The 57671-nt window shown below is 65.3% G+C and carries 50 protein-coding genes and 2 pseudogenes (1 of these 52 only partly in view); 18 read left to right on the plus strand and 34 right to left on the minus strand.

The annotated features are described in order from the left end of the window. On the minus strand, positions 1-1371 hold the 5' portion of the coding sequence (locus tag AC1D05_RS21215) for a bifunctional AfsR/SARP family transcriptional regulator/alpha/beta hydrolase (RefSeq protein WP_477443675.1). The gene continues 162 nt to the left of window position 1, outside the view; only the first 1371 of its 1533 coding nucleotides appear in the window; it begins with the start codon at positions 1369-1371; the stop codon falls past the left edge of the window. Positions 1372-1567: 196 nt separating this feature from the next. On the opposite strand from AC1D05_RS21215, the gene AC1D05_RS21220 reads away from it, so the two are divergent. Continuing rightward, the gene (locus tag AC1D05_RS21220; RefSeq protein ID WP_477443677.1) at positions 1568-2203 is read left to right on the plus strand and encodes a class I SAM-dependent methyltransferase; all 636 of its coding nucleotides are present in this window, start codon (positions 1568-1570) and stop codon (positions 2201-2203) included. Between the two features lie 18 nt (positions 2204-2221). Here the strand turns inward: AC1D05_RS21220 and AC1D05_RS21225 are convergent, their stop codons facing one another. The 4 genes from AC1D05_RS21225 to AC1D05_RS21240 form a co-directional block, all read right to left on the minus strand. Then, on the minus strand, positions 2222-3043 hold the full coding sequence (locus AC1D05_RS21225; RefSeq protein ID WP_477443679.1) for a hypothetical protein: 822 nt from the start codon (positions 3041-3043) through the stop codon (positions 2222-2224). Beyond that, the gene (locus AC1D05_RS21230) at positions 3043-4560 is read right to left on the minus strand and encodes a glycosyltransferase family 4 protein (protein ID WP_477443681.1); all 1518 of its coding nucleotides are present in this window, start codon (positions 4558-4560) and stop codon (positions 3043-3045) included. The genes AC1D05_RS21225 and AC1D05_RS21230 overlap by 1 nt, the downstream gene beginning before the upstream one ends. A 593-nt stretch (positions 4561-5153) precedes the next feature. Then, positions 5154-6212, minus strand: coding sequence for a DUF5666 domain-containing protein (locus AC1D05_RS21235; protein WP_477443683.1), 1059 nt, complete (start codon positions 6210-6212; stop codon positions 5154-5156). After that, a complete protein-coding gene (locus AC1D05_RS21240) occupies positions 6209-7078 on the minus strand; it encodes a DUF6502 family protein (RefSeq protein ID WP_477443685.1) in 870 nt (289 codons plus the stop codon). Before AC1D05_RS21240 ends, AC1D05_RS21235 begins: the two co-directional genes overlap by 4 nt. Before the next feature lie 278 nt (positions 7079-7356). On the opposite strand from AC1D05_RS21240, the gene AC1D05_RS21245 reads away from it, so the two are divergent. Continuing rightward, on the plus strand, positions 7357-7857 hold the full coding sequence (locus AC1D05_RS21245) for a Ros/MucR family transcriptional regulator (protein ID WP_477443687.1): 501 nt from the start codon (positions 7357-7359) through the stop codon (positions 7855-7857). Positions 7858-7882: 25 nt separating this feature from the next. Here the strand turns inward: AC1D05_RS21245 and AC1D05_RS21250 are convergent, their stop codons facing one another. The 3 genes from AC1D05_RS21250 to AC1D05_RS21260 all read right to left on the minus strand — a co-directional run bounded on the left by AC1D05_RS21250 (position 7883) and on the right by AC1D05_RS21260 (position 11193). Further along, positions 7883-8698, minus strand: coding sequence for a sulfotransferase family protein (locus AC1D05_RS21250; protein ID WP_477443689.1), 816 nt, complete (start codon positions 8696-8698; stop codon positions 7883-7885). 7 nt (positions 8699-8705) lie between these two features. After that, positions 8706-10211 carry a helicase HerA domain-containing protein gene (locus tag AC1D05_RS21255; protein WP_477443691.1) on the minus strand — a complete coding sequence of 502 codons (1506 nt, stop codon included), beginning with the start codon at positions 10209-10211 and terminating at the stop codon, positions 8706-8708. 325 nt (positions 10212-10536) lie between these two features. Then, positions 10537-11193 carry a glutathione S-transferase family protein gene (locus tag AC1D05_RS21260; RefSeq protein ID WP_477443797.1) on the minus strand — a complete coding sequence of 219 codons (657 nt, stop codon included), beginning with the start codon at positions 11191-11193 and terminating at the stop codon, positions 10537-10539. Positions 11194-11445: 252 nt separating this feature from the next. On the opposite strand from AC1D05_RS21260, the gene AC1D05_RS21265 reads away from it, so the two are divergent. Together AC1D05_RS21265 and AC1D05_RS21270 are read left to right on the plus strand one after the other, a co-directional pair. Continuing rightward, a complete protein-coding gene (locus AC1D05_RS21265) occupies positions 11446-11754 on the plus strand; it encodes a hypothetical protein (protein WP_027046206.1) in 309 nt (102 codons plus the stop codon). A 131-nt stretch (positions 11755-11885) separates the two neighbouring features. After that, a pseudogene (locus AC1D05_RS21270) lies at positions 11886-12020 on the plus strand (DUF559 domain-containing protein); the annotation flags it as partial. A gap of 98 nt (positions 12021-12118) precedes the next feature. On the opposite strand, the gene AC1D05_RS21275 reads toward AC1D05_RS21270, so the two are convergent. From AC1D05_RS21275 to AC1D05_RS21285, 3 genes are all read right to left on the minus strand, one after another. Then, the gene (locus AC1D05_RS21275) at positions 12119-12949 is read right to left on the minus strand and encodes an aldo/keto reductase (protein WP_477443693.1); all 831 of its coding nucleotides are present in this window, start codon (positions 12947-12949) and stop codon (positions 12119-12121) included. A gap of 119 nt (positions 12950-13068) precedes the next feature. After that, the gene (locus AC1D05_RS21280; protein WP_477443695.1) at positions 13069-13701 is read right to left on the minus strand and encodes a Vgb family protein; all 633 of its coding nucleotides are present in this window, start codon (positions 13699-13701) and stop codon (positions 13069-13071) included. A 33-nt stretch (positions 13702-13734) separates the two neighbouring features. Further along, positions 13735-14955 (minus strand): helix-turn-helix domain-containing protein, encoded by a 1221-nt coding sequence (locus tag AC1D05_RS21285; RefSeq protein ID WP_477443697.1) that lies wholly within the window; start codon positions 14953-14955, stop codon positions 13735-13737. A 317-nt stretch (positions 14956-15272) separates the two neighbouring features. Between AC1D05_RS21285 and AC1D05_RS21290 the strand changes: the two genes are divergently transcribed. From AC1D05_RS21290 to AC1D05_RS21305, 4 genes are all read left to right on the plus strand, one after another. Next, positions 15273-16025 (plus strand): DUF899 domain-containing protein, encoded by a 753-nt coding sequence (locus AC1D05_RS21290; RefSeq protein ID WP_477443699.1) that lies wholly within the window; start codon positions 15273-15275, stop codon positions 16023-16025. 93 nt (positions 16026-16118) lie between these two features. Continuing rightward, positions 16119-16376, plus strand: a complete 258-nt coding sequence (locus AC1D05_RS21295; protein WP_477443701.1) for a hypothetical protein — start codon at positions 16119-16121, stop codon at positions 16374-16376. Between the two features lie 44 nt (positions 16377-16420). After that, positions 16421-17425 carry a zinc-dependent alcohol dehydrogenase family protein gene (locus tag AC1D05_RS21300; RefSeq protein WP_477443703.1) on the plus strand — a complete coding sequence of 335 codons (1005 nt, stop codon included), beginning with the start codon at positions 16421-16423 and terminating at the stop codon, positions 17423-17425. Between the two features lie 173 nt (positions 17426-17598). Further along, positions 17599-17871 carry a hypothetical protein gene (locus AC1D05_RS21305; protein WP_477443705.1) on the plus strand — a complete coding sequence of 91 codons (273 nt, stop codon included), beginning with the start codon at positions 17599-17601 and terminating at the stop codon, positions 17869-17871. A 19-nt stretch (positions 17872-17890) separates the two neighbouring features. Here AC1D05_RS21305 and AC1D05_RS21310 read toward each other — a convergent pair whose 3' ends face one another. The 6 genes from AC1D05_RS21310 to AC1D05_RS21335 all read right to left on the minus strand — a co-directional run bounded on the left by AC1D05_RS21310 (position 17891) and on the right by AC1D05_RS21335 (position 24459). Further along, the gene (locus AC1D05_RS21310; protein ID WP_477443707.1) at positions 17891-18889 is read right to left on the minus strand and encodes a bestrophin family protein; all 999 of its coding nucleotides are present in this window, start codon (positions 18887-18889) and stop codon (positions 17891-17893) included. Positions 18890-19023: 134 nt separating this feature from the next. Beyond that, the gene (locus AC1D05_RS21315) at positions 19024-20175 is read right to left on the minus strand and encodes a substrate-binding domain-containing protein (protein ID WP_477443709.1); all 1152 of its coding nucleotides are present in this window, start codon (positions 20173-20175) and stop codon (positions 19024-19026) included. An 89-nt stretch (positions 20176-20264) separates the two neighbouring features. Next, complete coding sequence (locus AC1D05_RS21320) at positions 20265-21251, minus strand: ABC transporter permease (protein ID WP_477443711.1); 987 nt, start codon at positions 21249-21251, stop codon at positions 20265-20267. Next, a complete protein-coding gene (locus AC1D05_RS21325) occupies positions 21248-22825 on the minus strand; it encodes a sugar ABC transporter ATP-binding protein (RefSeq protein WP_477443713.1) in 1578 nt (525 codons plus the stop codon). Before AC1D05_RS21325 ends, AC1D05_RS21320 begins: the two co-directional genes overlap by 4 nt. Before the next feature lie 119 nt (positions 22826-22944). After that, positions 22945-23688, minus strand: a complete 744-nt coding sequence (locus AC1D05_RS21330; RefSeq protein ID WP_477443715.1) for a DeoR family transcriptional regulator — start codon at positions 23686-23688, stop codon at positions 22945-22947. Between the two features lie 150 nt (positions 23689-23838). Further along, the gene (locus AC1D05_RS21335; protein ID WP_477443717.1) at positions 23839-24459 is read right to left on the minus strand and encodes a TetR/AcrR family transcriptional regulator; all 621 of its coding nucleotides are present in this window, start codon (positions 24457-24459) and stop codon (positions 23839-23841) included. 279 nt (positions 24460-24738) lie between these two features. Here AC1D05_RS21335 and AC1D05_RS21340 point away from each other — a divergent pair, with 279 nt between their 5' ends. The 6 genes from AC1D05_RS21340 (at position 24739) to AC1D05_RS21365 (ending at position 32407) form a co-directional block, all read left to right on the plus strand. After that, a complete protein-coding gene (locus AC1D05_RS21340; RefSeq protein ID WP_477443719.1) occupies positions 24739-25236 on the plus strand; it encodes a (2Fe-2S)-binding protein in 498 nt (165 codons plus the stop codon). Continuing rightward, entirely contained in the window at positions 25233-26291 is a 1059-nt protein-coding gene (locus AC1D05_RS21345) for an FAD binding domain-containing protein (RefSeq protein ID WP_477443721.1), read from the plus strand. Before AC1D05_RS21340 ends, AC1D05_RS21345 begins: the two co-directional genes overlap by 4 nt. Then, positions 26281-28539 carry a xanthine dehydrogenase family protein molybdopterin-binding subunit gene (locus AC1D05_RS21350; RefSeq protein WP_477443723.1) on the plus strand — a complete coding sequence of 753 codons (2259 nt, stop codon included), beginning with the start codon at positions 26281-26283 and terminating at the stop codon, positions 28537-28539. Before AC1D05_RS21345 ends, AC1D05_RS21350 begins: the two co-directional genes overlap by 11 nt. A gap of 105 nt (positions 28540-28644) precedes the next feature. Then, positions 28645-29118: a (2Fe-2S)-binding protein gene (locus AC1D05_RS21355; protein ID WP_477443725.1), complete on the plus strand. Its 474-nt coding sequence runs from the start codon at positions 28645-28647 to the stop codon at positions 29116-29118. Then, complete coding sequence (locus tag AC1D05_RS21360) at positions 29115-30098, plus strand: FAD binding domain-containing protein (protein ID WP_477443727.1); 984 nt, start codon at positions 29115-29117, stop codon at positions 30096-30098. Before AC1D05_RS21355 ends, AC1D05_RS21360 begins: the two co-directional genes overlap by 4 nt. Beyond that, complete coding sequence (locus AC1D05_RS21365; protein WP_477443729.1) at positions 30095-32407, plus strand: xanthine dehydrogenase family protein molybdopterin-binding subunit; 2313 nt, start codon at positions 30095-30097, stop codon at positions 32405-32407. The genes AC1D05_RS21360 and AC1D05_RS21365 overlap by 4 nt, the downstream gene beginning before the upstream one ends. A 48-nt stretch (positions 32408-32455) precedes the next feature. Here AC1D05_RS21365 and AC1D05_RS21370 read toward each other — a convergent pair. Beyond that, positions 32456-32560: pseudogene (locus tag AC1D05_RS21370) on the minus strand (magnesium chelatase subunit ChlI family protein); the annotation flags it as partial. Between the two features lie 40 nt (positions 32561-32600). Next, positions 32601-33509, minus strand: coding sequence for a LysR family transcriptional regulator (locus AC1D05_RS21375; protein WP_127405769.1), 909 nt, complete (start codon positions 33507-33509; stop codon positions 32601-32603). A 678-nt stretch (positions 33510-34187) separates the two neighbouring features. Here AC1D05_RS21375 and AC1D05_RS21380 point away from each other — a divergent pair. Further along, positions 34188-34430: a hypothetical protein gene (locus AC1D05_RS21380; protein WP_202301758.1), complete on the plus strand. Its 243-nt coding sequence runs from the start codon at positions 34188-34190 to the stop codon at positions 34428-34430. A 178-nt stretch (positions 34431-34608) separates the two neighbouring features. On the opposite strand, the gene AC1D05_RS21385 is transcribed toward AC1D05_RS21380, so the two are convergent. Continuing rightward, a complete protein-coding gene (locus AC1D05_RS21385; RefSeq protein ID WP_477443731.1) occupies positions 34609-35619 on the minus strand; it encodes a zinc-dependent alcohol dehydrogenase family protein in 1011 nt (336 codons plus the stop codon). A 97-nt stretch (positions 35620-35716) separates the two neighbouring features. Here AC1D05_RS21385 and AC1D05_RS21390 point away from each other — a divergent pair, with 97 nt between their 5' ends. After that, positions 35717-36649, plus strand: a complete 933-nt coding sequence (locus tag AC1D05_RS21390; protein ID WP_477443733.1) for a LysR family transcriptional regulator — start codon at positions 35717-35719, stop codon at positions 36647-36649. Positions 36650-36674: 25 nt separating this feature from the next. Here AC1D05_RS21390 and AC1D05_RS21395 read toward each other — a convergent pair whose 3' ends face one another. From AC1D05_RS21395 to AC1D05_RS21460, 14 genes are all read right to left on the minus strand, one after another. Beyond that, positions 36675-37433: a slipin family protein gene (locus AC1D05_RS21395; protein WP_477443735.1), complete on the minus strand. Its 759-nt coding sequence runs from the start codon at positions 37431-37433 to the stop codon at positions 36675-36677. Next, positions 37430-38815 (minus strand): NfeD family protein, encoded by a 1386-nt coding sequence (locus tag AC1D05_RS21400; RefSeq protein ID WP_477443737.1) that lies wholly within the window; start codon positions 38813-38815, stop codon positions 37430-37432. The genes AC1D05_RS21395 and AC1D05_RS21400 overlap by 4 nt, the downstream gene beginning before the upstream one ends. A gap of 144 nt (positions 38816-38959) precedes the next feature. Then, entirely contained in the window at positions 38960-39664 is a 705-nt protein-coding gene (locus AC1D05_RS21405) for an outer membrane protein (protein ID WP_477443739.1), read from the minus strand. Between the two features lie 202 nt (positions 39665-39866). Beyond that, entirely contained in the window at positions 39867-40826 is a 960-nt protein-coding gene (locus AC1D05_RS21410; protein WP_477443741.1) for an AraC family transcriptional regulator, read from the minus strand. Positions 40827-41106: 280 nt separating this feature from the next. Then, complete coding sequence (locus AC1D05_RS21415) at positions 41107-41988, minus strand: EamA family transporter (RefSeq protein ID WP_477443743.1); 882 nt, start codon at positions 41986-41988, stop codon at positions 41107-41109. 191 nt (positions 41989-42179) lie between these two features. After that, on the minus strand, positions 42180-43262 hold the full coding sequence (locus AC1D05_RS21420; protein ID WP_477443745.1) for a sensor histidine kinase: 1083 nt from the start codon (positions 43260-43262) through the stop codon (positions 42180-42182). A gap of 118 nt (positions 43263-43380) precedes the next feature. Next, complete coding sequence (locus AC1D05_RS21425; protein WP_477443747.1) at positions 43381-44067, minus strand: aspartyl/asparaginyl beta-hydroxylase domain-containing protein; 687 nt, start codon at positions 44065-44067, stop codon at positions 43381-43383. Positions 44068-44125: 58 nt separating this feature from the next. Beyond that, positions 44126-45619: an efflux transporter outer membrane subunit gene (locus tag AC1D05_RS21430; protein ID WP_477443749.1), complete on the minus strand. Its 1494-nt coding sequence runs from the start codon at positions 45617-45619 to the stop codon at positions 44126-44128. Positions 45620-45630: 11 nt separating this feature from the next. Beyond that, positions 45631-48798, minus strand: a complete 3168-nt coding sequence (locus AC1D05_RS21435; RefSeq protein ID WP_477443751.1) for an efflux RND transporter permease subunit — start codon at positions 48796-48798, stop codon at positions 45631-45633. A 3-nt stretch (positions 48799-48801) separates the two neighbouring features. Continuing rightward, a complete protein-coding gene (locus AC1D05_RS21440) occupies positions 48802-50079 on the minus strand; it encodes an efflux RND transporter periplasmic adaptor subunit (protein WP_477443753.1) in 1278 nt (425 codons plus the stop codon). Beyond that, a complete protein-coding gene (locus AC1D05_RS21445; protein ID WP_477443755.1) occupies positions 50063-53212 on the minus strand; it encodes an efflux RND transporter permease subunit in 3150 nt (1049 codons plus the stop codon). Before AC1D05_RS21445 ends, AC1D05_RS21440 begins: the two co-directional genes overlap by 17 nt. Further along, positions 53209-54363 carry an efflux RND transporter periplasmic adaptor subunit gene (locus tag AC1D05_RS21450; RefSeq protein WP_477443757.1) on the minus strand — a complete coding sequence of 385 codons (1155 nt, stop codon included), beginning with the start codon at positions 54361-54363 and terminating at the stop codon, positions 53209-53211. Before AC1D05_RS21450 ends, AC1D05_RS21445 begins: the two co-directional genes overlap by 4 nt. Next, positions 54344-54556 carry a hypothetical protein gene (locus AC1D05_RS21455; RefSeq protein ID WP_477443759.1) on the minus strand — a complete coding sequence of 71 codons (213 nt, stop codon included), beginning with the start codon at positions 54554-54556 and terminating at the stop codon, positions 54344-54346. Before AC1D05_RS21455 ends, AC1D05_RS21450 begins: the two co-directional genes overlap by 20 nt. 122 nt (positions 54557-54678) lie before the next feature. Next, entirely contained in the window at positions 54679-55386 is a 708-nt protein-coding gene (locus AC1D05_RS21460; RefSeq protein WP_477443761.1) for a hypothetical protein, read from the minus strand. A 224-nt stretch (positions 55387-55610) separates the two neighbouring features. Between AC1D05_RS21460 and AC1D05_RS21465 the strand changes: the two genes are divergently transcribed. Both AC1D05_RS21465 and AC1D05_RS21470 read left to right on the plus strand, forming a co-directional pair. Continuing rightward, on the plus strand, positions 55611-56336 hold the full coding sequence (locus AC1D05_RS21465; RefSeq protein ID WP_477443763.1) for a response regulator: 726 nt from the start codon (positions 55611-55613) through the stop codon (positions 56334-56336). Then, positions 56333-57574, plus strand: a complete 1242-nt coding sequence (locus AC1D05_RS21470) for an ATP-binding protein (RefSeq protein ID WP_477443765.1) — start codon at positions 56333-56335, stop codon at positions 57572-57574. Before AC1D05_RS21465 ends, AC1D05_RS21470 begins: the two co-directional genes overlap by 4 nt. Positions 57575-57671 lie beyond the last annotated feature (97 nt).

Raw genomic sequence — 57671 nt, forward strand, 5'->3', positions numbered from 1 at the left:
GTGCAGGACCAGCGTCTTGGCCGCGACCTTTGACAACAGCGGCCGCACATCGGCGTCGCGCAGTGCCTGCAGCAGGCCGGCGACGGCGCCGGGGCTGGAGGCGGCCCGGAGCAGGCCGGCCCACCAGGCGCGCGCCTGGCGGTCTGCGGCGACGCTGGGCGCAAAGGTTTCGATTTCGGCAGGCCCGCCCCAGCCGGCGAGCAGGCGCTGCTGCCAGAGATCGTATTGCGCCGATGTGAGCGCGAAGGGATAGTCCGGTGTGCGACTGCCTTTGGCGAGCGAGCCCCAGAGGACCAGGCCAGTCAGGCGGTCGGGGTGGTCGACGGCGAAGCGAATGCAGCCCGGCCCGCCCTCGGAGGCGCCGACCAGCAGCGCTTTGCGGCTGCCGGCGGCATCCATCACCGCCAGAATGTCGCGCGCGGTCGCCTCGACGGTCGGGCGGGCGCCGACGCGGTCGGACAGGCCCATGCCGCGCCGGTCGAACAGGATCAGCCGGCCAAGCCGCGACACCGCATTGAGCCAGGCGCGGCAGATCCTGTCTTCCCAGATGCGCTCGACATGCGAGATGAAGCCGGGCACCAGCACGATATCGGCCGGGCCGCTGCCGACGGTCTGGTAGGCGATATGGATGCCGTCGACCGCGACATAACGGGTTCTCGGCACCTCGGCATCGCTCGCGCGCAGCAGGGCGAGCGTGGCGGGGTCGGGCGCCACGCCGAGTTCGTCGCGCAGCAGCCGCGCAGAGGTTTCGCCCTGGCGCTCGGCCGCCGCCCTGTCGCCGGCCGCCAGATGGGCGCGAATGAGATGGCGGTGCGCGCTTTCGCTCAAGGGGTCGAGGGCGGCAAGGCGCGTGGCGTGCAGCACCGCGCCGCGCGGTTCGCCCCCGGCGATCTTGGCTTCGACCAGCCGCTCCAGCGCCTGCACCAGCCGGCTGCGCAAGGCCTCGCGGCGGAAGAATACCCATTCCTCGAATTCGGGACAATCCGGCACAGAGAAACCGGCGAGATAGTCGCTGGTGTAGAGGCCGGCGGCCTCGTCGAGAAGCCCGGCATCGCAGGCATGCTCGAAGGCCCGCGAGTCGGCCTCGATAGAGAGCCCCGAGCGGAGGCTGAGCGATGCCGCGCTGGCTGATATAACCTCCTCGCCGAACGCGATGCGGATCTTGTAGAGCGTGCGCCGCAGGCGGGCGCGGGCGGCTTCCGCGTCGGCTTCGGGCCACAGCAGCGTCGCCGCGACATCGCGCGCCACCGGTCCGCCGGCCTCGGCGAGGTAGATGACGAGCGCCGCCGCCTTGCGCAGGGCGAGCTCTATCGGCCGGCCGTTCAGACTGAACTCCGGAAAGCCCAGAAGTCTGAGTTTCAAGCGCTCCATCGATCCGCACGCGGCCGCGCAAGGGTTTTCAGAGGACGTTGAGGGGACGCCGGCCTTCTATCCCCGGTTTCGAGCCGATCCGGCCCGGTCAACTCCCTTGGAGCGAGAAATGTCACCGGTCAATACATCAAGCCACCGCACAGCAGAACCGCTTGCCGGCGTCGACGCCGCCAACACCAAGCATGGAGGCTGAGCCATGTGCCAGACCTGCCTCTCCTGGTACGCGCGCTGTGTCGCCCCCTATTTCGTCCACGCCGGCTGTTCGGCCGGCGCCTTTTCGCATATGCGCCGGCGCATCATCCCGCGGGCGCAAGGTGTTGTCGTCGAGGTCGGCTTCGGCTCGGGCCTCAACCTGCCCTATTACGATGCCGCCAGGGTTGAGCGGCTGATCGGCGTCGATCCCGACGGCACCATGCTCGGCCTCGCCGCACCGATGAGCCTCGCCTCGCCCTTCGCCGTCGAATGCATCCGGGCCAGCGGCGAAAGCCTGCCCTTGGCCGATGGCTTCGCCGATACGGTGGTCGTCACCTATGCCTTCTGCACCATTCCCGATCCTCAAGCCGCGCTGAGCGAAATCCGGCGCATCCTGAAACCGACGGGCCGGCTGATCTTCATCGAGCACGGCCAGGCCGAGGGGCCGCGCTGCCGCCGGTGGCAGGATCGCCTGAACCGGCTGTGGGGATCGATCGCCGGCGGCTGCCACCTCAACCGCGATCCGCTAAGCCTGATCGGCGGGGCGGGTTTTCGCTTGCTCGAAGTGCAGCACGGGCGGTTCCCCCTGCCCCTGTGGCAATTGGGCAGCCACCATGCCGGCATCGCGGCGGCAGGCTGACCGGTCTTCACCGGCGCCTCACCAGAAGCCGACGAGCGACCTCAGCATCGCCGCCGGGCCAGCCGCCTGGCGGCAGGTCTGGCGAAACCCGGCCCGTCCCGTCGCATCCAGCACGTCGTCGTCGATGGCGCGCAGGATGGTGCGGGCATTGCGCCATCCCATCCTGGCCAGCGCCGACGCCAGCTCGGCGCGCGCGGGGTCGAAGGCCTTTTCATCCGCCGGGCTTTCGGCGGCATCAAAGTCATTGCTCGCGCCGAGCGTGTGTCTGGGGAGAGCCACCACCCGGCGGGCGTCGAGGAACGGGGCAAGATCGAGAAAACACGAGATCGAACCCAGGCAATCGGCCGGGTCTGAAACCAGCTGCTCATAGCGCACGAAATGCACCGGCGCGCCGGAGCGGCGAAGCGCATCCATGGCGAAATAGAACTGGTTCCAGTAATCGGCCGGCGAATGGAACCTGTATTCCATGCGCTTCGGCTCGGTGAAATCCTGCCTGACCTCGAAGGGCTGCGTGAGAAACGCGCCGAGATTCCCATTTGGCTTGAAAATCGTGTCGTTCCTGGCAAGGCGGAACCACGACAGGATCTGGCTGACGGGATCCTTGCTCAGGACGACAATGGGCAAGTCGCCATACTGGATGTCGCGCCCGTTCATGAGCGCGGGAAAGATCCCGTGTTTCCAGAAGCCGTGATCGAAGACGATTTGTACGCCGAGATAGCGTTCGAGCAGATATTTCGCCAGATTGGTGCCGGATCGCGGCGTCCCCATCACCCGCACGGCAATAGTGCCGGAGCGCTCCCGCGCCCCGCCAAGCGTCGACATATCGACAATGGTTCCCATCACGCCCCGCGAAATACCGGTTGATCGGTGGCCAATGCGCTGGGCTGCCTGGCCTGCCCGGCCGCCGCCGGATTCGGCCCGTAAATCCTCGGCGCGAGATCGTCCGAGCTGATCCCTGCGACAGCGTCGGCTCCTGCGACAGGGTCGGCTTCCGCGACAGCGTCCATTGCCGCAACGTGGTCGACAATGGTCGCGAAAAACGTGGGCTCGCGGATAGGGCGGTAGCGCGACGCGATGATGTGGCGCAATTCCGCCAGCCAGACCGGATCGGTGCAGGCCTTGGCGACCGCGGCGCACCAGCCTTCGACGTCGCGCGCGGGGATGGTCGGCATCAGCCCTTGCGTCGCCTCCGTCAGCGACGGCGCGTCCGAAATCAGCACCGGCAGCCCGAAATCGAGGCACTCGGCGGCTCCAAGCCCCCAGCCTTCGACCGCCGAGGGATAGACGCTGAATTCGGCGTCCCGGTAGAGTTCCGCCAGCTCCCGGTCGCTGAGGTTGGAGCGGAAGTGGACATGCTCGCCAAGTTCCTGATGCTGCGCCATGAAGGCGGTGAGCTCCTCATACATCCAGCCCCAGCGGCCGCACAGCACCAGCGTCGGCAGCCGCTTGCCCAGCAGCGGCAACAGCCGGTGCCAGACCTTGAGCAGCAGGATGTGGTTTTTGCGGATCTCGATCGTCGAACAGTAGAGGACGAACTTGCGGTTCTGGTTTTGCCGCTCAGTCGACATCTCCCGGTCGCTGACGCTTTCCCTGAGGAAAGCGCCGGGCGACGCAACCGCGACCTGCGGAACCCGGCCAAGGCCGGAGGCCTTGGCATGGCATTTGACCCGGTCGGCGGTGTATTTCGAGACGCAGACCAGCAGCTGCGCATTGTCCAGCTGCCAGGCCGTGTTGCGCACGAAACCGCGCGCGTGATGCGGACCGACGAATTGCGGGAAGTCGATCGGAATGAGGTCGTGCATCAAGGTGAAGATGCCGCTTTTGGCTTTTCTTCCGGCGAACTTGCCCGAGGCCAGTTCGTGCACGCTGGCGCTGGACAGAAAGCATATGGCGTTTTCGTCCTTCAGCGGATCCCCGCTATCGAGTCTGCTGGGACGCAGCGCCGACTTCACGATCTTGAACAGCCGGATGACCGTCTTCGACAGCTGAAACTTGACGCCGCGCCGCCTCTGCGATCCCGATAGGAAGATCGCCGTCACGCGATCGAACTCGCGCCCGGCGGCGAAGGGCGCCTCCCGCATGATCGACAGCACTTTCCACAGCCGCGCCAGATACGAGCTTCCCTCGCCGCCAATCGGTTGCGGCAGGTCGCCGTCGACGAGCCGACGGAGATAGCGAAGTTCCGTTTCATCGAGCCTTTGACCGTGCCCCCACGCGTCGACGATGAAGAAGCCGACCGGCGAGCCCTTCCATCGCAGCGCCTGACGGATGAGCGCCGTTTCGACACGCGGGATGCCGACTGGCGGATGCGGCCCCCAGCGAAACGGCAGGGAGGCATCAATATACAGTTTTTTCAATGGTTTACCTTCGAGGGTTGCTTCACCGAAAATCAACTCGATCCGGAGGCAACAAAATCCGTGGCGGCCAAGCCGCATCATTTCGGCCGCATCATTCGGATTGTCCTGCCTTGTTCCGAGGCCCGAGGGTTTGGAACCTCAGGTGTCGATCCGATGTATGTGGGAAATTTACCCACGTCAAGAGCGTGCGGTTGACTTGTGGGTAAGTTTCCCACACATTGAGTCCGTCAGCGACTGCGAGAGGAAAGGAAGCCAGGACATTCCATAGGATTCAGCGGACCGTCCGCCCCCCGTATGGTCCGCGGAAAGCAGCCGTACCAAAAAAGCTCACGCCCCTACCCAACGAGCCCCGTACGGCTGCGCCGGCCGGTTCCGTCTATCGCAAAGGACGGACCGGCCGGATCGTCACGGCCGCCTGCTCAACTCCGTTGCAATAACGGCCAACCGTTGGCGCCGCCCCTCACCTGCCTACCGCCACTTCGTCGCTCGAAAAGCCAAGCAGTTGGCTTTTCGAGTGACGAACGTCCGGCAGGACAGTGAGGGGCAGCGCCGACGCCGGAGATTACGGCGTCCGGCCAAGATAACGCGTCGGCCTAAGGCGCGCCCGGCCCACCAGGGCCACCCGGCCCGCCGGCTCCCCCAGGTCCTCCAGGTCCTCCCGGTCCACCAGGCCCACCCGGTCCGGTCGGTCCGCCGGGAGGCGGACCCGGTGGCATACCAGGCTGGTTTGGCGACGGCCCGCCGGCCCCGTGCCCACGCGACGCCGACACGATATTGCCCTCGCGATCGAACCCGACCTCGATAAACGCCCGGACGGCAGCCGTCGATGTCACATCGCCGTTCTGATTGTCGACGGCGATGCCCAGACCCGATTCCAGCCGATGTCCGCGGCGCTGCAGAAACGTCTCGTAGAGAACATCGGCGACATGGGCCTGCGGCACCGGCGCTTCCGCTTCCAGATGCACGATCTTGTATCCGCCCGTGGCCTTGGCGAGGGTCAGTTGCACGCGTCGATTTGCCAGCGGCGATGATCCCTGTCCGATCTTGAGCCGCCCGACCAGCAACGCGCCCGATCTTACGACCGCCAGGCCGCGAACCAGATAGTGCGTTTCATGCGGCCTGGCCTCCACCAGGCTGGCAACGATTTTCCCGTCGGGCCGGCGAATGCCATGGACGGCGACGACATCGCCCACCCCGACCGTCAATCCCTCCGCAAGCTGGCTGATGTCGACCTGCTGTCCCAGCACCCGCATCGAGCCCGTGTTTTTGCGCTCGACCGGTCCCACCACCTCGCTGGTGACATGAATGGCGGAGGTCATCAAACGATCGGCTTTTTGGACCACCGCGACGCGCACGACATGCCCGACCTTCAGGCTGCTCGGGGCAACGCGGACGCCGTCGATCCAGACCGGCACGTCAGGCTGATATTGAACCCGCACGCCGTTGACGAAAATGCTGCCGAAGCGCTGGATCGTTCCGACGATGCCGGTGCCGCCGATGCCCTGGTCGCCGTCGGTCCCCGCTGTCCAGCCGGTGCCGCCAATGCCCTGGTCTTTCGGCTGTTCGGTCGCCCGCGCATGCAGGCTGAAAAACACCGCCGGCACGGCGGCTGCGAGCGTCAGGAAATCCCGTCTCGTCGGCCTGCCGCTCATGCCGTCTCTCCGCCGGCATCCTTGTTCTCAGGCGATTCCTCGGCAACGAGCGACGTGCCGTCGGCGGTGAGGATATAGACACCCCAGTTCCAACGGCTGTTCCCGCCCGGATCGCTTTGAATGGCCTGGTTTGCGTATTTGTTGAGGCGCAGCAGCGTTTCGACCGCGATCTCGCGGCTGTAGGCTTCGAGCGACCTGGCAAGTTCTTCCGACAGCCCGTCATAATGGACGGCGCGCTCGAGAAAGGGCGGCGCGTCGGCCAGGACGTTCTCGACCGAGGCGGCCGCATGGTCGCCGAGATTGCGGGCAAAATAGTAAAGCCGGACCTCGCCGTCGCCGCGCGGCACCATCGCCCCTTCCATCAGGACGATGCGATCCTTGCTGTCGATTTCGACCAGCTTCCGGTCGAGCCAGTCGTCGAGAACGGCGCGTGGCCTGAGATCACGGGTTACCGATTCCACCAGGTCGGCAAAGGAGGGCTCTCCCGCCTCGCTCGTGCGCGCCAGCGGCAACGGCACGCCCTTGGCGTTGACGAACTGTGGATCGGCCAGCCAGCGCGCGACGATGGCGCTCGTCCGGGACACGGAATCGGGCACCACCCGCACCGGGGCGCCCGCCCCTCTCAGCCGGCTGACCTCCTTCCTGTGGACGCCCGTCAGCAGGCTGACCCTGGAGTCGGTCTGCTGCTTGTCCGGCAGCGCGAAGTCATGCTCCGCCACATTGACGTAGAGCTGGCGCAGCAGATCGACGAAGGCCGGAAACGTCACCCCGCACTTGATGGCGAGCCGCACCAGCGGGCGAAGGACCCGGTTCAACGCGTTCTGGACCCCTGCGGCATCCAGTATTTGTCCCGCCGATTTGCTCATCGTCGTCCTTCACTTACCAATCCCGAAATCGATCATCCATCCCTCGGAAATTCCTGCCGAAAATAGCTTGTGGGAAATGCTTCCACAAGGGCGCGAGCCAAAGAAGCGACATCGGCGGGCTTCTGTCGCGTCGCTCCGGTTCCCGCACCCCGACGGGGAACCGACGCCTCGACTTGGCCAAATCATCTTGGTTCACGCCAGTTGACACGTGTGAAATTTTCCCACAACTATGATCCGACAGATGTAACCACAGACCATGCTCGTCAAGGAGAAGCCTTTTGAAGAAGCCTTATGTCAGACCAACCATGGTTCGGGCCGGGGGGATTTTCGAAGAAACGCCTGATGAAGTCACCGACGGCGCCAGGACATATTCCGGAAACGGAAAGCATATCGATCCGGTCATTTCGATAACCGCCGATATTGTCTCGTCCTATGTCTCGAACAACCCCATTCCCGCCGCCGAGCTTCCCGACTTCATCGGAAAGATACACGCGTCGATCCGGAATATTTCGGATGGCGTTGCCGATGGCGGACCCGACGAGATCAGATATGCCGTCCCCGTGAAAAAATCCGTCACGCCGGATTTCATCATCTGCCTGGAGGACGGCAAGCGTTTCAAATCGCTGAAGCGGCATATCGAGACCAACTATGGCCTGACGCCGGACCAGTATCGAAAGAAGTGGAACCTGCCCTCCAGCTACCCGATGGTGGCGCCAAACTATTCCGCGACCCGCTCGAAGCTCGCCAAATCCATGGGGCTGGGCCGCAAACAGAAATAGGCGGCGGGACGCGCCCGCGCCAACCTCACCAGAAGCCGATGAACGACCTCGCTATCGCCGCGGGACCGATCGCTTTCCGGCAGGTTTCGTGAAATCCGGTCCGGCCCGTCGCATCGAGCACGTCATCGTCGATGTCGCGCAGGATGCGGCGCGCATTGCGCCATCCGATCCTGGCGAGCGCGGATGCCAGGTCCGCGCGCGCGGGATCGAACGGACCCAGCTTGGCCGCCGGGTCGGCGAGCCGGTCGATGTCATTGCTCGCACTGAGTGCGTGCCGTGGGATGGTCACGGTGATGCCTGCGTCGAAAGGCGGGGACAGGTCGAGAAACCGCGAAATCGAAGCGAGGCAAAGGGCCGGCGTTGAGACGAGCTGCTCATAGCTGACGAAATGCACCGGCGCGCCGGTGAGGCGCAGGGATTCCAGGGCAAAGTAGAACTGGTTCCAGTAATCGGCAGGCGTGCGGAACCTGTACGCCATCTTGGGCCGGGTGAAATCCTGCCTGATTTCGAAAGGCCCGTTCAGGAACGGTCCGAGATGTCTGGCCGGCCTGAAAAGGCTGTCATTTCTGCTATAACGGAACCATGACAGAAGCTGGGTGATGGGATCCTTGCTCATGACGATGATGGGCAAATCGCCATATCCAAGGTCGCGCCCGCTCATCAGGGCCGGAAAGATCCCATGCTTCCAAAAGCCCTGGTCAAAGACGACCGGCACGCCAAGGTGGGTTTCGACCAGGTGCTTGGCGAGATTCGTACCGGACCTCGGCGTCCCCATGATGCGCACCCGGGCGGCATTGCCGCCAGGCTGCCCCTGCGATCCGACGGGAGTTGAACGCGTCATAGCCCCCTCACAGTGCCAGGCTCCCCTGCTCCACCTCTTCGGCGTTGGGGTCGCCGGGTGCCGTGGCCCAGGCGAGTTCGACCAGCGTCACGGTGCGCTTTCCCGTGCCGTCGAGCTGGCAGACGATCAGGCCTTGCTCCTCGATATAGGTCAAGAGGCGGCGGGCGCGGCGCAGCGAGTGCGAACCGTAGGCGCGCGCGATCGCGGCGTCGCTCGGGCACGGCCAGCCTTCCTTGGCCGCACGCGCGATCATCATGAACACACCCTGCATGTCGTCGGGCAGCAGCGAGGCGCGGACGGAAACGTCCCGCCATGCGTCGTCGCCTGCCGCAATGTCTGAGCCGAGGCCGGCGCGGGCACGCGTCAGCATGCGGCGGAACTCGGCGAGGTCCGGTACCACCGAGGCGAGACCCTCGATGCGGCAGCGCACCACGAATTCCTGGTAGAGCACGCCGATGACGCGAAAACCCGCATCGGGCTGTGCAAGAATGGCGCGCAGCACGCGGTCCACCCGCTCGCGCCGCTCCGCCAGGTCCTCGGCGCTGATTTGCGGCTCCGCCGGTTCGGGGCGGATTTCCAGCGCCGCCGACTTCGCCGCCATCAGCTGGTCGAGCAGATCCGGTGACGCCACCCGGCGCGGCGTGCGCGCCGTCTCGGGCGGCGGCGCCGCCAGGATGATCGCGCGGGCGTCCTCGAGGGCTGCTTCCGGCATCGCCATCAGCCGCGGCGTGCCGTTGCGCGGGCTGGTGTCGGTCGGGCCGATGCGCAGGCCGAGCGGCCGGCGCGACAGCGCCGGTCCCAGCGCCATGAACTGGCCTCGCTCCAGGTCGCGAAACGCTTCCGCCTGGCGCCGCTCCATGCCGAGCAGATCGGCGGCGCGCGCCATATCGATGTCGAGGAAGGTGCGGCCCATGAGGAAATTGGAGGCTTCCGCCGCGACATTCTTGGCAAGCTTGGCCAGCCGCTGCGTGGCGATGATGCCGGCCAGCCCCCGCTTGCGGCCACGGCACATCAGATTGGTCATGGCACCGAGCGAGAGCTTGCGTGCTTCGTCCGACACCTCGCCGGCCACCGCCGGTGCGAACAGCTGCGCCTCGTCCACCACCACCAGCATCGGGTACCAGTGGTCGCGGGCGACCTCGAACAGCCCACCGAGGAAGGCGGCAGCGCGACGCATCTGGTTTTCGGCGTCGAGCCCTTCGAGGTTGAGCACGGTGGAGACGCGGTGGATGCGTGCCCGCTCGCCGGCCGCCTGCAGGCCGCGCTCGGTGTGCTCCTCGGCATCGATCACCAGATGGCCGTAGCGCTCGCCCAGCGAGACGAAGTCGCCTTCGGGATCGATGATGGTCTGCTGCACCCAGGGCGCGCTCTGTTCCAAGAGCCGGCGCAACAGATGCGACTTGCCGGAGCCCGAATTGCCCTGCACCAGAAGGCGGGTCGCCAGCAGCTCCTCGAGATCGAGGTTGGCTGGGGCGCCCGCCATGGTGTGTCCCATCTCGATCGCAACCGTCATGTCTCGACTCAAAAAGGTCTCCTGCGCGGCATGGGGCTTAGCAACCCAGGTGCTGCCCGTCGAGCACCGATGGCCGGCCGCGGGGTGTTGCACACAGGTGAGAGCAAGGGTGAAGGGCCTGCAGGAGCGCCCGTCACCAGCCGGTGCCTGTGGATAGTAATCCTTCATTCACCATGGGTCGGCGTTCCGATTGCAGATGCCGGCCATCCGCTTAGCCTGACCTTGCACCGCGCCCCAAACGTGATGCACCCCAACGCCCCAAACGGCGGCCGGCGTTTTCAAGTTGCCTTTGTGTATACGCCGGTCGTTGGTTTGGCCCTTCACATCACCGAGCTTCCGCAGCTTGCCCCGGCACCGGTGGCAAGTGCGGCGCATCCAGCCCCGCAAAGGGGTCGCGCCAGGCGTCGATGGCTTCGAGCCGGCGATACCAGCGGGTGAGCGCGGGATAGTCGCCGAGCGGCAGGCCGGCGACTTCGTTGAAGGGCAGGAATGTCGCCATGCGGAAATCGGCATAGGAGAGCCGATCTCCGACCAGCCATTGCCGGTTGCCAAGCACTGCCTCCAGGATTGCCGCCGTTGTATCGAAGAGCCTCAGCCCCTCCTCGACCAGCGGATGATCGATTGGACCCAGATGATAGCGCTGCTTGGTACCACGCTCGAAATGCACCATGTCGCAAGCCCGCGCAAAATTCTCCTTGCCCCAGCTTAGCCAGCGGATCATGTCGGGCTCGTCATCACCGGTGCGCCAGAAATCCGATCCGACGTCGCGCGACAGCCGGCAGGCTATGGCGTCCGCTTCCCAAAGACTGCCGCCCGGCCACGCCAATATGGGGAGGGACAGGTTGGGATTGAGCGGCCGGAATCGCTCCGCTTGCCCCGGCGCGAACGGTGACGCGAATTCGAATGTCACCTCGGCCTTGAGGTGACGCGCCACCGCGACCGCCAGGCGCGGATTGGGATTGCGGCTGAAGAACAGTTTCATGTCGCCCGCGGCCGGCATCGGCTGGATCTTGTCACTCATGAATGCCTCTCCTTGTCCTGGCCAACATCGCCAGACCTAGGACGGAGGTGGTCGATGCAATCCGACATTTCATCCATTCCCTGTGGACAGGGCCAGGGTGCATCAAGGCGTTTTGGCTGCCAATCGAAACAGGACGGATTGCGCAAAGTTTGGGTTGACCGCCCCTGATAGCGAGGCGACACTTCACCTCGGACCAAGGCAGGAGGAATTGCGATGGACGAGCCCGAACGGTGGCGCCACATGTCGACGGCGCCCAAGGACGGCAGCCGGATCCTGGTCACGGTCCGTCCCTCCGAACAGGGACCGGCGGAAGTCGACCTCGCCTACTGGGCGCGCGGCGACCAGTTCGCCGGCGAAGGCTGGCGTGCCTCGGATTCCTCGCCCGGCCGCGTCGTCGAATACGCCGACCCCGAACTGAAGTGCTGGATGCCCCTGCCCTCGGCCAACCTCAGCCGCGGCGGCTCGCTGCCGGCGCCCTGGGAAGGCGAAGATGCGCAGCAGCTGGATGGGTCCGGGATCTAAGGCGCAGACGATGAAGCTGCCGATCTCCCCCCCTCGTGGGGGAGATGTCCGGCAGGACAGAGGGGGGCGCCGTAGAGCGCAAGCCTAAATCACATCAAAACAGCGCCATGCCTCATACGCCATTGCCCCCCGACGCGTTGAGAACGAAGCGCGTGGAACAGGATGGCTGGGCTGTCTTGCGGTTCTGGAACGACGATGTGATTCGCGGCGTTGACAATGTCTGCCAACATATTGGCATCGCTGCTGGTTTGAACGACACAGGTTGATACGTCGGCGGGACAGCGCCCCCTCTGTCCTGCCGGACATCTCCCCCACTTGGGGGGAGATTGGCAGCTTCGTCGCCGGCTCCCCTCGGGTCTAACCTTTAAAACAAAAACGCCGCCGTCGCCGGGTTCGGGCCGCCCCGTCCATCAGCCGAATCCATGCCTCGGATCGTCTCCAGATCCTGTGCGTCCAGTTCGAAATCGAAGACATCGAAATTGGCGGCGATGCGGTCCTGGCGCACCGACTTCGGAATGACGATCAGCCCTTCCTGAAGATGCCAGCGGATCATCGTCTGCGCAGCGGATTTGCCGTGCTTTCGGGCAACGCCCGCGATCGTCGGGTCGCTCAACAGCCGGCCGCTGCCCAGCGGGCTCCAGCTTTCGGCGTGGATGCCGTAGCGGGCATGGAAATGCCTGAGGTCGCGCTGCTGGAAGCGCGGATGCAGCTCGATCTGGTTGACCACGGGGACTGCACCGGTCTCGCCGATGATGCGCTCCAAATGCTCCTGGTTGAAATTCGAGACACCGATCGACTTGATCCGCCCCGCCTGTTTCAGCTCGACAAGGGTGTTCCAGGCCTCGACATATTTGTCCTGGCTGGGCACCGGCCAGTGGATCAGGAACAGGTCGATCTGTTCGACGCCGAGCTTCTTCATCGTGTCGTCGAAGGCGCGCAGCGCCGCATCGCGCTGGTGCGCGCCGTTGCGCAGCTTCGAGGTGATGAACAGCTCTTTCCTCGGCACATCGGCGGCACGGATCGCCTCGCCGACGCCCTCCTCGTTCTGGTAGCCCTCGGCGGTGTCGATCAGCCGGTAGCCGGCCTTGATCGCCCAGCCAACCACATCAGCCGTGATGCCGTGATCGACCTGCCACACGCCAAGGCCAAGCTGCGGGATGGTGGCGCCGTCGTTCAGCGTGATCTGTTCGGGCATGGTCGGGTCCTTTGCGAAGAAATGTCCGGGCGGTCGCCCATCGCAGCCTATCTAGGCACGACCGACAAATTCGCAAGGCTCGACTTCGCAACCCTGATGTCTTCGTCAGTGAACCCGGCTCATTTCGGCCGGCGCACCGCACGCACCACCGCGGTGGATGTGCTGCCGCAGTAAAGGCGGTCGGCGCCGTCGGATTCCAGCCCCGAAATGCCTATGCCGGCCGGCATGTCGAGCCGCTCCAGAAGCTTGCCGGTTTTCGGGTCGACGCGGCGCAGATCGCTCTCGTCGCCTTCCCAGGTGGCGTGCCACAGCTCGCCATCCACCCAGGTCACCCCGGTGACGAAGCGACTGGATTCGATGGTGCGCAGGATTTTTCCGGTCTCGGGATCGATCTGATGGATCTTGCGCTCCCGGTACTGCCCCACCCAGAGCGTGCCTTCGGCCCAGGTCAGCCCGGAGTCACGGCCGCCGCCCGGCGCCGGGATCGTGGACAGCACCGCGCCGGTATCGGGATCGATCTTCTGGATGCGATCATTGGCGAGCTGGAAGAAATGCCGGCCGTCAAAGGCGGTGCCGGCGTGTGCGGCGACATCGATCGACCGCAGCTTCTGCCCGCTTTGCGGATCGAAGGCGTTCAGCCTGTCGCCCGAAGCAAACCAGACGTTCTCGCCGTCAAAGCTCACCCCATGTATCCGCTCGACACCGGGAAAGGGTCCGTATTCACGCAGGATTTCGGCCGGTGAATGTTTCATGTCTTGATCCTCGATTGTGGTCATCCACCCTTCCTAACTGCTTGGCAGCGGTGCGGGGAGTAACAAGGTGGTCGTGAATCCGGCCACCGGCGGCGTCATCCAGCGGCGCGCCCTTCCATGGCCGAAAGACTGCACCTTGCCGGCCTCGGCAAGCGGCTCGAGCGCCCGCTGCACGCTGCGCTGGCCGGTTGCGAGCGCCAGCGCCAGGGCGGAACTCGACCAGGCTTCGCCATCGGCCAGCAAGGCCAGCAAGGCTGCGTGCCGCTCTTCGATCGGCCGCGCCAGCACCATCACCGCGCGCGCATGGTGCGGCGCCAGCGTGAAACCGCGCTTGGTGGCACTGATGTCAGCCAGCGCGCCAAGCTCGGCGCGCAGCCGGCCGATTTCGACGCGCAGCCGCGCGCGATGCGATTCATCGGCGTGCTTGCCGCCAAAGGCCCGCGCCACCAGCTCCTCGCGCGACACATCACCGGGCCACGCTTCGGCAAGCGCACGCGCCAACGCAAACAGCACCGGCCGGCTGGCCAGCGAGACCGTTTTGTCCCCGGCCCGCACCGTGTAGCGAAAGGCATCGACGACCAGCGCCGGCGATGCCTGCAGCGCCTCGACCTCTTCGAGCAGCAGCGGCCGCTCGGTGCCTTGCGTGATCAGCCGCGCCGCCGGCGTTTCTAGCGCCAGCGATGCGCTGTCGACCTCCGCCATGAGGCCGGGAATGCCGGCTTGGCGGGCGGCGTGGCGTGCCCACTCCAGCGCCGCGCGCGCCGGCCGGGTTCTGAGCCGCCGCATGGCGATACCGGCGACGGCAAGCTCATGCGCGGCCCGCGCGGCAGGCGGCAGCGGCGTCGGGTCCAGTCCGGCCAGCACATGTTCGGCCTCGTCGAGGCGGCCGATCAGCAGCAGGCGCCGCACCTTGAGATGGCCGGCATGCGCGGCGTTCAGCCGGTCGCCATGCTTTTCCAGCGTTATGCGCGCCGCGTCGAGCGCCTTGGCCGGCCAGCCCAGATCACGCGAGACCACCGCGATCTCGGCCTCGGCGACGACGCATCTGGCACGCGCGACAGCCTCTTTCGGGCTGAACGCGCGGGCCGCCCGCCGCAAGAGCAGCTTGGCGCGGTCGAAGTCGCCGAGTTGCGCCATGGCGATGCCGCGCAGCGCCAGCGCCGGCGCATCTTCGCGGAGCGCGACGCGGTCGAGCGCGCCGAGCGGATCGCCCGCCGCCAGCGCCAGCGCTGCCGCGGTGATCAGCGAGTCCATTCAAATCCCGTCACACTTGTAACTCCCACCCCCACCGCATGCCGCCCTAACTTAGATCAACACCGCCGGCCGGCAAGCCGCACGGTTGACGCCCAAACTAAGCATCTTAGTTATCTACATTAAGCATCTCACTAGAGGTAGTCGAAAATGCCTGCAACCGAAGATCTCGAACACACTGCACGGCCCCGCCACCCCTGCTGCGCCGGGCCGGAGGATTCAAATCCCGTCGCGGATGTAACTCACCCCACCCCGCTTCACCGCCCTAGCCTGGATGCCCAGGCAACAACAGACCGCACCACTGGCAAAGGAGAAGACCAATGACCAAGCACATGACGATGCAGACCCCGCCGATCGTTTCGCAGCAGGAATGGCAGGCCGCGCACGCGCAGCTTCTCGTCAAGGAGAAGGCGACGCTGCGCGCCAAGGACGCGCTCGCCGCAGAACGCCGGCGCATGCCGTGGGTGGAAGTGGACAAGGCCTATGTGTTCGAAGGCCCCAACGGCAAGGCAAGCCTGCTCGATTTGTTCGAGGGCCGCCGCCAGCTGATCGTCTACCGCGCCTTCTTCGAGCCGGGCGTCTATGGCTGGCCCGATCACGCCTGCCGCGGCTGCTCGCTCGGCGCCGACCAGGTTGGCCACCTCGCCCATCTCAACGCCCGCAACACCACGCTTGCCTACGCTTCGCGCGCGCCGCAGGCCGACATTGCGCGGCTGAAGACGCGGATGGGCTGGGACATACCCTGGTACACAATCACCGACAGTTTCGACAAGGATTTCGGCGTCGACGAATGGCATGGCCACAACGTCTTCATCCATGACGGCGACCGCGTCTTCCGCACCTACTTCATCAACAGCCGCGGCGACGAGGCGATGGGCACGGTCTGGAGCTATCTCGACGCCACCCCGCTCGGCCGCCAGGAGATCTGGGAGGACTCGCCCGAAGGCTATCCCCAGACCCCGCTCTACAGCTGGTGGAACTGGCACGACAATTACGAAGCCGGCGCCGACAAGAAATGGGCCGAGGTGTCGGCTGCAGGGGAAGCCGCGTTCAGGGACAAGGGCGAGCAGTAAGGGCCATCCAGCTTGGGTTCCTCTCCCTCACGGAGTGGGAGGAACCCAAGTCCTGGTCTCGGCGCCGCCAAGTCCCGTCAAAGGAAAAAGACCATGAGCGATATCCATTCAGGCACCGGCAGCGCGACCCCCGCAAACACCGCCCCCCTCGGCATCGCCGACTGGCTGTGCCTCGCCGCGGCACCGACCTTCGCCCTGATGGCCCTGCTGTCCTGCCTTCAAGGCAGTGACGCCACCATGCTGTGCATGGGCACCTCACCGCTCACCGGCATGGCAGCCATGTATCTCCTGATGAGCGCCTTCCACCTGACGCCCTGGCTGCGGGTGATCTCCGGCCGGCAGGTCCGATAGATCTACCCCCGCCACCGAAACATCCCACACGTCGGAGACAGACAATGAAGCTCGTCAGGCTGAGAGCGCCGGGTGGCTTGGACAGGCTCGACCTGGTCGAGGAAGACCCGCCCCAGCCGGGGCCGGGTGACGTGATGGTCAGGATCCGCGCCTGCTCGCTAAACATGCGCGACGATTTCGCAGTGCAGGGCAAGACACCCCTCGCCGATGGCCGCGTGCCGCTGTCCGACGGCGCGGGTGACGTGATCGCCGTCGGCAGCGATGTCGATGCGTTCAAGCCCGGCGACAGCGTCGTCAGCACCTTCTATCCCTGGTGGCTGGATGGCGACATGACGCCCGCCACTAGGCGCGATGTGCCGGGCGACAGTTTTGACGGCGTGGCCAGCGAATATGTCTGCATGCCCGCACATGCCTTCACCAAAGCTCCGGCGGGCTATACGCACGCGGAAGCCGCAACGCTGACCTGCACCGGCGTCACCGCATGGCGAGGCCTGGTCGTCTGCGGCAAGGTCAAGCCCGGCGACACGGTGCTGGTCCTCGGCACCGGCAGCGTGTCGCTGTTTGCGCTGCAATTCGCCAAGGCCGCCGGCGCCCGGGTCATCGCCACCTCATCCGACGAGGAAAAGCTGGAAAGGCTCAAAAGCCTCGGCGCCGACGACGTCATCAACTACAAGGCCGTGCCGGAGTGGGGCCGCAAGGCCAGGGAGTTGACGGACGGACGCGGCGTCGATCACGTGATCGAGGTCGGCGGCCCCGCCACACTGGCGCAATCGATAACCGCTTGCCGGACCGGCGGCCACATCGCCTTGATCGGTGTGCTGACCGGCTTTGCGGCTGAAGTGTCGATCCCGGCGGTGTTCTCGAACCAGATCCGCATCAGCGGCATTTCCATCGGCAGCCGGGCCGACCAGGAAGACATGATCCGCGCCATCGAGGTCAACGATCTGAAGCCGGTCATCGACCGTCGTTTCCCGCTGCGCGACATCGCCGCCGCCTTCACGCATTACGGAGCCCAGAAGCATTTCGGCAAGGTTTGCCTGGAGGTTTAGGCGCTCCCGCGGACGCGGCGACACTGATGACCGGGCACCTTCCGATACGACGACGATCCATCAGCAACAGCTAATTGACAGCCCATGGGAAACGGCGCTCACTGGCCTGTACAGGTGGATCGCAGCATCAGGCGGGCGATATCGGCCGCCGGCGTCACCCTGGGGAGGATGCCATGCCAACCGTAATCGGCCATCACGACATTTCGAAAGACACCAAGCACTGGTTGAGTTCACCCAAGCGCAAGGAGCTTTTCGGCTCGCTGGGGATCACCAACATCCGCACCTTCGTCGATCCGCAGAACCCGAAACGGGTGGCCGTGATGATGGACGTGCCGGACATGGATAAGATGGCGGCGCTGATGCAGAGCAAGGCGGCAGCCGATGCCATGACGCACGATGGCGTGGTGCCGGAGTCGCTGGTGATCCTGGTCGAAACGAAGGCTTAGTCGCTCCAGGTTCAGCACTTCAGGTCGCGATATCGTTCACCGGCAGCAATCGCTTGGGAAGGTCAGCCTCGCCAAGTCCCGCGCGCAGTTCGATCTCGATATCACGGCAGATCTGCGAGATCGGAACATCGTTGGCGTTGCCCTCGAACGGGTTGGCGCTGCTTTCGCCGACCTGGTCGAGAGACATGTAGGCCCAGCCCAGCAGCGTGCTGAACGGGATCGTCAGCCAGATGCCGATCGCACCCAGCACGCCGCCCAGTTTGCCCATTTCCGCGAAGACCGGGACGACGCCGAACGGCAGCAGCGTGCAGAAGATCATGACGAACATGGAACTGACGATGGCGTATTGCCGGGGATAGGGATTGTTCTTGATGCGGTCGCAGCGCGCCTGCTGATCGTGGAAGTCGCGGATCAGCTTCGTCAGTTCGACATAGATCTGAGGGGGAATCTTGGCGTCCTTGAACAGCGCGTTGACCTGGACCGATTGCATTTCGAGCAAGGCTATCGCCGGCTGCGGCGATTTCAGCACGCCCTCTGCCTGCTCCGCCAGCAGCGGCCGTAATTCGTCGGCGAGCGAGCCGGTATCCTCCTGGATGTGGTAGCGCCGCCGATACTCGATATTGGCGGCCTTCCCCATGGATTCCCAGGGCATCGGCCGCCGCAGGGCAAAGCGCAGTGCCGTCATCCAGGCGATATGGCGGTAGATGAGTTGCCTGGCTGTCGGCGCGTCGAGAAAATCCCTGCAGAAATTGGACCACACCCGGCTGCTGGCGGTGATTTGCGTGAACGCCTGCAGTGCCTCACCGCTGCGGGTGAACACCTGCGAATTCTTGAAGCCGGCAACGAGCGACACGGTGGTGCCGAGCACGAGCACGACCGACCATGGCACCGAGAAGCCGGCGATACCGGGAAGACGGTAGGCCGCGACGGCCAGCCCGCTCACCACCACCATGTAGATGACGCTGCGCCGCGACCACAGCGCAAAATCAGTCACCTTGTAGGAACGGCCCACATACATCGCATCCCCTCGAAACCGTGGATAACAGGCAAATCAAGCTCTTCTGCTGTGACGCCTAGCATACCGCGTGCTCACGATGAATGGCCGTTCTTGGTCTCATGGGCGCGGGGTTTCCCCGCGCCCATGCTGCTACCTCAATTGCACTTCGGCTTGGCGCTGTTGCAGGCGTCGACGAGTTCGGCCGGCGGATCCTTGTGGAAGACGGTCTTGTAGGATTCCAGCACGTTGGATTGCACCACCGGCAGCGACTGCACGCCGACCCAGGCGGGCGTGGGCTGCCCGATCAACGCCTTCATCATGGCCAGCGCCTCGGCGACGCCCTGGTCATAGGGACGCTGCGAACCGGTTGCCTTGAGCGGCCCGCCCTTGGCGATCTCGATCGCCGACTGCAGGCCGAGATCGACCGTGGTGATCGGAATGTCGATGCCTTGCGCGCGCATCGAGGACAGCGTGTCGAGCGCCGGCTGGTCCCACACCGCGTACAAGCCCTTCACATCGGGATTGCCGGTTAGGAAGTCGCCGGCAATCTGCGACACTTTCGAGGGATCGGTGAAGTCGACCTGCTTCATGACGATGTCCGGCCGGTTCTTCTTCATCCACTCGCTGACGCCCTTGGTGCGCTCATTGGTGCTGAAGTAGTCGACGCCGAAATTCACCAGGCCGATCGTGCCGCCCTTGGGCATACAGGACGCCAGGATCGTCGCCGCGATCTGGCCATTGCCCTGGCTGTCAGCCGAGATCATCGAGGCAAAATCCTTTGGCGATGAGAGGCCGACCGGAATGCTGTCCATGAACACCAGCTTGATGCCGGCCTCGCCCACCTTCTTGTAGGTCGGCGCCGTCGCGGTGAAATCGACGGGGATGGAAATGATGCCGTCGGGATGCTGCTGGATGGTGTTCTCGATATCGGCGATCTGCTTGTCGACCTGATATTCGGCCGAGGCCACGCCGGTGACGGTGACACCATATTTGGCCAGCGTTTCACTGATGCCCGCCACTTGCAGCTGCGACCAGTCGAGGTTCACCGTCTGCATGGAAATGCCGACCTTGAACTTGCCGGCCTTGACCTTGGCGGCTTCGTCGTCGGTCAGTTTCAGCTCGTCGGGCGAGGCCGCTTTTTCGCCATGCGGGCCCTGCCCGACAATGCCCTTGGGGCCGAGCGTCACCAGGTCGACACCGGTAACGCACGTGTCCGGCGTCTGCGCAAAACCTGGGGATGTCGACAGCGCGAAGGCACTGGCGGCGAGGCTCAATGTTCCGAACAGGATTCGTGCCGAATGTTTCATGACTTTCCTCCGTTGATTTCTAGTGTTCGTATGCCGTTTGGAGCCGGCGGTTTTCTGCTGGTATTCGGTGATATCCGGGGATGCGCGCCTTACCTCCTCGTGAACGCGACCGCGGCGACGATGATTGCTCCCTTGATGACGAGTTGCAGCGACGAGCTGACGCCGAGCAGCACCAGCCCGTTGTTGAGCGTGCCGATGATCAGGCTGCCGAGCAGCGTGCCGAGCACGAAGCCGCGGCCGCCGAACAGGCTGCAGCCGCCGAGAATGACCGAGGCGATGACGTCGAGCTCCATGCCTTGCACCACGTCGGGCCGCGCCGCGTGCGAGCGCGCCGACAGGATCAGCGACGCCAGCCCCGCGAGCGTCCCGGTCAGCACGAAGGCCAGCGTCGTGACCTGCTTGATGTGGACGCCGGAATAGAGTGCCGCCGTCGGATTGCCGCCCGCCGCGTAAACCCGCCGCCCGTAGACGCTGTAGTGCAGCAGCAAGATGCCGGCGATGGTGACGCCGAGCGTCCACAGGATCGGCGCCGGGATGCCAAGCACCGATCCCTCACCGAAGATCGCGAAATAATATTCGTTGGTGATGATCACCGGCTTGGTGTTGGTGACCATCAGCGCCAGGCCGCGCGCGCCGCTCAACGTGCCCAGCGTCACCAGGAAGGACGGGATTTCGAGGCGGGTGGTCAAGACGCCGTTGAGCAGTCCGATCAGCGCTCCGGTGCCCAGCCCCGCCACCGCGCCGACGACCCAGTTGTTGGCGACGAACGCCATGGCCAGCGACGCACTCATGCCCGACAGCGCCAGCGTCGAGGCAACGGACAGGTCGATCTGCCGCGAGATGATGACGAATGTCATGCCCACCGCGATGATCGACACCAGCGTCGTCTGCCGGCCGATGTTGAGAAAATTGTCGATCGACAGGAACCAGGGCGACGCCAGGCTGAAGACGATCAGCATGATGGCGAAGGCGACGTAGAGCATGTAGGGACGCTCGCCTTGCAGCAGATGCCGCAGCGCCGAGCGACCTCCCGGCGGATTGACGACAGCTTTTGCCGGGCTTTGGGTTTCGGTCATGCCGCGTGCTCTTCCGATGGCTGCGAAAGTTGAATGAGGTGATGAAGGTCCTCGGCGCTGCCGAATTCCGACCGCGCGATCGTCCTGGTGACGTGGCCATCGACGACGATCGAGATGCGGTCGCAGAGCTGCAGCAGCTCGGACAGATCCGAGGACACCAGCAGCACCCCGCTGCCGGCCGCCGCCGCCGCGGCACGAATGACGCCGTAAATCTCCTCGCGCGCGCCGACATCGACACCGACTGTCGGTTCGTCGAGCAGAAGCACGCGCGGCCGCGGCTCGTTCCATTTACCGAACACGACCTTTTGCTGGTTGCCGCCGGACAGGTTCTTCACAAGGGTCGACGCGCCTGGCGCCTTGACGGCCAGCCGGCGCATCGCCGCATTGGCATGGTCGCTCGCCGGACCGCGCTGCAGCCAGCCGAGCCGCGAGAAATACGGCAAGCGCGGCAAGGTCAGATTGCGCTCGATCGAATGTTCGAGAACCAGGCCTTGCAGGTGCCGGTCCTCCGGCACCAGGGCGATGCCCAGTCCTATTGCCGCCGCCGGATCGATGTCTTTCAACGAGACGCCGTCCAGCCTGGCCTCGCCCGACTGGATGGCCCGCAGGCCGAAGATGGTCTGCAGGATTTCGGTACGCCCGCTGCCGATCAGGCCGGCGAGACCATGGATCTCGCCGCTGCGCAATTCGAGGTTGACGCGATCGAGCCTGTCATTGCTGACATCAGTCAGTTCGAGCACAGGTTTTTGGGAGGAGCCAGCGGAAGCCGATGACGATACGCCCTGCGCGGTTTCCGCGCCCGTCTTCAGAACCGCGTGATCCGGCCCGACGATGGCACCGACCAATTGCCGCATATTGCTCTGCGCCGTGACGAATGTTCCGGCGTTCTGGCCGTCGCGGAACACGGTCACCCGGTTCGAAATCCGGAACACTTCGTTGAGACGATGCGTGACGTAGATCACCCCGACGCCGCGCGCCGCGACCGCCCGGATCGCCTCGAACAGGATCTTTTCTTCGTCGTCGGTCAGCGCCGAGGTCGGCTCGTCCAAAATAAGCAGGCGGACATCGCCCATCAGCGCCTTGGCGATCTCGGTCATCTGGCGATAGGCGAAGGGCAGTGACCCAACCATGGCGCGGGCATCGAGCGGAATGTTCTGCGATTTGAGGAAGGCTTCGGCCTGCGCCACCAGCTGGCGTTTTTTCAGGAAGCCGAGCCGCGTCTTCGGTTCTCGCCCCAAAAGCAGGTTGTCGGCAACCGAAAGCGACTCGACAAGGCTCAGATCCTGGTAGACGACCGCCACGCCGGCATCGCGCGACTGGGCGGGCGAAGAAAACGAGACCGGCTTGCCGTCGATTTCGATCGAGCCACCATCATGCACATGCACGCCGCTCAGGATCTTGATCAGCGTCGATTTGCCGGCGCCGTTTTCACCAAGCAGCGCGTGGACTTCACCGGATTGGATTTCAAGACTGACGCCGCGCAGCGCATTGACGCCGCCGAACCGCTTCCTGACGCCCTCGACGCGCAGCAAGGGGGCTTCGGAAATCAGCGCAATCGAACCCTGTTCGATCATGACGCCCGCACTTCCTCCCTTTGACGCGTCCCCTACCCCAGACTGTCGAGAGTCTCTTTTGAGACTTCTCTTACTTTTTTTGTGACTTTTCCATCAGCGGTGAGAAATGTCAAACGGAGTCAGGCCGGCGGACGGAATGAATCCGGCCCGACTTCGCCATGCTCGGTGACAATGGCGTCGAAGCCGTCCATGACCGAGAAAAACGCGCGCTTGAGCTTGCCGATCTTGCTGGAGTCGATGACCAGGTAATTTTCGCGCGCCAGGCTCATCACCTTCTGCTTCACCACCGCCTCGTGGAAATGCTCGCAGGTGGCGCCGCGCTTGGCATCGACGCCGGCGGCCGACAGGAAGGCCGCGTTGATGCCGACGCTGTTCAGGATCTCGAAATCATGCGTGCCCGAGAAAGACGCCGACGCCGGATGGTAGACGCCGCCCAGCATGATGATCGTCACATTGGCCTTGCGGCTCAGGCGCTCCGCGACATTCATGGCGTAACATATTGCCGTTATTCGATAATTGTCGGGAATGAGATCAACCAGATGGATCAGCGTCGTGCCGCAGTCGATGAAGATCGTCTCGTCGGGCCGTATCCTGCGCACCGCATGCGCACAGGCCTCGCGCTTCGCCGCCGCATGGCTGTCGGCCGCGGTCGCGAGTTCATAGGGAATATCGGCCTCGATCTCGGCCGCCGCCAATATGTGTCCGCCAAGATAGGCGATCTGCCCCTGGTTGGTGGCGATGTCGCGCCGCACCGTCATCTCTGAGACGCCAAGGAGCGTCGCCGCCTCGCTGAGATGGATGACCCGCCGCTGCGACAGCAGATCGATCAGCCGGGCCGTCCTTTGCGCTTTGCGAGCTGTCATGCGTTGGGCCTGTGCATCCCTTGAAATGTGAGGATTTTAACAACCGCTCGCATTCAGATGCAAGGCCGGTATGCGGGTTCGCCTTGCCATGGCTAACGAACGCGCCTGTTTACGAGGGCTTTGCTTGGCTGGGGCTGGTCGCGGAAACCGTCAGGCCTTGGCGCTTGCCCCGAACCGCAGCCCGTCCATCAACAGCTTGACCAGCCGCCGCGAGCGGTCGCGCCACTCCGGCGTGTCGGGCGCCGAATAGATGCCGGAGAGAGCGTGCAGCACGTCGGAGGCGTCGACATCACCGCGGATGGTGCCGTCGGCCACCGCTGCCTCGACCAGTTGCCGCAGGGCCTGCGAGACCCGGCCCGACGTGTCCGAAAACAGCGTCGAATTGGTGCTGAGCAGGATGCGCAGGCTGGTCGCCAGGCCGCGCTTGGTGGCGATGTAGTCGACAAAGCGCTGCATCCACTGCTCCAGCGCGACATCGGACGGATGTTTTGCCGCGAGATCACCGGCAGCCGCGCACAGCCCCTCCGCCTCGCGGCGGTAGACCACCTCGACAAGGTGCTCGCGCGTCGGGAAATGCCGGTAGAGCGTGCCGATGCCGACACCGGCGCGGCGCGCGATCTCCTCCAGCGAAGCGTCGATACCGCGCTCGGCAAACACCGCTGCCGCCACCTCGACCAGCCGGTCGCGGTTGCGCTGTGCATCCGCGCGCAGCGGTTTTTCCACTGCGGCCTTCTCTTCGGCGATGTCGGCTGCGGCCAATTTTTTCTCCACGGACGAAATATGGGGGCTTGAACCCGGCCGGGCCAACCCCCACGTAATAAACGGAGGCACCTCCGCTTTAGTGGAGTGCCTTTATCATATAAGAAGGGGAACGGGTATGTCACGTCTTTCGAACCTGCAAGCCGACATCTCCCCTGCCCGCCTGTCTCCCGGGAGATTCGCAGTCATCTCCACCTCTGCCCCGTCCTGACCATAAGGTTACCTTGCCCTTCTCCGGCAAGGCACCAGTTCATTTCCCATCCGCGTCAAGCAAACTGGAGCCAGACGCCCATGACCAGCCTTCCCATCACCCTCACCATCAACGGACACCGACACGAGCTGGAGGTCGATGCGCGCGTAACCCTGCTCGACCTCTTGCGCGAGCGGCTTGACCTCACCGGCACCAAGAAGGGCTGCGACCGCGGCCAGTGCGGCGCCTGCACCGTGCTGGTCGACGGCAAGCGCATCAATTCCTGCCTGGCTTTGGCGGTCAGCCATGACGACGCCAATGTCTTGACCATCGAAGGCGTCGCCCACGGTGAAGAGCTGCATCCGGTGCAGGCCGCCTTCATCGCCCATGACGGCTTCCAGTGCGGGTTCTGCACGCCCGGCCAGATCATGAGCACGCTCGGCCTGATCGCCGAGGGACAGGCCGGCGACGATCCCGAACGCATCCGCGAGGGGCTGAGCGGCAACATATGCCGCTGCGCGGCCTATGGCGGCATCGTCGAGGCCGTCCTGGAAGCCCAGGAAAAACTTGCCACAGCCAACCGGAGGGCCGCGGCATGAGAGACTTCGACTATATCAGACCCGCCACCATTCCCGACGCCATCGCAGCGGCGGCCGAGCCGGGTTCGGCCTACCTGGCCGGCGGCACCAATCTGCTCGACCTGATGAAGGGCGCCATCACCAGCCCCGAGCGCATCGTCGACATCTCGCGACTGCCGGAACTCAACCGCATCGAACGGCTGGACGATGGCGGCCTGCGCATCGGCGCGCTGGTCCGCAATGCCGATCTCGCCCATGACGCGGCGTTCGCAAAAGCCTATCCGGCGGTGGCCGAAGCGCTGCTGTCGGGTGCCTCGGCGCAGCTTCGCAACGCCGCCACTGTCGGCGGCAATCTCCTGCAGCGCACGCGCTGCAGCTATTTCTACGACACCGCCAGCGCCTGCAACAAGCGCGAGCCCGGCGCCGGCTGCGATGCACTGGGTGGCGAGAACCGCCTGCACGCGGTACTCGGCTGGAGCGATGCCTGCATTGCCACCCACCCGTCGGACTTCTGCGTGCCGCTGGTGGCGCTCGACGCTGTCGTCGAGATCGAGGGCAAGAAGGGCCGGCGTCATGTCACGCTGGAGGAATTCCACCGGCTCCCCGGCGAAACGCCACAGTGGGAGAATGCGCTGGAGCCCGGCGACCTGATCGTGGCGGTGCGGCTGCCGGCGGAGGCCGCCGCCTTCGCCGCCAATGCCCGTTACCTGAAAGTCCGCGAGCGCACCTCCTATGCGTTCGCCGTCGTCTCGGCCGCCGCGGCACTTGTCGTCGACGGCGGCAAGATCCGCGCCGCGAGGCTGGCGCTCGGCGGCGTCGCGGCCAAGCCGTGGCGGGCGCGCTCGGCGGAAGCCGTCCTGCTTGGCGCCGATGCCAACGCGGCGACCTTCGCCAGTGCGGCGGACGCCGCCTTGGCCGATGCCAGCCCCTCCGGCGACAATGCGTTCAAGATCGAGCTTGCCCGCCGCATCGTGGTCAGGGCGCTGAAATCTGCCCTGGCGGGAACGCCCGAGCGGCTGCCGGCCCTTCCTGCCTCCCCGTTCTCAAACATGCCCGGAGCGCGCCATGACGCTTGAACTCAGCCTCAACCAGCAGCCCGCCCATGCCCGCCAGGGCTCCAGCATCGGCCAGCCACTCACCCGTCGCGACGGCTTCCTGAAAGTCACCGGCGCCGCGCGCTACGCGGCCGACAACCATCCGCCCGGCATGCTCTACGCCGTGCTCGCTGTCTCCAGCATTGCGCGCGGCCGCGTTGCCTCGCTGGATGTCGAGGCGGCCAAGGCGCACAAGGGCGTGGTCGAAGTGATGACGCCCAAGAACCGGCCGGCGCTCGCCGCCGATCCGGATGCCAAGGACCATCCCTTCATGTTCCGGCTCGACCTGTTGCAGAACGACCGGGTCCGTTACGCCAACCAGAGCATCGCCGTGGTGATCGCCGAAACGCTGGAGGCGGCGACCGAGGGGGCGGCGCTGCTCTCGCCGCGCTATGAAGCACTGCCGGCGCGCGTCGGTCTCGACGGTGCCGACAGCTTCGTGCCGCGCGGTGTCGGCGTCGGCGGTCCGGCGGTGCAGCACAAGGGCGATGTCGAGGCCGGCCTCAAATCGGCGAAGACGCGGATCGAGGCCACCTACGAGACGCCGGCCCAGTACCACAACGCCATGGAGCCGCACGCGATCGTCGCCGCCTGGGATGGCGACCGGCTGTCGATCGACACGCCAAGCCAGGGCCTGGCCATGGCGCAGGGCCGCATCGCCGGCCTGTTCGGCATCGCGCCGCAAAACATCCACATCCGCAGCCCCTTCCTCGGCGGCGGCTTCGGTTCGAAAGGCATGATTTCCGGGCCGCAGGTGCTGGGCATCCTGGCGGCGCGTCTCGTTGGCCGTCCGGTCAAGCTGGTGCTGCGGCGCGAGCAGATGTACGGGCCGGTCGGCCACCGCGCCCCAACGCGCCAGACCTTGCGCATGGGCATGGATGGCGAGGGGCGGCTGACGGCCATCACCCATCACGCCAAGACCACGTCGAGCACCTTCGACGATTTCTTCGAACCGGCGGCGGACGCGTCGCATACGCTCTATGCCAGCCCTGCCATCACCACCTCGCACGAGGCGGTGCGGCTCGACACCGGCACGCCGCTGTTCATGCGGGCGCCCGGCGAAGCCACCGGCTCGATCGCGCTCGAGAGCGCCATCGATGAGGCGGCGCATGCCTGTGGCATGGACCCGCTGGCATTCCGGCTGAAGAACTACGCCGAGGTCGAGCCGATGACCGGCAAGCCGTTTTCCTCCAAGGCACTGCGCGAATGCTACAGACAGGCCGCCGAGACGTTCGGCTGGGCTAGCCGCCCACTTCAACCCAGGTTGATGCGCGACGCCGACGGTTTCCTTACCGGCTGGGGCATGGGCACGGCGACCTTCCCGGCCATCATGTTCCAGGCCGAAGCGCGAGCGGTGCTTAAGGCCGATGGCAGCGGCCTGATGGAGACCGGCGCGCAGGACATGGGGCAAGGCGCCTGGACCGCCTTCGCCCAGATCGCCGCCGACGGGCTGGGGCTCGACATCGACCAGGTCGATTTCAGGGCCGGCAGCTCCGACCTGCCCAATGCGGGCATTGCCGGCGGCTCCGGCCATACGGCGACGGCCGGCATGGCGATCCACAATGCGGGTGCCGCCGTGATCGCCAGGCTCGCCGATCTCGCCACCGGCAACGAGGCCTCGCCGCTGTTCGGCGCCGGCAATGAAGGCGTGCTGGCGCGCGGCGGCCGGCTGTATCGCCGCGACGATGAAAACCGCGGTGAAAGCTATGCCGAGATCCTCAAACGCGCCGGCCTGACGGAGATCGAAGGCCATGGCAAGGGCGCCCCGGACCCGGCGTCCCAGGAGACCTATGCCAAGCACGCGCATGGCGCTGTGTTCGCCGAGGTCAAGGTCGATCCCGATTTCGGGCAGGTCCGCGTCACAAGGCTGGTCGGCGCCTTCGCCGCCGGGCGGGTCATCAATCCCAGGCTTGTGCGCAGCCAGTATTATGGCGGCATGATCTGGGGCGTCTCCTTCGCGCTGCATGAGGAAGCCGTCACCGACCGGCGCTCGGGTCGGATCCAGAACGCCAACCTCGCCGAATACCATGTCCCGGTGAATGCCGACGTGCCGTCGGTCGAGGCGCTGCTGGTCCACGAGGACGACCCTTATGTCAACGCGCTCGGCATCAAGGGCGTTGGCGAAATCGGCATCACCGGCACGGCAGGCGCGGTTGCCAACGCGGTCTGGCATGCCACCGGCGTGCGGCCCCGCCGCTTTCCGATCCGCATCGAGGACCTGCTGGGGTGAGAAGTGGCGAACGCCCGGAGCGAAAGTGCCGGACGGACAGGTGGGCCTCCACCTGTCCAACATGAAACAATTCCACCAGCGTCAAGCAACTGGAGCCCGACGCCCATGACGAAGATCCCCGTACATCTCGACATTAACGGCACCCATCATCACCTGGAGCTCGAACCCCGCGTGACGCTGCTCGATGCCTTGCGCGACCGGCTCGGCCTGACCGGCACCAAGAAGGGCTGCGACCACGGCCAGTGCGGCGCCTGCACCGTGCATGTCGATGGCGAGCGCGTACTGGCCTGCCTGACACTGGCAGCCCAGGCCGAGGGCCGCACCGTCACCACCATAGAGGGGCTTGCACGGGAGGGCGAACTGCATCCCGTGCAGGCTGCCTTCCTCGAGCAGGACGCCTTCCAGTGCGGCTATTGCACGCCGGGCCAGATCATGTCGGCGGTGGCCTGCATCCGCGAGGGCCATGCCGGCTCGGACGAAGAGATCCGCGAATACATGGCCGGCAATCTCTGCCGCTGCGGCGCCTATCCGCACATTGTCGCCGCTGTCCGCCAGGCAGCCCTGGAGGTCGCATCATGAGGGATTTTTCCTATTTTCGCGCCGGCTCGCTCGATGCCGCACGCCAGGCAGCCGCCCTGCCCGGCGCCATGCTGCTTGCTGGCGGCACCACGCTGATCGACCTCGCCAAATGCGGCGTTGCCGAGCCTGATAGCCTGGTCGACATCACTCATCTCAAGGGGCTGGACGGCATCGAGGTGAACGAGCGAGGCGCCACCGTCGGCGCGCTCGCCAGAATGGGTCATGTCGCCGACCATGCCGACATCAAGAGCCGCTTTCCCGCCATCTCGGAGGCGCTGTGGCAAGCGGCTTCGGCGCAGATCCGCAACATGGCGACCATCGGCGGCAATCTGATGCAGCGCACGCGCTGCCCCTATTTCCGCGATCCCGCCAACTTTCCCGCCTGCAACAAGCGCGAGCCAGGCTCTGGCTGTTCGGCGATCGGCGGCGTCACAAGGGGGCACGCGGTGCTTGGCACCAGCGAGGCCTGCATCGCCATATATCCCGGCGACCTCGCCACCGCTTTGGTCGCCTTCGACGCTGTCGTTCATCTCGGCGAGCGCCAACTTTTGGTCGATGACTTTTTCCTGCTGCCCGGCACCACGCCCGACAGGGAACACGCGATCGAGCCGGGTGAGATGATCACCGCCATCGAAATCCCCGCATCCGCCGCCGCCCGCCGCTCGACCTATCTGAAGATCCGCGACCGGCAATCCTATGAATTCGCGGCGGCAAGTGCCGCCGTCGGCCTCGAACTGGAAGCGGATGGCCGCACCATCCGCGACCTGCGCGTCGCGCTCGGCGGCGTTGCGACGAAACCGTGGCGGGCGCAGGCCGTGGAAGACGCGTTGAAAGGCAAGGTGCTGGAGCCGGAAACCGTTCGTGCCGCCAGCCTGCTCGCCGTCGAAGGCGCCGTCGACCATGGCGCCAACCATTACAAGATCGAGCTCGCGCCGCGCGTTATCGCCCGCGCCATCCTCAAATTGGGAGAGACGGCATGACCGTTCACAACATCAGAGTTGGTGAATCAAAACGGGGCGACGCCTCCGATGGCGCGCTGGCGCAAGCCGTTGGCGGCCGGCTGTCGCGCGTCGACGGCCCTGCCAAGATTACAGGTGCGGCGAAATACGCCGTCGAGCAGCAGCTCGAAGGCCTCGCCTATGCCGTGCTGGTCGAAAGCACGATTGCATCAGGCAAGGTACGCGCAATCGACACGGCAGAGGCGCAGGCTGCACCGGGCGTGCTGCAAGTGCTCACCCCAGACACCATCATCAGCCTCAGGACCGCAGCGGACTGGTTCGGCACGCCGCCGCCCGACAAGCCCTATTGCCCGCTGGCGCGCGACATCACCTTCTCGGGGCAGCATGTCGCCGCTGTCGTCGCGGAGACCTTCGAACAAGCGGTCGCCGCCGCGGCCATGGTCAAGGTCAGCTATGACGAGGCGCCGGCGATCGTCGACCTCAGCGACGGCAAGGCCGGCGACGGCATTCCGATCGACGCCATGACCAAGGAATGGGGCGATGCGCCCGCCGCCTTCGCCTCGGCGCCAGTGCGGATCTGCGCCGCCTACAACACCCCGCGCGAATACCAGGCGCCGATGGAACCGCATGGCCTGATCGCGCGCTGGGAAGGCGATCATCTGACCGTGTGGGAGCCGAGCCAATGGCTCGACGGCATGGCCCGCACCTATGCCGAATGGTTCGGCGTGCCGTTCGAGAATGTGCGGCTGGTCTCGCCCTATATCGGTGGCGGCTTCGGCTCCAAGGCGCTGGCGCTAAGCCATGGCGCGGTGGCCGCGAGTGCCGCCAAGATGCTCAGCCGGCCAGTGCGGCTGGTGATGACGCGGCCGCAGACTTTTACCGGCTATGGCGGCCGCGCCGCGACCCGGCAGACGGTGACGATCGGCGCCGACCATGACGGCCTGATCCAGTCGATCGTGCATCGCGGCGTCAATGAAACCTCGATCGACGGCATGTGGGTCGAGCCGCTGGGCTCGGTCACCTCGATAATGTACGCGACGCCGAATTTCTCCTCCAAGCAGAATGTCGTGCGGGTGAACTCGGTGGTGCCGGGCGCCATGCGCGCGCCGGGCGAAAACCCCTCGGCCTTCGGCATTGAAAGCGCCATCGACGAGCTCGCCTACGAGGTCGGCATCGATCCGCTCAAGATCCGGCTGCGGAACTATGCCGAGCAGGATCCGCACGCAAAAAAAGCCTGGTCGACCAGACAGTTGCGAGAGGCGTTTGCCGCAGGCGCCGAGCGTTTCGGCTGGTCCAGGCGCTCGCCAAAACCGCGCTCGATGCGCGATGGTAACCAGTTGATCGGCTGGGGTGTCGCCGCCGGCACCTATCCGGTGCGGCGCGCCTATGGCGAGGCCATCGTGCGCATCCTGGCCAACGGCTCGGTCGAGGTCGAAAGCTCCTCGATCGACATGGGCCAAGGCACTTACACCATCCTGGCGCAGACCGCCGCCGAGACGGTCGGCGTGCCGGCCGACGACGTGGTGGTGAAGCTCGGCGATTCCCGCTTTCCCCGCGCCGGCGTCACCGGCGGTTCACGGCTGGCCGGCGTGATGACGGGTGCCGTCTACAAGGCCGCGACCTCGGCGCTCGACCAGTTGGTGGGGCTCGCCATCAGCGACCCGCGCTCGCCTTTCCACGCGCTGCAGGCCAACACGCTGGTTGTCGCCAACGGCCGTATCGGCTCGCCGCGCGGTGACGGCCCGGATGTCTCGATCGCCGAACTGCTCAAGAGCGTCGGCCGCGACCAGATCGAAGCGACCGGCGACACCATGCCGGCCAATTCGACCGCCGAGGATCGCTACAAGAACTACACCACCATCGCCATGTCGGTGCCGCACACCGAGGGCGACTATTCCCGCCACTCCTGGTGCGCGCATTTCATCGAGGTGCGTGTCGATGAGGATTTCGGCACGGTGCGCGTCTCGCGCGTCGTGTCGGCGCTGGATTCCGGCCGGCTCTACAACCCGAAACTCGCCGAAAGCCAGTGGAAGGGCGGCATCATCATGGGCATCGGCCAGGCGCTGCTGGAGGAAGGCATCATGGACCGCCGCCACGGCCGCATCGTCAACAACAACCTCGCCGACTACCTCGTGCCGACCAACGCCGACATTCCCGACATTGAGGTGATCTCGGTCGGCATTCCCGACCTGCACTCCTCGGTGCTCGGCGGCAAGGGCGTCGGCGAACTGGCCATCGTCGGCGTGGCGCCGGCGATCGCCAACGCGGTGTTCCACGCGACAGGCAAGCGGATCAGGGATTTGCCGATCACGCTGGAGAAGCTGATCTGAAGTGGAAGCGAGCAATCTCCCCCTTGCGGGACCTCAAGAGGGAGGGATCTACGCCGCCTGCGCCACGCGCTCCGACATCATACGATAGGAAATCGCCTCGGCCAGGTGGATGCGGCCGACGGTCTCGCTGGCGTCGAGGTCGGCCAGCGTGCGACAGCCTTATCCAGTGCATCAAGCTGAGTGGCAGGCGCCATCACGACACGTCATACTGCTGCGCCAGCGAGTCAGAAAGCTGGTCGGCGAAACGGGCAGCGGCCACCGGTAGGGTGCGGCCCTTGAGTTGGCCGACATAGAGCATGCCAGCGGGCACGTCGCGCGGGTCGAGCGGCCGGGAGATCATGTCACCGGTCATCGTCTGGTGGGACAGGCCAATTGGGAAATGGAAGGTGATGATATCCTCCGAGATAGCGTGGTTGCGCAGGAATTCGAAGCTGTCCGATTGAATCACCGGCTCCAGCTGCAGCGATGACGATTGCGCCCCGATGTCGAGCAGGTAGCGCACGCCGTAACTTGATGTGGGAAGCGCGATTGGATAGTCGAGGCAAGCGCGCAAGCGCACCGTCTCGTGAGAAGCCAGCGGATGATCGGGCCGCATAACCGCATGCACCGGCTGGTGCACCCGCATCAGCGTCATGAAAGCAGCCAGCCGGGTTGGCTCGTAGACGATGGCGATGTCGGCCGTGTGATCGACCAAGGCGCGCTCGGCCTCCTCCCGGTCGCGCAGGTGCACTCCGAAGGTCACATTCGGATGTTCCTTGCGGTAGAGTGAGATCTGCATCGGTAGATGGTAGGGCAATAGCGCCTGGCTGCAGGCGATCGCCACATGGCCGCGCCGGGCGCCAGCAAGGTCTGCAATCTGCGATTTCACGTGCTCCATATCGGATAACTGGTTGCGCATGTGCTGCACTAGAAGTTCGCCGGCGCTGGACAATCGCACGCCGTGAGGCAGTCGCTCGAAAATCGCAACGCCGAGTTCGGCCTCCATCGCCAATATACGCCGGTTGAGAGCCGTCGAGGTTATGGCGAGCAGTTCCGCGGCGGCGCGGATCGAACCGGTCTTGGCCACCACATCGATATAGTGAGCGGAGTTCAGGTAACGCATCGGCAGCCTCGGCCATCACCGCTGCAATTCTTGCAGCAGGCTGAACAAAACATAGCACAAGACAGCAGCACCGTCATCGATATAATTAAACCTGTCGACATATGAGTGGAGAAGTATCTTCAAGCGACATTGATCATTTAAAATCAATGAAAGCTGGTGCAATGGATTTGTTCCAGTTCCTCCAGTAAATCTTAATCAAAGAGGAGCAACCATGCGCTACATATCGAATATAAGCTTAGCTTCTCTCGGTCTTTTTGCCTTGCAAATGTATCTGCGATTACCGTCGAACAATGCGGCGACGTGACCGCGTCATCTGGCCTACCAGATTATACTGATCAATGTATTGTTACCTTCACGATTAGCATTTATGAAAGTGTATATCGGATGTCGGCGATTATAAGGGCCGCAGTTCTTTGGTGCGGCAATAACGATTCGCTAGTAAAGAAAACCCGACATTTGAAATCTCTTTTGCAGAATTCTTGTTGGGCGTTAGTGCGCGGGTCGCGCGTATACGCGCCGAAAGTACCATCACTGTTTCGCCCGCCGACCGCTGCTGCCTTCTAGCTGTGGTCATATGGCATAAGGTCCTTGAACAGAGCTTGGTTACGCCAAATGTCATGCTTCGATTTCTGGAGCAACCGAACCGTAGATGCCACTTCAACCTGAAGGAACGACTAGATGACCTCGACCACCTCTTCCAGACTGACCTTCATTGTCTTTACCGCCGGATGCATCGCATTGGCGTTACTCTTCCGCTACGCGCCGGCCGGGGATTTTCCCTCGAAATATGCCAGGACCGCCCCGGCGGCGCTGGCCGCGCAACCGACGCGCATAGACATCGACACCGAGGCGCACGCGATCCGCTTCTACATCGACGGCAATCAGGTCGCGGTGCTCGACAAGTCTGGTTTCAAGCCATGAGGCCACAGAGCCAGGAGAGGAAAACCGTCAGGAAATTCGTTATGTCAGGGCTGTTCGTCGTGCTTGCCCTGTCGCAGGCGGCGGAGGCCAAGTGGGGGTATTCGTAGAGCGAAAACCTGGCATATGCGATTGCCCTGCCCTTGCGGGGGAGATTGGCGGCTCGGCCGCCTCCGCCCGATCACCACTCCAATGCGAACGCCAGCTTGCCGAAATGCAGGCCGCCGGCGGCCATGTGGGTGTAGGCTTCGGCCGCTTCATCGGGTGAAAACAGCTTGTCGACGACCGGCTCGATCCCCGCCGCACCGATGGCGCGGGCAGCGTCACGGAGGTCGGACACCGATCCGGTGTTGTTGCCGATCACTTTCAGCGCCTTGATGATGATCGGCAGCAGATTGACCGTGGCCTCGGCGCCGGTGACGAAGCCGATGGTGAACAGCGTGCCGCCGGGCGCGGTGGCGTTGATCGCACGGGCAAAGGTGTCGGTGCCGCCGGTCTCGACGACGAGGTCGGCGCCGAGGCCATCGGTCAACGCCAGCACCTTGCCGTCCCAATCGGGCGTCGCGCGGTAGTTGATGAGGTGATCGGCGCCGAGCGCCTTCGCCCGCTCCAGTTTCTCGTCCGACGACGAAGTGATGATGACAGTGGCGCCGGCGGCCTTGGCAAGCTGCAGGGTGAAGATCGAGACGCCGCCAGTGCCAAGCAGCACGACGACCGAGCCCGGCCCGACATCGGCGGCGCGGATGGCGTTCCAGGCGGTGGTGCCGGCGATCGGCAGCGTCGACGCTGCCTCGAAGGAGAGATGCGCCGGGACCGGCACGAGCGAATTGGCCGGCAACGCGACATATTCGGCCAGCGATCCGGGCAGCGAGATGCCGCGCATCTGCGTCATCTCGTAAGGCCGCGGCGGACCGCCGATCCAGCGCGGCTTGGCATGCGCGACGACGCGGTCGCCGGTGCTGAACCTCGTAACGCCTTCGCCCAGCGCGACGATCTCGCCGGCGCCGTCGGCAACTGGGATGAGCGGAAAGCTCGGGCCTGGATAATTGCCGCTCGCCACCGCGACATCGACGAAATTGAGGCTCGCCGCGCGCTGGCGGATCAGCACCTCGCCGCGCTGCGGTTCAGGGGTTGGAACGGTGACGGCGCGGAAGGCATCCAGCCTGGCCTGGCTCAGTTCGATGGCTTTCATGGTTTCACTCCTGTGAGACGATTGATGGGTTGAGTGAACCTAGCTGCTGCGCTATTTCTGGATAATCCTTGGCTTTTGCATTTGAGTACTGTGGATTATGCAGCAATCTCATGAACCGACGGCCCTAGCCGAAATGGCGGCCTTCGCGGCCATCGCCGAGGCGCGTTCCTTCACCAGGGCGGCGGCGCGTGTCGGACGCGACGCGACCATCCTGTCGCGGCGCCTGCAATCGCTGGAGGAGCGGCTGGGGGTAAGGCTGCTCCATCGCACGACGCGCAGCGTGTCGCTGACCGAAGCGGGTGCTGAATTCCTGGTGCGCGTGCGCGCCATCCTCGCTTCCGTCGACGAGGCCGAGGCGGCCGCGTCGGCACATGCCGGCGGCGGCCCGCGCGGCCTGCTCAGGCTGGCGCTGCCCGGCACGTTCGGGCGCATGTGGATCGGACCGCTGCTGCCTCAATTCCTTGCCGAATTTCCCGATGTCCGCATCGAGGCCGAATTCTCCAACCGCTTCGCCGATCTGGTCGCCGAGAATTTCGACGTCGCCGTGCGGCTCGGCGCGCTGGAGGATTCGCGGCTGGTGGCGCGCAAGGTGGCGACGCGGCGCCGGCTGCTCTGCGCCGCACCCTCCTATCTCGCCCAAAGGGGCAGGCCGGAGACACCGCAGGCGCTGCTCGAACATTCCTGCCTGGGCTTCTCGGGCTTCCAGACCTTTCCAGCCTGGGAGATGACCGACCGCGAGGGCCGGCGCGTGCGCGTCGAGGTCTCCGGGCCACTGGTCACCGACGACGCCGAAGTGCTGGTCGACGCCGCCGTGCAAGGCGTCGGCCTGATGATGAGCACCGACTGGCTGGTCGGCCGCGAGCTCGCCGACGGACGGCTGGTGCCGGTCCTGGAGGACTGGACGCTGGCCGACGAAGGCGCGGTCTATGTCGTCATGCCCTCGGCCAAGGGACAAGCCGCCAAGACCCGCGCCTTCGCCGACTGGATCGGCAAGCGCTTCGCGCCGGAGCCGCCGTGGCGGCGGCTTTGAAGGAGAGTTCGCGCGACCGCTGCTCTCACTTCCCCTGCCCCTTCATGAACTGGCTGAGCAGGTCCACCGGCAGCGGGAACACCACCGTGGACGAGCGCTCGCCGGCGATATCGTGCAAGGCCTCGAAATAGCGCAGCTGCATAGCCTGCGGCTCGGCGGCCAGCATCCGGCCCGCCTCGACCAGTTTCGCAGCCGCCTGCTGCTCGCCCTCGGCATTGATCACCTTGGCGCGGCGCAGCCGCTCGGCTTCGGCCTGTTTGGCGATGGCACGGATCATGTTCTCATTAAGGTCGACATGCTTGATCTCGACATTGGACACCTTGATGCCCCAGGCATCGGTGCGCTGGTCGAGAATCTCCTGGATGTCGCTGTTGAGCTTGTCGCGTTCGGCCAGCATCTCGTCGAGCTCGTGCTTGCCGAGCACCGAGCGCAGCGTGGTCTGCGCCAGCTGGTTGGTGGCGGCCATGTAGTCCTCGACCTGGATAACGGCCCGCTCGGCGTCGACGATGCGGAAATAGAGCACCGCGTTGACCTTCACCGAGACGTTGTCGCGCGAAATCACGTCCTGCGGCGGGACATCCTGCACCACCACACGCAAATCGACCTTCACCATCTGCTGGACGAAGGGGACGAGGATGATGAGGCCGGGACCCTTGACCCCGGTGAAGCGGCCGAGCGTGAAGACCACGCCGCGCTGATATTCCCTAAGGATGCGGATGGCCGCCGACAGGAACATGATCACGACCAGCGCAACGATCAGATAGGCGACATAACCAACCATCATTGTCTTGCTCCATTCCTTCCGGCGTCGCGTCGCCGTACCGTCAGCACCAGGTCGTTGATGTCGGTCACCTCGACGCTGTCACCGGCGGCGATCGGTTCGTCGGCCTTCGCCCGCCAGCGCTCGCCCAAGGCCAGCACGTGACCCTCGCCACCGTGCCAGTCGAGGATCTCGGCTGGCAGCCCGCGCATTGCCTCCCCGCCGACGCGCGGAGGGCTGCGGCGCGCAGCCCAGACATAGGTGCCCGTCAGCAGCGCCAGCCCAAGCGTCAGCGCGGCGGCGGGACCGATGACGGCCCAAGACATGGCAAAGCCCGGCCCCTCGACTCGGAGAAGCATGGCGGCGCCGAACAGAAAGGCCGCCACGCCGCCTAGACCAAGCACGACGGTGGGATTGAAGGCCTCGATGACGAGGAAGGCGATGCCAAGCAGCATCAGCGCAAGGCCGGTATAGTTGATCGGCAAGAGGTTGAGCGCATAGAGGCCGAGCACGAGGCAGATGGTGCCGATGACGCCGGGGGCGACCGCGCCGGGACTGGTGAACTCGAAGATGATGCCATAGACGCCGACCAGCATCAGGATGACTGCGGTGTTCGGGTCGGTGATGACGGCAAGCAGCCGGATGAACCAACCGGGTTCCAGCGTCTCGACCGGTAGCCCCTTGGTCGCCAGAACCACCTTTTTGCCGGCGACATCGACGGTGCGCCCATCGGCCAGTCGCAACAGCTCGGTGGTGTCGTTGGCGACGAAGTCGATGACATGCTCCTGCAGCGCCGCATTGGCCGACAGGCTCGCCGCCTCGCGCACCGCCTTCTCGCCCCAGTCGCCATTGCGCCCGCGCAGTTCGGCGAGCGAGCGGATCAGGGCGACCGCGTCATTGGTCACCTTGGCCATCATCGCGTCGCCCGCCGGGCGACCGTCCTGGCCCTTCTGATCACCCTGGTCCTTCTGATCGCCCTTGTCGCCGCCCGGCAGCGACGGCAGCCCGCCGATCTCGACCGGTGTCGCCGCACCCAGATTGGTGCCGGGCGCCATCGCCGCGACATGGGTGGCGTAGAGGATGTAGGTGCCCGCACTCGCCGCATGGCCGCCGGCCGGCGCGACATAGCCGATGACGGGCACCGGCGAAGCCAGGATGTCGGCGATCATCTCGCGCATCGAGGTAACCAGCCCGCCAGGCGTATCGAGCTGCAGGATGAGGACTTCGGCGTCCCGCTTGGCGGCGACATCGAGCGCTTCCTCGAGCTGCCTGGTGCTCGCCGGCCCGATGGCGCCGTCAATGGCCACGCTCAGCGCAACCCTCTCGCTCCCAGCCGAGGAGAAGGGAGAAAATGCAGCCACGGCGACAAAGGCCACGGCAAGAAGGGCCACCCGCGCGAAGGACACGCTCAAAGCTCCATGGACTCAATATGGGTGTTGTCCCGGCGAAGTCCAATGGGAGCTGATGTTGGCGACCGGCGGAGGTCGGATTGACGGCGAATCGCGTTCCCCGCGCGGCAAAGCGCGCGGGGTTTTGTTCGGCCAGGCGGATCAGAATTTGTAGCTGAGCCCGACCCGGACATCGTGCGTCTGCAGATCGACATGCGTTTCCGTGAGCAGACCGGCTGCTATCGAGAGGTCCTTGCTGCCGAAGTCGGAGTAGCGATATTCGGCCCGCGCGATCCACCGGTCGGTGAAAGCGTGCTCGATGCCGGCGCCAACGGTCCAGCCGACATGGGTCTCATCATGGAATGGTATTTGGATGGCGCCGCTGCTGCCAATCGCAGTCACTTCATACTTTGCCGCGGCCACGCCGGCAGCGATGTAGGGCAAAGTCCGATCGAAAGCGTAGCCCGCTCGCAGCCGCGCCGCGCCCGACCACTTAAGTTCGCTCTTGAGCAACGTGCTGAAACCTCCGCCACTAGCATCGAGGGGCGTCAGTCCGTCGGCATTGCTGTAGGCGATGTCAGCCTCGGCGCCGATCACGAAACGGTTCGCCATCTGGTAATTGGCGCCGATATGAATGCCACCAATAAAACCGTCTGGATCGAGGGGAAGGTTAAGGTCCGTGGCCCCACCGAAGCCGCCGCCGGCGATGAAGAGATTGGACTTTCCGGCCACGTAGCCGATGTCGACGCCGGCATAGAGGCCGGACCAGTCGTAGCCGGAAACCGGCGAAACTTCATTGATATCAGCCGCGCATACCATGCCGATCGGCGCGAGGATGAAGGCCGTAGCGAGAAGGATCGTTTTCATTGTTGTCTGCCGCCCCAGGGTTGTGGTCCCCGCCGCGAAAATGCTCCGCGGCGATCGAGCACCCGGTGTTGCATTGTCAGGCGGTCACGTCTTGGGCTGGGCCGCACTGGAATTGTCGCGGACAGCGGGACGGCGCTTTCCCGGATGGTGTGGCGATTCAGCCGCAGTCGGTTTGGCGTTCGACAGAACTGGAGGCGCGGGACTACCTGGCGCCGCTCGGCGTCGAGCCGAAGCGGCGGCGGAAGCAGCGATTGAAATAGGACACGTCGGAGAAGCCGCTGAGCAGCGCGATCTCGCTGATGCGCATCCGGTCGTTGCGCCTGTCGGAAAGCATCCGGTGCGCCCTCTGCAGGCGCAATTCGAGGATGCGCTCGGCAAAGCTCACTCCGGTTTCCTGCAGGAGATCGTGGACATAGCGCACGGAGAGCCGCAATTGCCCGGCAACGCTCTGGGCCGAAATGGCGGGATCGGCGAAATTGTCCCGCATTTTTTGCAGGATGGCCTGCAGCCTTGCCGCGCGCAGGCCGCGCAGACCCGCGAGTTCGGCGGCCTCGCCCTTGGCGCCGGTCGCAAGGCCGATCAGGTCGACGATGGTTTCGGTGGCATGGCCGACAAGATCGGGTGAGACCAAAACGGGGCCGGCTTCCAGGAAGCTGCAATAGCGCTTGAGCATGTCGAGCGCCTCATTGTCGGCTCCGATGGTCAACGCCAACCGGTCCTCGACATGCGTGAAGGCATTCTCCAGCACGACGCGCGGGAGCACCACATTGGCCCAGACATTGTTGTCGCCGCCCGTCATCTGCAACGCCTCCGAAGCCGAGACCAATGCCGCCTCGCCCTTGCCCACACGATAGTCGCGGCCGATCTGCGTACCGCTGAGCACCGTATCGCCATTGTTGACCAGCAGCAGATAACCGTCACGGCCGTCTGCCGCGATATTTGTCGCCTTGCGGCTGGCATGCCTGATCGTCCCGGCCATCTGCCCGAGCACCAGTGGCCCGATGGCCGTGGCCTCGATCGCGGCTTGAAACGACAGCTTCTCGGAAATCGTATATTCGACCGACCATATTTCGGCGACGTGGATGTCCTGCCAGAGCGCGAACCGTGCGTGGTGGTCCAGATGCGACGGCAGGTCGACCGATGAGAAGACATTCTTTTGCAAGGAACAGCCAGACCTTTTTCACGCGCACATATTCACCTTGTTGCGCACCGTATTGGACCAGATAACGATCTGTCCAGAGCTCGAAATACTTCTGCCATGGGCGACAATTTAATTGCCGTTTCAGACAAGAATTTGCCAGCTTCGATTAATCACGCATGGGGATTTTCGCAAATACACGCACAAGCCAGAAAACCCGGCGACGCCCGACCTCACGCGGACTCTACACAGCCTTTACCGCCGAGACGGCGATGACAGCGACGAGGAAGGCACGGTCCGCCCCCTACTCCGGCGAAGGCACCGGCGGCTTCGAGGTCAGCGCCGTGCCGGCGGCCGCGACAATGACGGCGGCGATGCCTGCCAGTTGCGGCGGGGTCAGGGTCTCATGCAGGAACAGGAAGCCGGCCAGCGCGCCGGGCCCAGGTTCCAGGCAGGTCAGCGTGCCGTAGATGCGGGCGGGCATGCGGGTCAGCGCCACCATCTCCAGGAAGAACGGCAGCGCGCTGGAAAACAGGCCGACGAGCAAAGCGCTGACTAGGATCGACGGCGCGAGCAGGCCCACGCCCGCTTGCGCTACGCCGAAGGGCAGCGCCAGCACTGCGGCGATCGCCATGCCATAGGCGGTGGTGCGGGTGCCAAGCTCGGCACCCGCCTTCTGCGCGAGCACGATGTAGAGCGCCCAGAAGCCGCCGGCCGCGAGCGCCAGCATCACGCCCACGGGGTCGAGCGGCTGCAACGAATGGATGAAGGGCGAGAGCAGCACGATGCCGGCGACGGCAATCGCGATCCAGGCAAAGTCGCTGGCGCGCCGCGAGGCCAGTGTCGCCACCAGCAGCGGCCCGGAAAACTCCAGCGCCACGGCGACGCCGAGCGGGATCCTGGCGAGCGCCGCATAGAACAGAAGGTTGAGCGCGGCGAGCGTCACGCCATAGGCGACCAGCCACGGCAAGGTGGCGCGCGACGGCCGCATCTGCCAGGGCCGCAGCACCGCGATCAGCATCAGCGCGCCGATGACCAGCCGCAGCGTAGTCGTGCCTTGGGCGCCGATCTGTGGGAACAGCGTCTTGGCGAAAGTGGCGCCGATCTGGATCGACACCATGGCGCCCATCAGCGCCGCCACGGGCAAGGGCGCCGCTTCGCGATGGGCAATTGGCGTCGATGTCACTTCTGTTCACCCTTCCCTGCCGTGCCGGGCATCCACGCGACCGGCGGCATGGCTGGCAGCTATGGCCTCCCCAGGCAGGGCTGTCGTGAGGCACGGGGAGACAGTCGGCTGGGGCAAGCGCGGGGATGGGGCCTGGAAATCGGGGAACACCCTTCCGGCCATTCGCGGCATTGGTGTGGGTTATCGCCCGCCTAAGCCGCGGCGGCAGAGCGCTTGAAGACGATGGTGACCCGCGTGCCCTCGCTGGCGCTCGAATTCACGTCGAATTCCGCCTTGGCGTTCTCGGTCAGCGAACGCGCGATCAGCGCGCCGAGCTTGCCGGGCTTGGGCCAGGTCTCGCCTTCCGGCAGGCCGATGCCGTCGTCGGCGATGACGATACGGCAGCCATCGCCGTTCACGATGCTATGCAGCGTGATCGTGCCGCCGTCGCGCCCTTTGAAGGCATGCTTGAGCGCATTGGTCAAAAGCTCGTTCACCACCAGCCCGGTCGGCATGGCGACGTTGACCGACACCGGATAGGTATCGACCTTCATGTCGAGGCGAATGCCCTCGACCGCGTGCGAGTTCATCACCGCCGACGCGATCTGGCTGAGATAGACGCCGAGATCGACCTCGTCCTTGTGATCGTCGCCCGACAGCGTCTGGTAAAGGATCGCCAGCGCGTCGACGCGGCCGGCCAGCCTCTCGAACCGCTTCTGGTCCGGCTCCATCGCGTTGCGCGTCTCCATCCGGATCAATGCGGTGATCATCTGCAGATTGTTCTTCACCCGGTGCTGCAGTTCGCGCAGCAGCGTGTCCTTCTCGCGCACCCGTTCCTCGACCGAGAGCGCCTCCTCGGTCTCGCCATGAGCCGAGACGTCGACCAGCGCCACCAGCCGGAAGCAGACCTTGCCATTGTCGTCCTCGATGACGTTGGAATAGACGTCGACGATCGCAGGCTTTTCCTCGCCTCGCTCCAGCCGGAACGTGCCGACGAAATCGGTCTCCTCGACCACCGCCTCGGACAGCGCGCGGTCCTTCTGCTGGTGCAGGCCGGTGCCGGAAAGTGCCGCCCAGTGCTTCTGGGTGAGCCTTGCCGCCTTCAGGCTCGACAGTTTCTCGAATTCCGGATTGGCATAGACGACGCGCTCCTTCGCGCCGAGATCCGAAACGGCAATGGCGATCGGCACCTGGTCGAGGAATTTCTTGAACTGTTCGCTCTCCAGCGCGCTGGCAAGGTCCGGCGTATCGAGCAACTGCTCGACCGCTTCGGCCTTCTGTGTATCGGATATCATCTGGGGCGCCTGTGCTGTGCGTGGGCGCCATCAATATCAGCGATAGGATGCGCCTGCCATCACCAATGCAGGAGGAGCATTTTCGCGCGCCTTGGGCCGCCAAGATGCCCGCCAGGGCTCAGCCGATGAACGACACGCCCCTGCGGCGCATTCCCGCCTGCACGCCGCGCACGATCAGCCTGGACAGCATTTCCATGTCCCAGGGCATGCCCGGACGCCAGACATCCAGCAGCAGGGCTATGCGCGCTTCGTCGGCATTGTTCATCACCTCGTGCGGGTAGGTGTCGTCCCACAGCATGCCTTCGCCGTCGGTGATCCGTTTCTCCTGATGGTTGATCATCATGATGGTTGCCGGGCGGCCATCGGCCTGCCGCGGGATGACCAGGCCAAGGTGAAACCGCATGATGCCGCGGAAAGGTCCGCGATGGCTGGGGATATGCTTGCGCGGCGCCAGGAACGAAACCGCCGCCGATTTGACTTCCGGGCATTCGGCAAGCAAGCGGCTCAGAACCGGCATCCGCGCGAGGTTCTCCGGCACCGTCATGTCATAGGCCTTGAGCACGAACATCCGCCAGTCGAGGCCGTCATTGGCCGAGATATCGGCCTGCTCCGGCATGATGTCGTGGAAGCGGGGGACCTTGCCCAGATGCACGCCAAGCGCTTCATCGCGGATGTCGCGCCAGGCATCGGTGAATTTCGCCGCATTGGGAAATTCGGTGTCGGTCTCAAGGATCGCCGGCGCGTCTATTCGCCTTTCATAGACACGCCGGATCACATCGGATGCAAGATCGTAGGTGCGGGACATCTCATGGCCTCCACGCCATTATAAACGGATGGTCGCTGGTTCTGGTCACACATTTTGTTCACTGCGTCGTGAGCTGCCCCGCCAGCCTTGGCCCGGTCTTGACGTCGACGATCTCGGGCTTGCTGCTGTCGACCGTGCCGTCCCAGCCGCCGCCGAGCGCCTTGTTGAGGGCAATGTAGTTGGTCGCCAAAAGGACGCGGCTTTGCAGCAGTGAATCCTCGGCCGAGTAGAGCGAGCGCTGCGCGTCGAGCACGTCGAGCAAGCTGGTCTCGCCGGCCTTGTAGAGCGTGCCCTCGAGGTTCGCCGCCTCGCCATAGGATTTCGCCGACGCGGCAAGCTTGCTGATCCGGATGCGCTCCTGCGCCATCAGCACCAGCGCATTCTCGACATCCTCGAGCGCCGTCAGCACCGAGGAGCGGTAGGCGATGAAATACTGGTCGCGCTGCGCGCGGGCGACATCGGCGGCCGCCTGCAGCTGCCCGGCGTTGAACAGCGGCACGCTGAGCGTCGGCCCGAAGGACCAGCCGATCGACGAATTCTTGCCGAGGTCGCCGAGATTGAGCGCCGCCGTGCTGATGTTTCCGGTCAGGCTGACCGAAGGATAGCGCGCCGCCTCGGCCTGGCCGACCTTGGCGGTGTACTGCGCATATTGCCGCTCGGCCATGCGCACATCCGGGCGCGAAAGCAGGATGTCGGCGGGGAGTCCGGTCGGCATCGGCAGGCGCGGTGACGGGATCGGCTTGCTGCGCTTCAGCCGCTCGGCCAGGGCAGCCGGTGGCCGTCCGGTGAGCACCGACAGGCGATGCACCGCCTCGGCATAGCTTGCCTCCAGCGTCGGCACCGCGGCCTCGGTGCTGGCCGCCTGCCCCATCGCCTTGGCGACATCGGCCGCCGTTGCCGACCCCGCCAGCAACATGGTGCGGGTGAGTTCGGCGGTCTGCCGCTGCGATACGGCCGAACGCCTGGCGAGCGCGATGCGGGCCTGGTAGCCGCGCGCCTGGGTGTAATAGGACGCGACATCGCCGACCAGGGTCAGCAGCGTCGAGCGCAATTCCTCTTGCGCCGCGTCGACGCCGTAGCGAGCGGCCTCGACGCCCCTGCGGTTGGCGCCGAACAGGTCGAGTTCCCAGCTGGCGTCGAAGCCTGCTTGGTATTCTGTGTAGATGGAATTGGTGCCCGATGTGGTCGCGGCCGACTTGTTGCGGGTGACCGAGCCGGAGCCGTCCACGGACGGCAGCAACGTGCCGGCGCTCTGGCGATAGCTGGCGCGCGCCTCGCGGATCTTGGCCTTGGCGGTGGCGACGTCGAGATTGCCGGCGACCGCTTCCTCGACAAGCGTGTTGAGCTGCGGATCGCGCAGGCGCTGCCACCATTGCGACAGCTGCGCCGGCTGGACGGATTTCGTCGGCTTCTCACCGCTCCAGTTTGCCGGCATCGGCAGTACGGGTGTGCGATAGTCCGGGCCGACAACGCATCCGCTGAGCAGAACAGCCGTAATCATGGGCACAATGAGCCGCCCCGCGGCCACAGGGCCACGTTCAAAACCTGTCATGGAAAGTTTCCTTATTGCTGGTTGGCTGTCGCCGGCTTCTCGCCTGTGTCTTGCCCGGTATCAGGCCCCGTATCTGGCTTGGCCACCCTGCCCTTGAAGATGCGCCGCACTGTGACGAACAGCAGCGGCACCAGGAACACGCCGATTACCGTCGCCGCGATCATGCCGCCCATCACGCCGATGCCGACAGAGTTCTGCGCGCCTGAACCGGCGCCGCTGGCGATGGCGAGCGGCGTGACGCCGAGGATGAAGGCCAGCGACGTCATCAGGATCGGCCGCAATCGTTGTCGCGCCGCCTCCAGCGTCGCTTCGACCAGCCCCATGCCGGCCGCCTGCCGCTCGATGGCGAATTCGACGATCAGGATGGCGTTCTTGGAGGCCAGGCCAATCGTGGTCAGCAGGCCGACCTTGAAATAGACGTCGTTGGTCTGGCCGAAGAGGGTCGCCGCCGCGAGTGCGCCGAAGATGCCGATCGGCACCGACAGCATGACCGCGAACGGGATCGACCAGCTCTCATAAAGTGCCGCCAGGCACAGGAACACGACCAGCGCCGAAATCGCATAGAGCGACAGCGCCTGGTTGCCGGAGAGCCGTTCCTGGTGCGACAGCCCGGTCCATTCATGCGAATATCCGGCCGGCAGTTGCGCGACGAGCTTGTCGATCTCGTCCATCGCCGCACCGGAGCTCACGCCGGTGGCCGCCGCACCCTGGATTTCGACCGCCGCCGAGCCATTGTAGCGTTCAAGCCTGGGCGAGCCGAATGTCCAGTGGCTGGAGGCGAAGGCCGAGAACGGCACCATGGCGCCGCTGGCATTGCGCACCTGCCATTTGTCCAGATCTTCCGGCTGCATGCGGAAGTTCGCGTCCGACTGCATATAGACCGGCTTCACCCGGCCGCGATCGATGAAATCGTTGACGTAGTCGCTGCCCCAGGCGCTCGACAGCGTGTTGTTGATGTCGGCGAGGCTGACGCCCAGCGCGCTGGCCTTCTCCTGGTCGATGTCGATCGAGAATTGCGGCTGGTCCTCCTGGCCGTTGGGCCTTGTGGCGGTGAGCAGCTTGCTCTGCGCCGCGAGCCCCAGAAGCTGGTTTCGCGTCTGGATCAGCGCATCATGGCCGGCTCCGTTGACGTCCTGCAGGTAGAAATCGAAGCCGTTGGTGTTGCCGAAACCCTGGATGGCGGGCGGGGCAAGCGCGAAGACCTGCGCGTCCCTGATCTTGGAGAAGGCACCCATGGCGCGGCGGGCGACCGCTTGCGCCGCCAGGGTCGGCGATGAACGCTTGCTGAATTCCTTCAGCGGTACGAAGGCAATGCCGACATTCTGCCCGGCGCCGCCGAAGCCGAAGCCGGAAGCAGTGAACACTCCTGCGACAGCGTCCTTTTCGTCGTTGAGATAGTGGTCGGTGACTTGCTTCAGCACACGCTCGGTTCGGTCCTGCGTCGCACCGACCGGCAGCGACACGCTGGTGATCAGGATGCCCTGGTCCTCTTCCGGCAGGAACGAGCTCGGCAGCCGGGCAAACATCCAGCCCATGGCGATGACGATGGCGAGGAAGATGGCGAGGAAACGCCAGGACCGGTTGATGATGCCGTGCGAGCCGTCGCGATAAGCCGTCGTGCCGCGGTCGAAGACGCGGTTGAACCAGCCGAACGGGCCGGTCTGCGTCGCATGGTCCTTCGGCCGCCGCAGGATGGTGGCGCACAGCGCCGGCGTCAGCACCAGCGCCACCAGCACCGACAGCACCATGGCCGAAACGATGGTCACCGAGAACTGCCGGTAGATGATGCCGGTCGAGCCCCCGAAGAAGGCCATCGGCACGAACACTGCCGACAGCACGGTGGCGATGCCGACCAGCGCGCCGGTGATCTCGTTCATCGATTTTCGCGTCGCCTCTTTCGGCGACAGATCTTCCTCCTGCATGACGCGTTCGACATTCTCGACCACGACGATGGCGTCGTCGACCAGCAGGCCGATGGCCAGCACCATGGCGAACATGGTCAGCGTGTTGACCGAATAGCCGAACAGCGACAGCACGCCGAACGTGCCGAGCAGCACCACCGGTACCGCGATCGTCGGGATGATCGTCGCCCGCAGGTTCTGCAGGAAGATGAACATCACCAGGAACACCAGCACGATCGCCTCGGCCAGCGTCTTGACCACCTCCTCGATCGACAGCCGCACGAAGGGCGAGGTGTCATAGGGGTAGACGACCTCGACGCCTTGCGGGAAGGTCGAGCTCAGCCGGTTGATCGTCGTGCGCACCGCTTCCGCCGTGCTGATGGCGTTGGCGCCGGTCGCGAGGTTGATCGCAACGCCGGCCGCCGGCTGGCCGTTGTATCTGGCCTGCGTCGTATAGCTTTCGGCGCCGAGCTCGACGGTGGCGACATCGTTGAGGCGCACAAGCGAGCCATCCGTCTGGCTCTTCAGGATGATGTTGCGGAACTGTTCGGCGGTCTGCAGCCGGCTCTTGGCCGTCACCGTGGCGTTGAGCTGCTGGCCCTTGCGCTGCGGCATGCCGCCGAGCTGGCCAGCCGAAACCTGCGTGTTCTGCGCCTCGATCGCCGAGGCCACGTCGCTCGGCATCAGCGTGTATTTGGCGAGCTTGTCGGGATCGAGCCAGATGCGCATGGCATAGCTGGAGCCGAACAGCTGTGTCGAGCCGACGCCTTCGACGCGCTTCAGCGTGTCGTTGATGGTGCTATCGACATAGTCGGCAAGGTCGGTCGAGTTCATCTTGCCGTCGCTCGAGACGAAGCCGATGACCATCAGGAAGCCGGTCGAGGATTTGGACACGGTGATGCCGTTGCTCTGCACCACTTGCGGCAGCTGCGACTGCACCAGCTGCAGCTTGTTTTGGGTCTGCACCTGGGCGGTGTCGGGATCGGCGGCCGTCGTGAAGGTCAGCGTGATCGACGCCTGCCCGGTCGAGGTCGAGGTTGCCGTCATGTAGTCGAGATTGTCGATGCCGGTCATGCCTTGCTCGATGACCTTGGTCACCGAATTCTCGACGGTCGATGCATCGGCGCCCGGATAGGTGGCGCTGATGTTGACGGTGGTCGGCGCGATCTGCGGATATTGCGAGATCGGCAGCGAGGTCAGCGCGAGCAGGCCGCCCAGCATGATCACGATGGCGATCACCCAGGCGAAGATCGGCCGGTTGATGAAGAATGCTGACATCGCTCAGTTCCCGGCCGAGGCGCCTTGCGCCGGTTTTTGGCCATTATCGGCCACCGCTGTGGAAGACACGGACGATGACGTTTGCGCGCGGTCCTTAACCTCGCCGGTCGTCTCGTCGATCGTCACTTCGACGCCCGTCGCATCGCCGCCGGGGCGGACCAGCTGCAAGCCCTCGACGATGACGCGGTCGCCATCGCCGACGCCGGAATCCACCAGCCAGTTGTTGCCGACGCTGTTGCGGACAGTGAGCACGCGCGTCTCGACCTTGCCCTGCGCGTTGATGACCATCGCGGTCGCCTCGCCCTTGGTGTTGCGGGTGACGCCGCGCTGCGGCACCAGGAAACTGTTCTGGGCGACGCCCTCCTCGACCAGCGCCCGCACATACATGCCCGGCAAAAGCAGGCGGTCGGGATTGGGGAACTCGGCCCGAAGCGCGAACGTACCGGTCGTCTGGTCGACATTGGCGCCGGCGAATTCCAGCTTGCCGGTCTGCGTGTAGATGGTGCCGTTCTCGAGCTTCAGCTTGACGCTGACATTGGGGCCGCTGAACTTCAGCCGGCCCTCATTGATCGCCTGGCGCAGGTTGAGCAGATTGGTGCTCGACTGCGTGACGTCGACATTGATCGGATCGAGCGAACGGATTGTGGTGAGCAAGGTGTCCTGATTGGCGGTAACCAGGGCGCCTGGCGTCAGCGATGACTTGTCGATGCGGCCGGCGATCGGCGCGGTGATCTTGGTGTAGTCGAGATTGATGCGCGCGGTTTCGACACTGGCCTTGGCCGACGCCACATCCGCGTTGGCTTGCGCCAGCGTTGCCGCGGCATCGTCATAATCCTGTTTGGAAACAACGTTCTGCTTCAGCAAGCCGGCATAGCGATCGAACTTGGCTTGCGCCGTCGGCACCGCCGCTTCGGCCTTCTGCTGGGCTGCCTGCGCGCTGTCATAGGATGCCTGGTAGCTCGCTGGATCGATGAGGTAGAGCGGCTGCCCGACCACCACCTCGCTGCCTTCCTTGAACAGCCGTGCCTGGATGATGCCGTTGACCTGCGGGCGCACATCGGCGGTGAGCGAGGCTGACGTGCGTCCCGGCAGTTCGGCCGTGATCGCCACCGATTGCGGATGCAGCGTGACGACGCCGACCTCCGGCTTGCTTGCACCGGCCATGCCGGCCGGAGCTTTACTCCCCTCCTGCGAACAGGCCGCCAGAAGAACCGTGGCGGTAAGCGCTGCGGCCCAGGGCGCGAGCCGGCGGCGGGAAGACGGGCTAGACTGGATAGACATGGCCTGGATGATCTTTCGCTGGAGTTGCGGTCGCCGTCTGGCTGTCGGGATCGGATCGCTCCACCAGGAGCCGGGCGAGATGCCGGCCGAGGAAGCGCTGGATGTCGTCCATGAAGGTGTAGACGACGGGAACATAGACGAGGCTGAGCACGGTCGAGGAGATGAGCCCGCCGATCACGGCGATCGCCATCGGCGCCCGCGTCTCGGCGTCGGCGCCGATGCCGAGCGCGATCGGCAACATGCCGGCGCCCATGGCGATCGATGTCATGACGATGGGCCGTGCCCGCTTGCGCGCGGCGTCGAGCAGTGCGTCGAAGCGGCTCATGCCTCGCTCCTTCTCGGCGACCAGAGCGTACTCGACAAGCAAGATCGAGTTCTTGGCCGCAATGCCCATCAGCATCAATATCCCGATCAGCGGCGATATGCCAAGCGCCTTGCCGGTAATCAGCATGAAGCCGAGCGCACCGCCAACCGACAGTGGCAGCGCGACCAGGATGGTCACCGGCTGCACGAAGCCGCGAAACAGCAGCACCAGTGTCAGATACATCAGCAAAATGCCGGCGGCGATCGCGGTGGCAAAGCCCGAGAACAGCTCCTGCATGCGCGCCGCATCGCCGCGCGCCAGTTCATGCACGCCGGCGGGCAGGTTGCGCATCGCCGGCAAGGCGTGGATGGAAGCGGTCGCCTGGCCGAGCGTCAGGCCGGAAAGATCCGCCTCGACAGTGGCGCTGCGGCTGCGCCCCACCCTTGTGATGCTGTTTGGCCCGGCATTAAAGCCGATATCGGCGACCGCACCCAGCGGCACCGTGCCCTTGCTGCCGATCAGCGGCAGGACGGCCAGTTTCGCCGGATCGTCGATGGCGCCGTCGGGCAAGGTGACGACAACGGACACCTGGCGGTCGCCGAGATTGAACTTGGCCAGGCTGGTGTCGGTGTCGCCGATGGTGGCGATCTTCACCGTCGACGCGATCTCAGTCGGCGTGACACCGAGTTCGGCCGCCCTGGCGCTGTCGGGGCGCACGATCAGTTCCGGCTTGGTCGTTGCCGCCGTCGAGGTCGGGTTGATGAGGCCAGGCACCGACTTCATCCCATCGATCAGCGCATCGCTCGCTCTCTGCAGCGCCTCGCCATCATCGCCGACCAGCGTGATCGCCACCTTGGCGCCGGCAAAGCCGTCGGCGCCGAACTGGATGCGCGCACCCGGAATATCGTTGAGCTTCGGTGAGGCCTCTGCCTCGAACTGCTGCTGGCTGACGCTACGCTCGCCGCGCGGCTTCAGATTGACGGTGACGTTGGCGCTGCGCACCTCCGCGGAGGTCGACCCACGGTTCGGCCCACCGCCGGATGAGGCCGCGGTGCCGATGGTAGCAAAGATGCTGTCGACGGCCGGCTCGGCCTTCAGTCGCTTTGTGATGTCCTGGACGACGGCGGTCGTCTGTTCGATCGTCGACCCCGGCTGCAGCTCGACCGAGATCATCGAGCGGCCGCGATCGGTCGCCGCCATGAATTCGGTCGGCAGTTTCGTTGCCAGCGCCAGCGAACCGGCGAAGAAGGCGATGCCGGCGACAAGCGTGATCCAGCGATGGTCGAGCGCCTTGCGCAGCAGCCAGAGATAGGTCGGTACCCAGGCCGGCAGATCGTCCTCGCTGTGGCCGCCGGCGCGCACCAGATAGGCGCCCATCAACGGGGTGAGCATGCGAGCGACAAGCAGGGAGAACAGCACTGACACGCAGACCGCGACAGCAAAGGAGAAGAAGAATTTTCCGGGAATGCCGGGCATGAAGGCGACCGGCAGGAACACCGCGACGATGGTCGCCGTGGTCGCCACCACGGCAAGCCCGATCTCGTCGGCGGCCTCGATCGCCGCCTGGTAGGCGCTGGCGCCGGTCTGGCGCATGTGGCGCACGATGTTCTCGATCTCGACGATGGCGTCGTCGACCAGGATGCCGACCACCAGCGACAGCGCCAGCAAGGTGATGTTGTTGAGCGAAAGGTCGAACGCCGCCATGACGGCGAAAGTCGGGATCAGCGACAGCGGCATGGCGACCGCCGAAACCAGCGTCGCCCTGATGTCGCGCAAGAACAGCCAGACGACGCCGATGGCCAGCAACGCGCCGAGCCACAGCGCCTCGAATGCGGCGTCATAGCTTTCCTGGACGAAGCCGGAGGACGAGGTGACTTCGGTGAATTTGGCAACGTCGGTCTTGGCGCCGATGCCGGCGATCGCAGCGCGCGCGGCCTTGACCACGTCGATCTCGCTCGACCCGACCGAGCGGTAGACGTTGAAGGCGACGACCTGCCTGCCGTCGAGATAGGCGGCCTGGCGCGGCTTTTCCCAGCTGTCGACCACCCTGCCGAGATCCGAGAGCTTGACGCCGCCGGCGCCATTGAGCGCGATGCGCGTATCGGCCAGCGCCTCGACGGTGCCGGCGCTGGCCAGCGTGCGTACCGACTGCTCCTGCCCCCCGACGCTGGTGCGGCCGCCCGGCTGGTTGACATTGTTGGAGGCGAGCGTCTGGCTGACATCGCCGGCGCTGATGCCGAGCGCGGCGAGACGGTCCGGATCCAGTTCGACGCGGATGACCCGGTCGACGCCGCCCGAGCGGGTGATCTTGGAGACGCCGTCAACGCCGAGCAGCGCCTTGGCGACATCATTGTCGATGTACCAGCTCAGTGCGTCCGGCGACATTGCGGGTGCCTCGACGACATAGGTCAGCACCGAATTGCCGGTCGCGTTCATCTTGGCCACGACAGGCGTCTGCGCGGCCGCCGGCAGGCTCGACTGCACTTCGGATACGGCGTTGCGGACATCGTTGGTGGCGGTCTCGGGATCGGTGCCGAGCGTGAACTCGACGGTGGTGACGGACGAGCCTTCGCTGATCGAGGTCGAGACGTCGTCAACGCCCTCCAGCGTCGCCACGGCGTTCTCGACCACCCGCGCCACCTGCACTTCCATTTCGCTCGGTGCCGCGCCCGGCTGCGAGACGGTGACGGTGACCGTCGGCAGGTCGATGTCGGGCATGTTGTTGGTGCGCAGCTGCATGAAGCCGTAGAGGCCGGCAATGGTCAGCGACAGGAACAAAACGATGGTCGGCACCGGGTTGCGAATCGACCAGGAGGAAATGGCGTTCATCGCGCCGCCTCCGTCACCTTGCCGGCGGTGTTGGTGCCCGCTTGCGCATCGGCGGTACGCACCAGATTGCCGTCACTGAGGAAGCCGGCGCCGGCGACGACGACACTGTCGCCCTCCGACAGCCCGCTTTCTATGGCGACGCGGCCGTTCCGGTGCGCGCCGGTGGTGACCGTGCGCGCGGCGGCCTTGCCGGTGGCGTCGACGACGAAAACAACAGGCTTGCCGTCCTGCCAGACAAGGGCGGCCTCGGCGACGCTGAGCCTTTGCGAGGCGGCGCCTGCGATCGAGACGCGGGCGAACATGCCGGGCTTCAGGCCCGAACCCGCGCCGAGCGCGACATAGACGGTGGCGAGCCGCGTCGTCGAACTGACCGTCTCGGCGATCGAAGAGACGCTGCCGGCAAAGGTCCGGCCCGAAGCGTCGACGACATTTGCCGCCTGCCCGACCGAGACCATTGGCAGGTCCTTTTCGGGAACAAGCACGCCGACCTCCAGCCTGCCGTCGCGGATGATCTTCATCAGCTCGGTGCCGGCCTGGACGATCGAGCCGGCAACCGCCGGTCGGTTGGAGACGATGCCGTCGAAGGGCGCGCGGATGGTTGCCTGGTCGAGCTCGGCCTGCAGCCTGTCAGCGGCGGCCTTGGCCTGCTCGACCGAGGCCCGGCCGGTCTTGACGGCGGTCGCCTTGTCTTCCGCCGTCTCGGCGCTGATTGCCTTGCTGGCCAGCAGCCTGTCGGCGCGGCCGGCGGCGGATACGGCGGTGTCCAGCGTCGCCTGCGCCTGGTCGACCGCCGCCTTCTGCTCGGCCAGCTGTGCTTTGAGCACCGAGGCGTCGAGCCGGGCGACGACATCGCCGGCCCGCACATGATCGCCCTCTGAGACAAGCACTTCGGTCAATTTGAGGCTGGACGTCTCAGCGCCGACAGTCGCTTCCTGCCAGGCGGCGACGGTGCCGGTGGCGCTGATCGACGAGGCGACCGCCTCGGAGCGCACTTTTTCGACCGCAACCGTCAGGCTGGCCCGCGGCGCGGCAAGAGCCTGCGCGGCGGGCTCGACTGTCGAGCGGCCATAGGCGCTCAGCGCCGCCATGGCGGCCAGGACGATCAGCACGCCCGCCAGGACAAGATAGGTCTTACGCGATCTTGCGGTCATGATGTCCGTGGCCGTTGGGCTGCTGCGAAACCGGCAGCGACAGGCGCCAGGCGGCAAAGTGCAAGCGCACCGCGCCCTTCAGCGTGTCGGCGGGCAACGCCGCCGGCATGGCGGCATGATTGGCGCGTTGGCCGAGCGAGTGCCTCGGGCTCGTCGATGCGATCAGCCGCAGCATCATCATGGCTTCCCACATTGCCGTGCTTCCATTGTGGATGATTTGAACGGTGGGATGGCGGACATGGCCGCCATCCCGAAAAACCGGCCGGCCCGAGAACGGGTTGGACACCGGGCCGGCCGGGCAGCCGGACGGAGTTGTCAGCCATTCCCGGGCTGGGGTGGCGGAAGCTGTCCGCCCTGGTCGGGCGGACCTCCAGGTCCGGCTGCATCTTCCGGCGGGCCGCCCCAGGGACCGGGGGGTGGTCCGTGGGGGCGTTCCGCCGAAGCCAGGATTTCGAGCTGTTCGGGCGTGAGCTTGGTGCGCAGCTCGGCGATCGCGTCTTTCAGCTTGGCGGCCGAAGCCGCGCGCGCGGTAACCTCGTCGGCCAGTCTTTCCTGGAAGGCGAAGGGATCGGGCTTGCCGCCCGGGCCCGCATCGGGGCCCTTGGCCTCGGGCTCACCAGGGCCGGGGCCACCAGTGCCACCGGGACCACGATCATGCCGTGGCGGCGAAAGCACCGCCTGCAATGCGCTGGTATAGTCGCGCCAGGCATCGAGCTGCTCACTGCGGATGCCGACGCGCGTCTCCAGCGCCGCCAGCCGGGCGGCCAGCATGAATTCCGGCGGCGGTCCCATGCGGTGTGGGCCGAAGCCTTCAGGGCCTTGCGGACCCCAACCCTGCGGACCGTGCCGCATCGGCCCATGCGGGCCATTCTGGCCGAACCAGGGCATCGGGCCATGGTCCGGTCCATCCTGAGCCATGACCGGCGGCCCGCCTGGCGCGGCGCCGGGGTCTGGCTGGGCCGCGAGCACGGGGGGGATTGCGGCGACGGAAAACAGGCCGAGCGCAAGAAGTCTGCTTCGCATGACGGGGTTCCTTTCTCTCATGCATCGGACAGCCATGAGGATAGGAAGCCTGTTTGTCTGCTTCGCGTCGGCATGTTGCCGAAGGTTTCCGCAAAGCGGCAATTTGTTTCCGAACGTTTCTGACAGCCCGTCGGAAACATTGCGTTGCAATTTTCCATGCCGCTGGCGCGCGCGCTCCCTATAATCACGGCTAAGCCCAAATTCTCATGGGCAAGGGCATGATCATGCAATCACAACCCCATATCCTCGTCGTGGATGACGACCGCGAGATCAGGACGCTGCTCGGCCGCTACCTCGACGGCCAGGGTTTTCGCGTCTCGGTGGCGGCCGACCGGCGCGAATGCGAGCAGAAGCTGGGTGCTGGCCAGTTCGACCTCGTCGTGCTCGACGTCATGCTGCCCGACGGCTCCGGCCTCGACATCTGCCGTGCCATGCGTGATCGCAAACCGCATCTCCCCGTCATTCTGCTGACGGCGCTGAAGGAAGATGTCGACCGCATCATCGGCCTTGAGCTCGGCGCCGACGATTATCTCGGCAAGCCCTTCAACCCGCGCGAACTCACCGCCCGCATCCGCGCCGTGCTGCGGCGCGCCGCGCCGGAAGAGGCACCTGCCCCCCGCGCCCGTATCTACCGCTTCGCCAGCTACCGGCTGGAGCCCGACACCCGCAAGGTGATGGACGCACGAGGCGATCTCGTCGACCTCACCGGCGCCGAGTTCGACCTGTTGCAGGTGTTCCTCGACCGCCCCGGCCGGCTGCTGTCGCGCGACCAGCTGCTTGATCTCACCCAAGGCCGCGAGCGCGACCCGCTCGAACGCTCGGTCGACGTGCTGATGAGCCGGCTGCGCCGCAAATTTTCGGACACCGGCGACGGGCCGCTGTTCAAGACCGTGCGCAATGGCGGCTACCAGCTGACCGCGCGTGTCGAGGCCGTGGAGGCGCAGGCGTGAACTCGCTGCGCCGCCGCCTCATCCTGCTGCTGGTCCTTTCGATCGTCGGCGTCGTCGGCCTGGCGACCGCCGCCGTCATCAGCGTGCGCGGCGGCGGGCCGCCGCCGGAGCTGACCGTGCCCTGGATCGCCCAGCAGATGGAGCTCGTGGTGCGCCTGCTGCCGGGGCCGATACCGGATGTGCTGCGGGTGCAATTCAGCGACCATCCGGCCGCCGGCAAGGTCGCCCGTGCGGAAACGGAAATGCTCAACGACATCCTGCAACGCCGCGGCCTTGACCTCCTGGCCATCATCAGCGAGAAGCCCGACGAAGCCGGCCAGATCGCCTCGGTGCAAATGCCCGACAGGCGCTGGGCGATCATCGAGGTGCCGCACCTCAAGCCGCCCGGACGCGAGTGGCTGGTTCTGGCCGGCTGGATCTCGCTGATCGTGGCCGGCGCCACCGCCGTCTCGGTCTATTTCACATCGGTGCTGATCCGGCCGCTGGAAATGCTGGAGGCCGCCGTCTCCAAGATCGGCAGCGATGGCGTGCTGGCGGCGGTGCCGGAAGTGGGCTCGGCCGAGGTCAAGGCGACGGCGCATGCGCTGAACCAGCTGTCGTCGCGGCTGCGCACGGCCATGGAAAGCCGCATGCGCCTCGTCGCCGCCGCCGGCCATGACCTGCGCACGCCGATGACGCGCATGCGCCTGCGCGCCGAATTCCTCGACGAGGACCGCGACAAATGGCTTCACGACCTCGACGAGCTCGACCGCATCGCCGACAGCGCCATCCGCCTGGTGCGCGAGGAGGTGAACCAGGACGCCGTCGAGCCGCTGGACCTGCGCAAGATGGTCGGAGATATCGAAGCCGAGATGGTCGCGCTCGGCCACGCCGTCTCGATCGGCCATCTCGACAAGGTGTCGGTACGCGCCGGCGCGCTCGGCCTGCGCCGCGCGCTGCGCAACCTGATCGTCAACGCCGCTACCCACGGCAAGGCCTGCAGCATCGACCTCACTGTTACCGACAGGCGCGCCGTGCTGACCATTTCCGACAACGGCCCGGGCATCCCGCCCGACCTCATCAACAAGGCCTTCGAACCCTTCTTCCGCGTCGACCCCGGCCGCCAGCAATTCATCCCCGGCGCCGGCCTCGGCCTCGCCATCGCCAAGGAGATCATCGAGCGCTACGGCGGGACGGTGACGCTGGAGAACCGCAGGGGTGGCGGGCTGGCGCAGACGGTGGTGTTCGCGGCGGTGTGAGGCGTAAGCGAGCCGTCTGGCCAGCCGACGAAAAAAACGACTATGCTGCACCGCGAAAGGCCAATGATTCCAATTCATTCGCGGGCAAATCGGTATA

Source organism: Mesorhizobium sp. P2_E9, from assembly GCF_056403815.1.

Excerpts from the sequence above, each read along its gene's own strand:
- AC1D05_RS21375 (WP_127405769.1), bottom strand. The coding sequence starts at position 33,509 with ATGCGTTACCTGAACTCCGCTCACTATATCGATGTGGTGGCCAAGACC.
- AC1D05_RS21265 (WP_027046206.1), top strand. The coding sequence starts at position 11,446 with ATGGACGAGCCCGAACGGTGGCGCCACATGTCGACGGCGCCCAAGGAC.
- AC1D05_RS21340 (WP_477443719.1), top strand. The coding sequence starts at position 24,739 with ATGACCAGCCTTCCCATCACCCTCACCATCAACGGACACCGACACGAG.
- AC1D05_RS21290 (WP_477443699.1), top strand. The coding sequence starts at position 15,273 with ATGACCAAGCACATGACGATGCAGACCCCGCCGATCGTTTCGCAGCAG.
- AC1D05_RS21380 (WP_202301758.1), top strand. The coding sequence starts at position 34,188 with ATGACCTCGACCACCTCTTCCAGACTGACCTTCATTGTCTTTACCGCC.
- AC1D05_RS21220 (WP_477443677.1), top strand. The coding sequence starts at position 1,568 with ATGTGCCAGACCTGCCTCTCCTGGTACGCGCGCTGTGTCGCCCCCTAT.
- AC1D05_RS21240 (WP_477443685.1), bottom strand. The coding sequence starts at position 7,078 with ATGAGCAAATCGGCGGGACAAATACTGGATGCCGCAGGGGTCCAGAAC.
- AC1D05_RS21300 (WP_477443703.1), top strand. The coding sequence starts at position 16,421 with ATGAAGCTCGTCAGGCTGAGAGCGCCGGGTGGCTTGGACAGGCTCGAC.
- AC1D05_RS21250 (WP_477443689.1), bottom strand. The coding sequence starts at position 8,698 with ATGACGCGTTCAACTCCCGTCGGATCGCAGGGGCAGCCTGGCGGCAAT.
- AC1D05_RS21455 (WP_477443759.1), bottom strand. The coding sequence starts at position 54,556 with ATGTGGGAAGCCATGATGATGCTGCGGCTGATCGCATCGACGAGCCCG.
- AC1D05_RS21460 (WP_477443761.1), bottom strand. The coding sequence starts at position 55,386 with ATGCGAAGCAGACTTCTTGCGCTCGGCCTGTTTTCCGTCGCCGCAATC.
- AC1D05_RS21235 (WP_477443683.1), bottom strand. The coding sequence starts at position 6,212 with ATGAGCGGCAGGCCGACGAGACGGGATTTCCTGACGCTCGCAGCCGCC.
- AC1D05_RS21435 (WP_477443751.1), bottom strand. The coding sequence starts at position 48,798 with ATGTCAGCATTCTTCATCAACCGGCCGATCTTCGCCTGGGTGATCGCC.
- AC1D05_RS21425 (WP_477443747.1), bottom strand. The coding sequence starts at position 44,067 with ATGTCCCGCACCTACGATCTTGCATCCGATGTGATCCGGCGTGTCTAT.
- AC1D05_RS21350 (WP_477443723.1), top strand. The coding sequence starts at position 26,281 with ATGACGCTTGAACTCAGCCTCAACCAGCAGCCCGCCCATGCCCGCCAG.
- AC1D05_RS21330 (WP_477443715.1), bottom strand. The coding sequence starts at position 23,688 with ATGACAGCTCGCAAAGCGCAAAGGACGGCCCGGCTGATCGATCTGCTG.
- AC1D05_RS21395 (WP_477443735.1), bottom strand. The coding sequence starts at position 37,433 with ATGATGGTTGGTTATGTCGCCTATCTGATCGTTGCGCTGGTCGTGATC.
- AC1D05_RS21365 (WP_477443729.1), top strand. The coding sequence starts at position 30,095 with ATGACCGTTCACAACATCAGAGTTGGTGAATCAAAACGGGGCGACGCC.
- AC1D05_RS21450 (WP_477443757.1), bottom strand. The coding sequence starts at position 54,363 with ATGACCGCAAGATCGCGTAAGACCTATCTTGTCCTGGCGGGCGTGCTG.
- AC1D05_RS21355 (WP_477443725.1), top strand. The coding sequence starts at position 28,645 with ATGACGAAGATCCCCGTACATCTCGACATTAACGGCACCCATCATCAC.
- AC1D05_RS21260 (WP_477443797.1), bottom strand. The coding sequence starts at position 11,193 with ATGAAACTGTTCTTCAGCCGCAATCCCAATCCGCGCCTGGCGGTCGCG.
- AC1D05_RS21390 (WP_477443733.1), top strand. The coding sequence starts at position 35,717 with ATGCAGCAATCTCATGAACCGACGGCCCTAGCCGAAATGGCGGCCTTC.
- AC1D05_RS21305 (WP_477443705.1), top strand. The coding sequence starts at position 17,599 with ATGCCAACCGTAATCGGCCATCACGACATTTCGAAAGACACCAAGCAC.
- AC1D05_RS21345 (WP_477443721.1), top strand. The coding sequence starts at position 25,233 with ATGAGAGACTTCGACTATATCAGACCCGCCACCATTCCCGACGCCATC.
- AC1D05_RS21420 (WP_477443745.1), bottom strand. The coding sequence starts at position 43,262 with ATGATATCCGATACACAGAAGGCCGAAGCGGTCGAGCAGTTGCTCGAT.
- AC1D05_RS21385 (WP_477443731.1), bottom strand. The coding sequence starts at position 35,619 with ATGAAAGCCATCGAACTGAGCCAGGCCAGGCTGGATGCCTTCCGCGCC.
- AC1D05_RS21325 (WP_477443713.1), bottom strand. The coding sequence starts at position 22,825 with ATGATCGAACAGGGTTCGATTGCGCTGATTTCCGAAGCCCCCTTGCTG.
- AC1D05_RS21280 (WP_477443695.1), bottom strand. The coding sequence starts at position 13,701 with ATGAAACATTCACCGGCCGAAATCCTGCGTGAATACGGACCCTTTCCC.
- AC1D05_RS21310 (WP_477443707.1), bottom strand. The coding sequence starts at position 18,889 with ATGTATGTGGGCCGTTCCTACAAGGTGACTGATTTTGCGCTGTGGTCG.
- AC1D05_RS21315 (WP_477443709.1), bottom strand. The coding sequence starts at position 20,175 with ATGAAACATTCGGCACGAATCCTGTTCGGAACATTGAGCCTCGCCGCC.
- AC1D05_RS21440 (WP_477443753.1), bottom strand. The coding sequence starts at position 50,079 with ATGTCTATCCAGTCTAGCCCGTCTTCCCGCCGCCGGCTCGCGCCCTGG.
- AC1D05_RS21430 (WP_477443749.1), bottom strand. The coding sequence starts at position 45,619 with ATGACAGGTTTTGAACGTGGCCCTGTGGCCGCGGGGCGGCTCATTGTG.
- AC1D05_RS21405 (WP_477443739.1), bottom strand. The coding sequence starts at position 39,664 with ATGAAAACGATCCTTCTCGCTACGGCCTTCATCCTCGCGCCGATCGGC.
- AC1D05_RS21285 (WP_477443697.1), bottom strand. The coding sequence starts at position 14,955 with ATGGACTCGCTGATCACCGCGGCAGCGCTGGCGCTGGCGGCGGGCGAT.
- AC1D05_RS21225 (WP_477443679.1), bottom strand. The coding sequence starts at position 3,043 with ATGGGAACCATTGTCGATATGTCGACGCTTGGCGGGGCGCGGGAGCGC.
- AC1D05_RS21275 (WP_477443693.1), bottom strand. The coding sequence starts at position 12,949 with ATGCCCGAACAGATCACGCTGAACGACGGCGCCACCATCCCGCAGCTT.
- AC1D05_RS21465 (WP_477443763.1), top strand. The coding sequence starts at position 55,611 with ATGCAATCACAACCCCATATCCTCGTCGTGGATGACGACCGCGAGATC.
- AC1D05_RS21320 (WP_477443711.1), bottom strand. The coding sequence starts at position 21,251 with ATGACCGAAACCCAAAGCCCGGCAAAAGCTGTCGTCAATCCGCCGGGA.
- AC1D05_RS21255 (WP_477443691.1), bottom strand. The coding sequence starts at position 10,211 with ATGACGGTTGCGATCGAGATGGGACACACCATGGCGGGCGCCCCAGCC.
- AC1D05_RS21295 (WP_477443701.1), top strand. The coding sequence starts at position 16,119 with ATGAGCGATATCCATTCAGGCACCGGCAGCGCGACCCCCGCAAACACC.
- AC1D05_RS21360 (WP_477443727.1), top strand. The coding sequence starts at position 29,115 with ATGAGGGATTTTTCCTATTTTCGCGCCGGCTCGCTCGATGCCGCACGC.
- AC1D05_RS21445 (WP_477443755.1), bottom strand. The coding sequence starts at position 53,212 with ATGAACGCCATTTCCTCCTGGTCGATTCGCAACCCGGTGCCGACCATC.